Below are 56,986 nucleotides of genomic sequence, written 5' to 3' on the forward strand. Positions count from 1 at the left end.
AAAGACGGAGCGAAAACTAGACTCCGGTTCCCAAGCTACGGCTCTCTGGAGGTCACTGGGAACATGGGCCACATCTGTGTTATTGAATATGCTCATATCAGTGGCGAAGTTCCTCTGTTCGATCCAGCGTTATTCGCCTATTCCATACTCGACGGCACAGATTATTGGTACTATCATCCCTACCTCTATGATGCTGAGAAAGATGAATATTATGACATCCCTGACGAAATCAAAGAGCTATACCCGAACAAGAACGTGGCTCTAACCGGATACAGTGCGCCCATAAACCTGAAGCAGATAGAGAGCAAATGGAACCGCTATGTAGCTAAAAAGTCAGAATGATAGTATTGTTGTTGACCAACCGGTACTTTCCGGCGAGGACCTATTTACCAGCTCCAGCAGATCACACCATGGTCTGCCGGAGTTTTTTGTATTTTATGATACAGTGGTAAAGTATTGTTTAAAATTTCCTGATTTTGTGGTAAAACGGCATTTTAAATTTCCTTATTTTGCAGTAAAACTGCTTCTATAAATTGACGATTTCTGGCAAGACCTGTACAATAAGAGAAAAGACGGAAAAGGAGGCGTCCATGTTGTTTAAACGAAAAATATACCAATCACTGAAAAAATGGAAAGACGAATCCCAAGGAAAATCGGCCTTGCTCATCGAAGGACCACGCCGTGTCGGCAAATCCACCATCGTAGAAGAATTTGCCAAAAGCGAATACCAGAGCTACATTCTCATCGACTTTTCCACGTGTGCGCCGGATATCCTTGCACTCTTTGAAGACCTGTCGGATCTCAATTACATTTTTCTGCAGTTGCAGCTCCAATACCATGTCCAGCTGCACACGCGCCAATCACTCATCATCTTTGACGAAGTACAGCTCTGTCCCTTGGCCCGGCAAGCCATCAAAAGCCTCGTCAAGGACCACCGCTACGACTATATCGAGACAGGCTCCCTCATTTCCATCAAGAAAAACGTCCAGCACATCCTTATCCCCAGCGAAGAACACCGTATCTACATGTATCCCATGGACTACGAAGAATTCCTTTGGGCCCAAGGCGACGAAGTCACCGTGCCCTTATTGAACCAGCTTTTTACGGCCCAAAAAGCAGCGGGAGAAGGCGCTCATCGTAAACTCATGCGCTACTTCCGCCTCTACATGCTCGTCGGCGGCATGCCCCAGGCTGTCGCTACGTACTTAGAAAGCAATAATTTTGAACAAGTTGATAGACAAAAACGGGAAATTATTGAATTATATGAAGATGATTTCCGAAAAATAGATAGTACAGGCAGACTGTCCTTGCTATTTGACGCAATTCCTGCACAGCTAGCAAAAAATTATAATCGCTACTACGTTTCTAATATCGTGCCATCGGCAAGACCTGCGGATGTTCTGACGGATATAGCTGAATTGAAAGACTCCCGCACCGTCCTCGTATCGTACCACGTCAATGATCCGGGTCCCGGCATGGCTGTCACGCGGGATCTGACACGCTTCAAGCTTTTCCTCGCCGACACAGGCCTCTTCACGACATTGGCCTTCAAAGACAAAGACTTCACGGAAAATGACATCTATAAAAAACTATTAAGCGACAAACTCCCGGCCAACCTGGGCTACCTGTACGAAAACATCATGGCCCAAACCCTCGCCGCCAAAGGGGACCAGCTCTATTACACTACCTTCCACTATGGCGAAACCAAAAACGCCTACGAAATCGACTTCCTCCTGGCCCGGCAAAACAAAATCTGTCCCATCGAAGTGAAATCATCAGGCTACCGCAGACATGCTTCCCTGGACGCATTCTGCAACAAATACTCCCAGTTCCTCCTCGCTCCCTACGTCGTCTATACCAAGGACCTTCAAAAAGAAGAGAACCTGACCTACCTGCCCATGTACATGGCCCAGTTTTTGTAAAGAGCTGATACCGCTACAACCTTTCCCTTCCCGGCCGGGAAGATTCCGGCATTAGCCGGGGAAAGAGCGAGCTGTACCGTTGATACAGAATTTCCCACCAGACAAGGTGGCACACAACGCAGGTCGGATCGAATTTCTTTACGCGCTCCCCCCAGACCGCAATACATGTCACGGTCTGGGGGGCTTTTTTGCTTTTCATAGCATCATATCACACCTATGCCAATACCAAAAACGGAATTTCACGACAAAAAATGTACGTTTTAGGACAGGAAATCTTAAAAGGAAATATAACATGATATAATACAATTACAGAAGGGAATAAAGGAATCTAATAATATAGTCTATAGCGAAAGGAGGGGGTACTATGCTGAGGATTGCCCTTTGTGACGACGTACGGGAACAGTTGGAAATTATGGAAAAAGCCGTACGTTCTTATTTTGCAGATAGTACGTACGAAATCGAAATTTCTCAATATGATAACGCCATGATGTTTCTGGACGCATTTGAGGAAGGTGGAAACTTCGATATCGTACTGCTCGACATCTGTATGCCCGGTATGCTAGGCACAGATGTGGCAGCAGAAATGAGAAACCAAAAGAGCCGGGCTGAAATCATATTTCTTTCAACGAGCGACGAATTTGCCGTCGATGCGTTTAGCGTTCAAGCCGCGCATTATATCGTGAAACCATTCACACAAAAACAGTTCGATCAGGCTATGGACCGGGTCATGGAGAGCATCCGCCAGCGTCATAGCAAAAAGATCATTTTCCGTCTCATAGGTGGCGGCATACAGGTGGAAGAAATCAACGATATCCTCTTTGTAGAAAGCAAGGGCCATATCCAAAAGGTCTACGTCCGTGATGGCTCGGCACTAGAAACACGTCTGGCCTTGTCACAACTAGTCGCGACACTCGATTCCATCTCTCCCGGCCAGTTCATCTCACCGGGCAAAGGCTATATCGTCAATCTGGCAGCCATCCACGTCATCAAAAGCGATTACATCGAAATCCAAGACTATCAGATTCCGTTAGCTAGACGGAAATATCGCCAATTCCAAGAAGAATATTTCAAATTCATCTTTAAAAAAGAAGTATAAAAAACCAGAAAAAAACAGGCTTTTTATAGGTTCTTATTTTTGTACGCAAATTTAGGGGGATGTATAAGTTTTTATACAAAAAGGGAGTGAAATTATGAATAAGATATTCAAAGTCATATGGAGTAAAACGAGAAATTGCTACATCGTAGTTTCCGAATTAGCAAAAGGCCAGACCAAGGCAAACAGCACAGGCCGCAAAGCAAGACGAGCCGCCGTGACCTCTGTAGCTACCCTGGCCGTAGCACTTACACTCGCCGGTGGCGGGAATGCCTGGGCATCCGTCACGGTAGCGACGACCGAACCGACAAGTGGAACAGCAACGGTGTATACCACAACAGAAGTAGATAATGAATTAGCTACAGAAACAACGAATCGCCAGAATGCGGATTCAACCCTTAAAAATTCTATTGCAACAGAAGCAACGGCGCGCAAGAATGCAGACTCAGCCCTTAAAACTTCTATTACAACAGAAGCAACAGCGCGCAAGAATGCGGATACAATAGAAGCAACAGCGCGCAAGAATGCGGACTCAACCCTTAACACTGCCATTGAAGCAGAGGAAACTGCCCGCAAGGCTGCAGACACAGCATTGGACAATAAACTGGCTTTGAAGGCAGATACAGCAACGGTGGCGGCTACGTATGCCACAAAGGATGAATTGACCACAGAACTGGCGACGAAGGCAACTGTCGATGAAAACGGAAAAGTCGCAGCAGCCATAAAAGCAGATAAGGATGGAGACGGGAATGATATCGCGGATACCTATGCCACGAAGACGGAATTGGACGGCAAGCAGGATAAGATTAAAGATTCACTAAGTGTCTCAGGTAACGACGGGTCAACCAATATCGAAGATGGCCAAATTACGGTCACTGCAACGGATAAATATGGTGGAACCACAATCGGTAACGATTCCATTCAAGTACATGGCGGTGACGGGTTGACCACCATTGAGGACAACCAGATTACCACATCCACAGTTAATGTAAGCACAATCAATATGACACCGGATAGCTCAAATCCACAGATTATACTGAAACAGGGCAATACGGGACATACCACTACCATTGATGCAAATGGCATTAAGGAATATTCCCTGAATGACGGATATTACATCAAGGAGGAAGATTATTTAGGCACGAACCTGAATACTCTGGATACGCAGCTCTATACGGAAAATACCGAACGCGTAGCTGCGGATACAGCCTTGGATACGCGCATTACAAATGTGAAGAAGTATTTAGAAGAGCAAACAGCTGCCGATTATGTGAACAAAAATGATGCAGCAGTACAAGATGGAGCCGTTGTTAAAGCAGATAAAACTATTGGAGAAAACGTGACCAATCTTGATGCAGCCCTGGCACAGGAAACAGCAGCCCGGATCGGTGCAGATGCGGCACAGGATCAGGTCATCCAGCAGGTCAATAACACCCTGGTAGAGAGTGTTACTGCCATCAACACAAATATGGCAAATGGGTTCACTGCCTTGAATCAGGCTGATGCAACGGAAGCAAAGAGCCGGCAGGAAGCTGATGCGGCCCTCGATACCAAAATCCAGGCAGAAACCACCGCCAGAGTAGCAGCCGACACCACCTTGGCTAGTGCCGTCAACGGCGGCCTTGCCATTAATGATGACAATGTACTGCAGAAAAACACCACCAGTGTAGGAGCAGACGGGACCGTTACGACATCGAAAGCAGCTGCCACTACGCTAATCATGAACCAAGGCGCAGCCAATCAGATTACCCTCAGCCAAAATGGCATCAAAGTGGGCCTGAACAGCACCGTACAGGATGCCAACGGCTTCTACGCCGGCGGTGATACGGCTGCTTTAGCCAAAGCCGCCCTCAATGCGGACGGCAGCATCAAAGGTGCGGACGGAGCTTTCACGGTAGATACTGCTGGCAAAGTGACCGCAGCTTCCGGTGCCATCGGTAAAGTAAACATCGATGCAGACGGCAATGTGACCGGCGTCAAAGACCTTACGGCCAGCGGCACCATTAAAGGCGGAACAGTTACTGATGGAGCAGGAGCTTCCATGACAGGCGGCACTGTCACCGGCACGACACTGACCGACGGGACAGCTACCCTGACCGGAGGCAACCTGAATACGTCTGGCAATATCAACGCCCATGATATTACATCAACAGGCGATTTGAGCACAAAGAATATCACGGCTACAGGCATCACTGCTACAAGCCTGAATACCCAGGGAGGAGCTATCTCTGGCGGTGCTATCACAGGCACGTCAGTCAATGTAGGCAGTGGCTCTGTCAGTGCAGGCAGCGGCACCTTTACAGGCAATGTTTCCGCCGACAGTATGAATGTAACCAATAAAGTGACGGCAGGTAGCATGGAAACTACTGGCAACACGAAGACAGATTCCCTGACAGTAACCAACGGTGCTTCCGTAGGCGGCGACCTGGCTGTTACAGGAGACATTACAGGCAAAAGCTTGAACGTGGGCACCGGCGACATCTCTGGCGGCCAGATTACCGGCACGGGCTTAGACGTAGGCTCTGGTACGATAAAAACCACTGGCGCCGTAGAAGCCGGAACTCTGAAAACTACCGGCGATGCCACCATCGGCGGAGATTTGACAGTAGCAGAAGATTTGACCGTCAACGGCGAATTCAATGCCGATACCATTACCAGTAAACTGGATGAAAACAATTATACGGAAATCAACGGTGGTAATGTGACGTCTGTAAACAGCAAAATAGATCTCACCGATGGAAAAACGTATACCAGTACCTCTACGTTAACGGAAAAAGGAAAGACCGAAACGGCCTCCAACGGAACAATCCGAAACGTAGACAAGATGGATGCTGCAGAATCCAGCAACGTCATTACAAATGATGCAAATGAACAGACATCGACCTTCAGACAACGCATCGATAACATCCTCAATCAGCTGAATACATCCGATACGACCTTCTCCAAGGTAGATCAGAAGGTAGATACTATCACCAGCGAAGTAAAAGACGGTGACAATTCGACATCTACCACGCAGACGGCTGAAAATATCACTAATACAGCAAAACAAGGGATCATTACCAATGATGCGAAAACATTGGTCAATCAAGCCTCGGATACCATTTCCAATGAAGCCGTGAATGACATTACTAATACGTCGACCGCTGGAAATATTTCCAACACAGCCGAGAACGGCACCATCTCCAATACTGCCAAAACCATCGAAAACACGGCTTCTGGCAATATCACGAATACGGCAAAGACCGGAACCCTTACAAACGATGCTAAGAACATTGCCAACATCGCTTCGGAAACCCTCAGCAACAACGCGAAAAATATCACCAACACGACATCAGAAAACATGACCAATAACATCGGCGAAAATCTGACGACTACAGTAGGTGGCAATATGAGTACCGAAGTCACCGGCACACTGACAGAAACCGTAACCGGTAAGGTCACAGAAATCTATAAATCTGACCTCGAAACCAAGGTAAGTGGAAATGAACTCCATTACGTGGCTAACGATCAAACCAATACAGTATCTGGTAACCGCACGGTCAACGTCAAAGGCACGGAAACAGAAAACTTCAATGCTCAAATTACCAACGTCAAGACAGATCAGAAAACTTCTGTAGGCGGCAACCAGACCAACAACGTAACAGGGAATCAGGAAAACACGGTGAGTGGCAACAAGACCGAAAGCGTTAAAGGCAGCGTCACGGAAAAATACGGCAGCCAGTCAATCACCATCGACAAAGACCAGAGTACCCACGTGGGCGGCGATCAGTCTAATGTGGTAACTGGCAATCAGACCAACACTATCAGTGGCGACAAGATCGAAAGCGTCAAGGGCGCTGTGACCGAAACCTACGGCAGCCAGAACACGACCGTCAATGGCAACCAGACCAATACCGTTACCGGCAGCCAGATCAATGCAATCACAAAGGACCAGACCAACACCATCGGTGGCAATCAGACCACGACCGTAACCGGCGACACCAGCCTGAAAGCCACAAACATCACCAACGAAGCGACAAACAAGCTGACCAACAAGGCCAGCGATGTAGAAACAGACGCTTCGAGTTCCATTGTGAGCAAGGTTTCCAATGACTATGGTTCCAATACATCCACCCAGTTGTCTTATCAGACAGAAGAAACGATGAGCCAGGCCGATGGCAAGACCGCCTCCTACCTCCGTGGTGCAGCAGAAGAAAAATCCCAGCTCACAAATGGCAGCACCAAGACGACCATCGACACCATCGCCGGCCAGACCAACACCAACATCACCGATGGAACCAATAGTTCCAACAACCTGCAAAAGGCCGGCCAAATGGCTTCCTCTGTAAGCGACGGCACGAATACGACCGTTGTCAACCAAGACGCGAAGAGCCTGGCCTCATCCATCACGGACGGCACGAAGCTTAACAATACCACTAGCACCGTCGATACATCGGCACAGCTGCTCAAGGCCAGTGATACGAAGTACAATGCTTCGGCCAAGACTGCTACGACGACGACCGAAAAAATGGTCAGTGGCAACATCATTGATATCCTGAAAGATGCCGACAACGGCTTCGTCAAGACTGCGGTCACACAAGGAAATACCGGCACCAGCGTGACACAAGGAAACCAGGACATCACCCAGACAGCCAAACAGGGGACTATCACCAATGATGCCAAGAACCTGGTGAATATGGCAACGGAATCCATGACCAACACAGCTGGCACGCAAATTCAGGACGCCGTCGGCAATACGACCGTAACGACGACGACGGCCGGCACGACCTTTGAAAATGCAGACCACAATACGGCCATCGGTGACGGCACGATTACGAAGACTACCATCTCCGGCAATACTATCGAAACAGGCAAAGCGACTATGGACTATGCAGAAGTCATGAAAGACCTTACTGTGCGTGGCACAACCACGACGAAAGACCTGCATGTCACTCAGAATGCAGCCATTGACGGCACCCTCGACGTAGGCGGCGCCGCCAGCTTCCAGGATAACGTCACTGTCGCCAAAGACCTCAGCGTAGGTGGCAACGCCAGCGTCGCCGGCACCATGACCGCTGCCTCGTACAACGTCGGCAACAAGACCTACATCGATGACCACGGTATCAATGCCAACAACCAGAAGATTACAAACGTCGCAGCAGGAGAACTTTCAGCAGGCAGCCTGGATGCCGTCAACGGCTCCCAGCTCTACGACACGAACCGCCGCGTGAGCAACATGGACAGCCGCATCAACGAAGTCGGTGCCAATGCAGCGGCCCTGGCCAACCTCCATCCCCTTGAATTCGACGCTGACTCCAAGTTCAATGTGGCAGCAGCCGTAGGCAACTACAAGAACGAAACGGCTACGGCTCTGGGCCTCTTCTATCGCCCCAATGAAAACGTCATGGTCAACTTCTCCGGTACCGTCGGCTCCGAAGACAACATGATCGGCGGCGGCATCGCCATCCGCATCGGCCGCGGTGGCAATAAAGCCCGGAATAAGCAGCTTGCCGAAAACAACAAATACGTCAAGGACCTCGAAGCCAAGGTCAACACGCTGCAAAGCCAGATGGACGCTCTCCTCTCTGTCCTCAATCCGAACCTCTCCAAAGACTTCCCGGACGTACCGGAAAACCACTGGGCCTATGAAGCCGTATCCCGCCTGGCCGGCAACGGCATCATCCAAGGCTACGAAGACGGCAAATACCACGGTGAACGCACCATGACCCGCTATGAAATGGCAGAAATCATCTACAAAGCCCTGCAAAAAGGCGCCAAAGCAGAAGCCAAACTAGTAGAAGAATTCAAACCAGAACTCAAAGCCATGGCCGCCCAAAACAAAGCCTAAGCTTCCCCCCCCCAATAGGGGTATATGTAAGTAAATCTAAGTTCAGGAAAAGCAAGGCTGCCACGTCAGGGCAGTAGCAAAGGACCACGTTGTAAAAAGCAACGTGGTCCTTTAACGATAAGGGTTCATTTATACTTTTGGCAAGGCCAGCCGGATATACGTGCTGAACCAGCCTTTTTCACAGGTGCAGATGATATTGGCATGGTATGTGTCGCGGAAACGGGCCAGGGATTTCATCCCTATGCCGTGGCCGGGAACCTCTGTCACAGGCAGGCCATCCTCGTTGAACACGACCGTCCCATCGAAGCGGTTCTTGATGAGGATGTTCAGCATTTCAGCCTGCCGGACCGCCAGGAGCGTCAGGACACGCCGCCCATCAGGCTGCTTTTCACTGGCCTGGACGGCATTTTCAATGAGATTCGAAAAGACCATGGACAAATCCGTACTAAAAGACGGACTACACTCAGGAATATCCGCCTGAGCCGTCACGGCAATCCCTTTTTGCGCCGCCCCATCGAGATACGTCGTCAGCGCCGCATTGACGACAGCATTCTTGCAATACTGCCGCCGCTTCGTCTGGTCCAGCTTTAGTCCAATCTGCTCAATCAGCTTCAACGCAGCTCCATAGTCCTGCCGGGACACAAGCGCCGTCAGCTTCTGCAAATACTCCCGCCGCTTATCATAAAACCGCTCCATCAACGTCTGTGACTCCTGCAGAGACTGGACGTAATTCTGATTAGACTGAATCTGCGCAGCTAAGGCGTCATTGCGCTCGTACGTCAGATACACGGCATCGACCTGCTTCAGACCGGCCCGGACACTCAAGGCGATGAGCACTGTCGCACCGGCAATGATGAGCCGCGGCACAAGCATTTCAAAATGAATCACATTAGGCACCCGCTGGGTGATGAAAAATAAGGCCTCTGCAAAGAGCAAACACGGCAGGACACAGATATATTTCCAATACCCCCGCGTACTCAGCACATGGTCGTTGCGGAATACGTCATTGAAATAGCGGATCAGAAGGGGCAGACACAGCGTATAACTAAGGGTATACAGGCTCATCTCTAACGGATAGAGCAAGCGGCTATCCCACACCGGAAACAGCCCCAGCAGGATAAGTACATAAAACACGTAGTACATGAGCGTGTGGAGCATGATCATAAAGATGCTGCGCAAGGCAAATACATAAATATGCTGAAAATAAAAGGGACGAATGATATAAACCGCCCATAAAAAATAGGGAATCCACAACACGATATAGAGCCGCTTGAACATGACCAGGCAATGAGACCAGTAGCCGCTCAAAAAAAGATAGAGGAGGACCAGCGTTTCCCCGACAAAACAAAGGGCGTAGCCCGCATACATCGAGCGTCGCTGCCGAAGAGAAATAAACGGGCCAAAAGACGCATATTGTAAATACGCCGGCGGCACAATCGATAACGTAAGCAGACACGTCGTCACGAGTATATAGATCATAGCGCGTCACCTCGCGGACAGGGAATACGCAAATTGACAATCGTCCAGCCCTCTTTATACGTATACCGGCCGGCAGCCCCCTCATGACGGGTCACAAACTGCTGCACCAGCGGCAGCGCCTCGGCATAGGGACCGGCACAGGGATGACCCTTTTCATCCATCGCCACCGGCTCACCCTGCCGGTTGCCAATGAGCAGCATGACAGATGAATCCGTTTGCCGGGCAATGACGACGACAGACCGCTTCGCCTCAGCCTGGCCACGGCTCACAGTCAGCGCTGCTTTTACGAGACAGGCGGCTGCCTTGGCCAGCTCCGCCTCAAAAGGAAACTGTGCAGCCAATGACAAATCTGCCATGACATGAATCCCATCTGCCCGGGCCGCCTCAATCAAAGGCAGCAACGACTTTCGCATAGACGTATTTTTCCCCCAACGAAAGGGCTGCACATGAGCCAGCTCCTGCGTTAGCGTTTCCAAAAGGGCCAAGGAATCCCTATCGTCCTTTTCCTGAATCAAGCTCGATAACAGCCGCAGCTGGTGCCGCGTATCATGCCGGTAAATCGACAACAGCCGCTGCGATGACTGGAGCAGCCGTGCATAATGGGCGAACATTTCCATCTGCGTCATGAGTGCTGCGTTCTCACGCTTCAGCTCCATGGCCTCATTCATCTTCCGCGTCCCCAGATACATCGTAATGGCAATACAAACCCCAAACAAAGCCTGCAGTAACCGCGGCACCAGATACTCTCGGGCCACAGGCTCATTCGTATGCGCCAAAATCGCCGCATAGAGGAGGAGCAACACCGGAATCCACGCCGCATATTTCCAAAATGCCAGCATATCGACGCCATGATTCGCCGTAATGACCGTGCAAAAAAACTTCAACAACACGGGCGCAAGGACGATATACGACACAGCATAGGCGACGAGATAGGCGTTAATATAGTGGAAAAATATACCGGGAGAAACGAAGAAAAGCGCCACGTTCAGGAGGAGCGTCAGAAGCGCCACGATGAAAAGCCCCTGCATCCCCAGGACGAATATATATTGCAGCCTGTACGAAGGTACAAATAGCAGCCCCAGAAGCAGACAAGGAAGCGCATGCAACGCAAACACATCCTTAAAAGAAATCCAGGAAACACCGACGATACCCTGGGAAAATACCAGCAGGACGCCGAAAGCAAAGACCACGTAAAAGGAAACAAAAGCCCCACCTAGCCGACGAACCTCACGAGCCGGCAAAAGCGGCAAAAACACTCTATATTGGACGAAAAGAGATGGCAGTAGTGCAAGAAGGAGGAGACAGACTGATAGAGACAGAGAATGCATAGGAACGACCTTCTTTTCATAATTCTTTCTTAATAATTATGAGTATTATGCATTTATTATAACAATAAAGATTATTTGCTGTAAAGACTATCCCGTGTATGATAGATGACCGGCTATGGCCGATAGGGCTATGTTCCGCTATCAATATATGGTGGACCTATAAAAGGCAGCCCCTTTTTTCTAGTCTGCAAGCCAGTTACCCAGCTCATGAATCTTTTCCACATATTCCGGCCGTTTCAGCACATCGCCCGGACCGGGAATTCCATCCATGACGAGCGTTTGAAACTGTTCGGCACCGATTTGACTAAAATTTTGCACTGTCCAATCAGCATAGCGTGCAATCGTATCGCGGGGACTGCCCCAAAAGACACAGACGAGCGCGGCTTTTTTGCCAAATTTTGATATGTTTGACATATTCTTTTTTTCTACGTTGAAGAAGGTATACCAGCGTTCAATGAAGAGCTTGGCTTGCGACGTAATTTGATGATTGTAAATAGGTGTGACCATGACGATGGCGTCACACGTATTGATGAGTGGCAGAAGAGGGGTAATGTCATCGTGCAGGACGCAATGCTGTGTTTCCTTTCCCTGACATGCCGCACAGGCTGTACAAGGCTGGCACTGCTGATTGCGCATGGCAAACACGGTGATTTCTGCGTCTTTCAGATCACTAGCCAGTAGCTTTACGACAGCGGCAGAATTACCCTGTTTGCGCGGACTGGCATCTACCAAGAGAATTTTCTTTTTCAATAAAATTACGCTTTTCGGATATGAAAATAGAGGCAGCTGCTTTCTGCCTCTATTTTAGTATACAAAATTTATGATATAAAATGGTTACGATATTACATAGGTCTTTTCCCTAGCTGCTCACTCAAACATCTGCACGACATCTTCGTCGAGAACTTCAATCAGAAAACTTACCGGGCGAAAGCCATCGTTACAGGACGCGATGAACGCTTTTTTATCTTTCAACTCGCCGTCGTAGAAATTACCGGCCCCATGGGATAAGGCAAACACGTATTCCATCATGGATTTCCACGCATTATCACACAACCCGTTGGGCTTTTGCCAGCCATTAGAGATGAACGTCATGCCTTCTGTATTATAATCACAAGGCGTCAGCCCGGGCGTAGCGTAGGCATCGACCAAATCCTGATTCCAGCCACACTTAATAACCGTAATTTTAACCTTTTTCATATTCTATATCCTCCTCATAAAAACCGGCACACATGTGCCACAGTCTGATAACAGCCATCACAATGGATACAAGACGCCGGAGACCGGTCCCCCTGCGTCCAACGCACCGGCAACTCAGGTTCCCGGATCAACGCCCGGCTCAAACCAAAAAATGCAATGCCATCGTCAGCCATTATTTGCTCCAGCTGTCCGGATTATTGTTGCATCCCGTCAACACGATGGGAATAGAGCACACAGCGCGTACAGCCTTAGCCAAGGGCAAATAACAGGAATCATAGTGATTTCCATGTTCCCAAGGTGAATGATCGCCCAAAACCTCGATGAAATCCAGGCCATTCTCGTAGAGATACTGGCAAATGGCCGCGCATTCCTCTGTAGCGTAATATGCAGAAAGGGGAATAGCAGCTACATTCTGCTGGCGCATAAGGCGCCGGATTTCCTCATTCGATTTCGCATAAAAGCTGAACTTCGTGCCAATTGGAAATGCAGGCAGCACTTCTTTGATGCCATTGATGATTTCCACAATCAACCGGCACCGGTTCTCTACACTCCCGCCATACTCATCACGACGATGATTATAATAAGGACTTAAAAACCGGTAGAGAAGCCAGCCATAGGCCAAGTGCAGCTGAACCGCATCAAAGCCGCATTCCTTTGCCCGCACTGCAGCAGCTACATACAAATCCCGGATATCTGCCAAATCAGCAGCCGTCAGTCCATCCACATCAACCATCCTGCGGAAAATTCCCGGCCGTACGTATTGATACATGTTTAGTTGAGGAATAATTTTCGCGCCACCTTCGTGCACCATGTCTACAAGTTTCCGGTAATCAGGAAGTAACGCATCACTGTATAGACGCATATTATTGCCAATGGCATTATTCCGCCCGCACACATCCGTAAGCTCCGTGATGATAATGCCTACACCACCTTTTGCCAACCTGCCATATATTTCATATATCTCTGGCGGCAACGAACCGTCCGGATGGCAAAGACCCAGCCAAGTAGCCGAACGGACCAAATGATTCTTCACGTTCAGCCCGGCCAATTCACCAGGCTCCATTAACCGAGTCATTCCACACACCTCCTTGCATTTTTCTCATCCTTATCCTATACTTAAGGAAAGAAAAATACAAGTACGCACATTTTTGTTCCTTAAAAAGAGAAATAGAAATGAACAAATACGAAGACGACACACTAAACCAATGCCCCATAGTCTACGCCATGGAACTCATCGGCTCCAAATGGAAAATCCCCATCCTCTGGAACCTCACGCAAGAAGACAACCTGCACTATAACGAACTAAAACGCCGCATACTAGGCATCACCAACACCATGCTTACCCGGGCCCTAAGAGAACTAGAAACCGACGGCCTCCTAACCCGCAACTCCGCCGGCACCGTTCCACCGTCCGTCACGTACGAACTGACAGACCTGGGCAAGCAGCTCATTCCGTCCTTAGAAGGCCTATACGCCTGGGGAGAAGCAAACCAGAAAAAACTTAATCAATAGACAAAAAGGGCTGAAGAAGGGATGTTGAAAACCAGGAAATCCACACAAATTCCCGTCAGACAGCCTTTCCATCAGCCACTTTTCAAATCCCATCAGGATAGCGTCCGTCCCATCGACCAGATGCTATCCTTTTTTTCAAGTATAGGACTAAAACAAAATGAATAGGAGCTATTAAATTTCATAGTTACTTGTGACAAGCCAGACGGATGGATAAAATAGAACACAAGGAAGTGAAGTCATGTATCAAGAGGAATGGGAAAAAGATATTCGAGGCCCTTTGGGATACGGGCTTGCAATCAGGTCGGTGGCACTCATGTTGCAAAGTAGCTACAGCCAGGCGGAGAAATTTCGGAAAAAGATCAGTAATCATACTACGGCACAATACGGGAAATATGAATATGCAGGGACATTGTTAGGGAGATGATACGGTATGCTGGATTCTGAAAATATATTGGCCTCCATGCCGATGAAAAAACTGTTCTTCCGTCTGGCAATCCCGGCAGTGCTGGCTCAGTTGGTCAATATTCTCTATAATCTGGTAGACAAGATGTTTGTTGGACATATAGAAGAAACAGGTGCGTATGCATTGGCAGGGATGGGCGTAGCAACACCTGTCATCCTCTGTATCTCGGCAATTGCCGCACTGGTGAGCATGGGTGGAACGCCGCTGGCCTCTATCATGATCGGCAAAGGGGACAAGGATAGTGCTGAAAAAAATATTGGGTACCTGTACCTTCACGTTACTGATTCTGTCAGTTATTATCACGGTTTTTATGCTCTGCTTTGGCGAAAGAATTCTGCTCATGTTTGGAGCAGACGAAGACACGATTGGCTATGCAGTCAGCTACATGAAAATCTATTGCCTGGGAACCGTATTCGCCCAGCTGACTCTTGGCTTAAACGCGTTTATCACAGCACAAGGTGACAGCAGGACAAGCATGGTCAATGTAGTGATTGGTGCAGTAGTAAATGTCATATTGGATTCGATCTTTATCTTCGGCCTTCATATGGGCGTGCAGGGGGCTGCTCTTGCAACCGTGATTGCCCAGGCCGTGACATCAGGCTTTGTCCTTTATTATCTGTTGGGGGACAAATCACAGATACAGCTTCGGAAACGCTATATCTGTTTTGACAGTGTCCTGCTTGGGCCCTGTCTGTTGCTCGGTCTGTCCCCGGCCCTGATGCAGTTGACAGAAAACCTTGTAGCCATCAGCTTCAATACGTCCTTGCAAAAATACGGTGGCACCATGGCGGTAAGTGCCATGAGCATTTTAAACAGTATTATGCAGTTTACGATGCTGATTTTGCCGGGCCTTGTGCAGGGAGCCCAGCCTATCCTCAGCTATAACCTCGGAGCTGAAAATGAAAAACGCGTAAAGCAGTGTTTTCGGTATCTGTTCCTTTCCTGTGTTTCCGGGTCATTTTTTATCTGGCTTTGCTGTATGATTGCACCTAGGGAAGTTGCAGGGATTTTCACGTCTGATCCGGAACTAATTGCTTATACAGCACAGGCAATGCGGTTGTTTTTGGCGATGCTGCTGATTTACGGCGTGCAGGTTGCCTGCCAGTACAGCTTTGTGGCACTGAATAATGCAAAGACGGCGATTTTCCTCACCATATGGCGTAAAATAATTTTGCTGATCCCTCTGATTTTTATTCTCCCACTGTTTTTTTCCCATAATCAAGTAATAGGTGTATTTCTTGCAGAACCAGTAGCAGATACGATTGCTGTACTGACGACAGGACCCATGTTTTTTCACTTCATGGTTAAACGGCACTTTGGGTTAGACACAGGTTCGACAGACACCAGGAAAATACTGAAAACGGGAAAGTCTGAGTGATTGGGAATTAGATAGTGCATGCTGTATTTTTACACCTGAAGATAAGCCGGTCTCCCGATAAAACAGCCGTCAGCGGACTAGAATCAGAAGAGCTCGATTTAATTGGCCGCCAGGTCAATAGTGACGCTTAGTCAAAAATCAAACACAAAAAGCACCAGCAGAACCACCTCAATGGCTCTGCTGGTGCTTTTTCACATCCTAATGACTAGAAAAATACTTGGATTCAGGTTCGGATACGCCCAAATAGCGCTTCAGAGAATCCTGCAAAAGATGAGAATAGTTGACGTGATTCTTTTTGGCAAGGATATCAAGCTAACGGGGAATAGTGACCGTCTTATTCGTAGACTTGTTGAGCATTTTTTCGCGGAACGGAGGCATCCAAGCCTCAATCACAGCAATCACCTGATGAGCCTTGGGATGGATATCTGAAACCTTTGAAGGCTCCGGAATCTCTTCCTCATCCTCTTCCATACCATAAAGATGGAGCTGCAACGCCTCGCGGGCATTTTGAAATGCTTCTTCCATCGAATCAGCGCAAGGAAGACATCCAGGAAGATACGGGAAAAAAATAGAAATACCATCGTCATCCTGCTGAAAAATGGCTGGAAAAATATAGGTATCCTTCATGGAAAATCCCACCTTGCACTTCGGATAGACTGTTCACGGAAATTTCACGAGTAAGATTTACTGATGCAATCATTGTATTACCTCAATATGGGTGTACACAAGCCACCGAAAACAACCCAACCGCTCCGCCAGACCGACTAATCCTACTCACTATAATGAGCCATGCCTGTTTACAGTAATATGCTATAATAAACGAACAATAAATATAACAGAAGCCACGGAGGCCCCATGAAAATCCACTACTTCCAAAGATATCACCAAAAGGAGAACGTAGCCACAGCCAATACGATGCTCCTTTTGTCGCGCTTGTACGCCTATTCGCCTGCCAAATTTTTCCGGCTCCTGAAGGAAAACTGCTTTTCCGAGTCTTTTGAGCCGGAGCTTACGTTCCGTTTGCAGGAAAAAGGCGAAAACAGTGTCCTCGATGCAGCGATTATGCAGGAAAGTTTCAAAATCGCCGTGGAGACGAAATTGTCGGACTGGTTCTATGCGCAGCAGCTGGAAAATCACTTGAAGGCTTTTGGTGACCAGACTTACCGCGTCCTCATGACCATCGCGCCAGAGCCTATGGCGGCGGCTAAACGGGCAGATTTTGAAAAAAGGTTGCAGGCCTATAATGACACGCAGCGGCCCAGAAGTCCCATTGTCCACATCAACACTACCTTTGAAAAACTGGCCAATGTGCTGAGCGATGTCCTTGATGACAGGGATGATGAGATGCAGGCCGTGCTGGAGGATTATCGGCAATACTGCTATGATGATGGCTTGATTGCTGCATCAGATGCCTGGAAATACATGCGCATGCGCCTGGCCGGCACGACGCTAGACTTCAACACAAGCCACAACGTCTACTACGATAAAGCAGACCATGGCTTCCGTCCCCATGACTACCTGGGTCTCTACAGCCAAAAGAGCATCCGTGCCATCGGCAAAATCTGCGCCTCTATCATTGCCGTCGCAACAGACACTGTCATCACCTACAATGCAGAATGCGGCGAATTGACAGAAGACCGTAAAAACACGATAGAACTAGCAATGAAAGACGCCGTCAACTACGGCTATGACATCAGAACCACGGAACATCGCTATTTCTTCGTGGAAAAATTCTACGAAACGGATTTCAAAAAAATATCCCCCAGAGCCCCCATGGGAACGCGCATCTTTGACCTTACGCAAATCCTGGAAACAGATTCCCTGCCGGCGACTGAGAACATAGCAGAACTGCTGAAAGAAAAGACGTGGGAATAAGCGTAAGACACCCCGTCATAGCAAAAAAGATTGGCTAAGCGTTAATCACACATGCCATCAATTCAGGTCCTAACTCAAGAAGGATAGCACCCGGCTCACAGGCCGGTGGCTATCCTTTTTGTATGAGTTGCGCTTCATTTCAGCATAAAGCATAAAAAGTATTTTCCATGTACAGAATGGGTCGTTATATGTGTGCTATTGTTTGTCATAGTTTGACACATAATTATAGCAATACTAACGGAACAAATTACGATACGTTTGTATCTGTTTAGCCGCATAACTTGTCACATAACTTGTCGCAACAATTGCAAAACTTTGACAAATACCAGGTACAAAACGCGGCGCTCCTGCGTCACCGGTACCGCCTGGCTGCGCCAGTGGCAAAAAGGCCGCCAACCCTTGATTTTATCGGCTTTTCAGCCTTTCCGTTCCTGCCTGAAGGAGCGGTTTTGTATCGTTTCAAATCAAAAAATCATAAAAAAATAGAGACAGAATAAGAAGAGAATAAGAATAAGAGGGAGAGAAGAAAAAGAATAAGAAAAAGAAGGAGAGGGAGAAGAGATAAGAAAAACAACAAAAGAATAAAACAGAGGGAGAAAAACAAGAGGACAGGCATAAGTATAAATTATTTATAAAATATTGCCGTTTTTGTTTCCAAAATCGCTTTCAGAATCCCCCTATATAGCAGAGGGGGAAATAGGCCTGCAAAAAGCGAAAAATTTAAACATTTTATAAACAATGCAGAAAAACGCCGTTTTACCTTTACACTTTTGATTTCAGAATCCCCCTATATAATAGAGGGGTAAATTTTCAGACTGTTTAGGAGGTACGTTCTCATGTCCAAAAAAATCCACTGGTTCAAATTTCATATCGAATTGATGAGTGATCCGCGCATTCTCTGCTTAATCGCCGAACGCAACGGCGAAGCCTATTTCGTTTTCTTCCTGCACCTCGTCAAGCTGGCCTGTGCCTTGCGTGATCAGGGCTACGTCTATGCCATGAAAGGCAAAGCCATGACCGTCCGGCAGCTTGCCATAGGCTACCACCGCAACGCCCGCTTTATCGGCAAAGCCCTGGACCTGCTGGAAGCGTACGAACTGATCCAGCGCGACGACCAAGGCGTCATCAAAATCAACCGCTGGAACGAACTCCAAGGCGTTGATACGGGAAAAGACACGACAAAACCAGCCAGGAAAAAGAAAAGCACTGCTCAAAAGGCAGCACCTGAACAGACAGGACCGGTCTGCCCAAAACCCGGCACCCGCGACGTAACCGTCATCCCCATAACCGCCTTAGAACAAGCCTATGACGCCTCACACAGCCCGTCTGAACCGGAATCGGACAGAGAAGCCGTACCTGCTGACTATAGACAAAACCAAAGCGAAAACACCCATGACCTGAAACAACAGGACCATAGCCAAAACGAAACCGCAGCAAATGACTACACCGCAAGCACCGGCCCAGACTATGCCTGGCAGGAAGCCGAAGCGGACGACTATATAGCAGGTGAATACCCTGAGTATACGTGGGACGAAGGCGAAGCGGACGACTACACAGGGAGCGTATACCCTGAGTATACCTGGGACGAAGGCGAACCGGACCTCTACACCCAAGCTGCGCACCCGGACTATGGCCAAAATGAGGCCGGACCTGCGGCTGACACAGAAACAGCAGCACCGGACCCGGAGAAAAGCGAAGCCGTACAAGCCTACATCAAAGCTTTCGGCTCCATTACGCCCGAAACAGCCAGGGAACTCATGGAACTCGAACAAGAAGAAGACTCCTTCTACGTAGTAGGCGCCACGTGGATCGCTTCCTACGGCGGCCATGACAGTGTAGACTACATAGCAGGCCTCCTCGAAAAGAATAAAAAAAGAAACCAGACCGGCCAAGACGCACTACGCCTAGACGGCGACAGCCTCGGCCAATTAGCCGGCTAGAAGGCTATAAACTGAAGAGAAGAGCCTGACAGGAATGCTGCGCCCGAAACGAAGGCGTACAGGGATACTTCTTTCCCAGTCTCTTCTGCATACAAGAAGAGCGGCATCCTCTGTGTAAAGGATACCGCTCCAATCGCGTATGGTACGGGGATTCTCTGTGTATGGTTCGCAATCGGGCTGTTTAATGCCATTGCCTGTTGTCTTCGTACGTACCGTCAGCAGCAGCCGCCGTCGCTATCGGTTTTCGTTTCCGCAGGAGCGACGCCAAAGGCACCGTAGTGTACGGAGCGGTCGCCATAGACCGTAAAGGCAGAGGCAAAGCGCGTTTCTTCCAGCATGGAGGCCAGGTTGCCGCTAACCAGCATGGGTTTGCCTGTGACAAAGTGATTGTACATATCGAAATCATAGCCGTGGGGATGATTGGGAATCGTGCCGTTGTAGATGGCAACTTGGCCGTAATCCTCACAGGCATCTTCCAGGTCCGGCAGCTTGAAGGCCCGTACAGTGCGTTCCGAGAAATGAGCGAAGCCAACCTTCTGCGTGATTTCTTCATTGCCCAGATCGAAGTCACGGATATTCATGTAGACGAAATCCATGAAACCGGCTTTGCGCAGAAGGCGGCGGAAATCTTCATAATACATAGCACCACTAATGCATTCTCCGTGCAGGACGGGATCGGCGTAGAGCGCTGCCGGAATGCGCCGGTCTGTGAAGACATCGGAGAAGTAGAGCTCGCCACCCGGTTTGAGTACGCGCCAGATTTCCTTGAATACTTCTTCTTTATACGGGGACAGGTTGATGACACAGTTAGAAATGACGACGTCTACCGAGTTGTCTGCAAGGCCCAGGGATTTTAGGTCTTCTATGTAGCCTTTCTTGAAGGTCACATTGGAGCTCTTGTAGCCAAAGCGTTTGTACTGCGCTTCTTCGTGCCGCAAGGCAATGTCTAACTGTTCCTGCGTCATGTCGACGCCAATGACGTGGCCTTTTTCGCCAACGAGTTTTGCAGCGACGTATACATCACGGCCTGTGCCGCAGCCCAAATCCAGCACGGTCATGCCGTCAAGCAGGTCGGGAATCGGCGAGCCACAGCCATAATAATGTGTGACGATTTCATCATCGATCAAGGCCAATGCTTCTTTTACCTGCTTCGGTAAGGCACTGCCGCAACAACAGGCTTTGGTTTTCAGATCCTTCGTCCCGTCCAGGACCTTGCCATAGTATTCCTTTACATTTTCAATAATTTCATTCATCGTTAGTTCCTCCTGATTCAACACAGTCACATGAATTTTCACCGGTACAGTCTGCCGTCAGGCCCAGACTGACAAAAAAGCTGCCAAACTGGCCGAGTGTGTCCCTGTTCAACGAATAATAATGCCATTTTCCTTCCTTGCGGTCCCAGATGAGCTGGCAGTCACAAAGAACATGCATATGGTGGGACAGGGTAGGCTGGGTAATCGCAAAGTGTTCCAGCAGATGGCAGGCGCACATTTCGCCATCCTTCAGTTTTTGCAGAATCTCCAGGCGAATAGGACTGCTAAGGGCTTTGCATATGTTGGTAAGTAGTATTGTATCCATAAACATCTCCTCGTATAGATGGCCGTCTATGTAATGAGCATACCATTTACATAGACGATTGTCAATGTATGGTGTGAAGAATAGCAAGTAAAGGTGCGACGTGAAGTCCGTTTGGCCTATTCACAGGCCTGGCAGCTGAGGAAATACATGGTGGATAGCAAAACAGGACCTCAACTGTTGCAGTCGAGGTCCTGTGGACGCAGAAGTAAAATAGGGAAATGAGCGTGACATTACAGTGCGATTCTTATTTTTCCATATTGAGATTGATGAAGTCCTTGATTTCGGCGTACGAATCGATGCTGTCCTGCAGGTCGGGAATGCAAAGGGCGAAGTCGTGGGACATGGCCGGATAGACCGTGAGTGTGACTTTTACGCCGTCGTTTGCCGCTTTTTCCGCTAATTTCGTAGCGTCATCGAGAAAGAGTTCATAGCTGCCGGTCTGGATGAGCATAGGCGGTAAGCCTGTCAGGTCGCCGTGGAGCGGTGACAGACGGACATCACTGAGCTTCATGCCTGCCGGGGCATAGGTCGGATTGTTGATTTCGTGGAACATGACCTTGTTCGTTTCGCCGAGGACCAGATCCTTTTTTACATTGCCCTGACGGGATGGCGATTTCGTTTCCAGCGTCGTCCAGGGCGAATCCAAGACGTAGAGGCCCGGCTGGGGCAGGTTTTCTTCCTTTAGTTTCAAGGCCAAGGCTAAGGCCAGATTACCACCGGCAGAGTCACCGAAGACGATAATCTGCTTTGCCGGCGTACCTTGTTTGAGGATGTACTGGTAGGCTGTCAGTGCGTCGTCGAGGGCAGCAGGATACTTGTTTTGCGGTGCCAGGCGGTAATTGACCATATACGTAGCTTTGGCCTGAGACAAGACGGCCTGACGAACGGCAAGGTTCTTATAGCCATTGTGCAAGGGGACGATATAGCCGCCACCGTGGAGCTGAAGAACCGTACGATCTGCTGAGCCCTGAGGATTTTCCAGCTTTTCCAGTTTCAGGCCCTTTTCGGTAACCGTCGTATACGACCAGCCATCTGGTGCTGTAAACGCAGCGGGCACAGCGTCCTTTGCCGGATGGAACATGGCGTCCATGGTCTTGGCGACATAGGCTTGTTTAGCTGCATTTTCCAGTTGTACGCCCTGGGCCGGCAGGGACCAGGCCGGTGCGGCGTAGGCCGGCGCATACGTACCGGCTACAAGGCCCAGGCCCAAGACAGCTGCTGCGAGTACATGATTCCATTTTGTATTCAAGTTAAAACCTCCTAACTTGACCTTCGTCCCAAGAGAACGAATAGCCGTTTACGTTATAGTATACGCGTTATAGTAGTCTCTAAGTCAAGAGCTACGGACAAATTAATGAGCTGTCCCTGCTTTTTCTTCTGACAAAAAAGATGGTATAATGAGCGCATCAGTTGTATGAATTGAAGCTATTATATTTTGTAATAAGGAAGTGTTGTAGTGTGGAAGACAAAGAGTTGATTGAAGTCGCAAGGAAATATCGTGAATTTTCGTACAGTCCCTATTCCAAGTTCAAGGTAGGCGCAGCCGTACTAACGAAGCAGGGCCATGTGTATGGCGGCTGCAATATCGAAAACTCCAGTTATCCCGTGACGAATTGCGCAGAGCGTACGGCAATTTTCAAAGCTGTTTCGGAAGGGGAGAAGGAGTTTGCTGCCCTGGCCGTGATTGCCGATACGGAAGGCCCGTGTTCTCCTTGCGGTGCGTGCCGCCAGGTCATGGGCGAGTTCCACATCAATAAGATCATCATGGCCAATTTGCACGGAGCTGTGAAGGTCGTCACCTTGGAGGAACTGCTGCCATACGCGTTTTCTTCAAAGGATCTCTAAGCATTCTAAGGATAAGGAGAGAAACATGTTTTTCGCAATCAATATGCTCGGCATTCTGGTCTTTTTGGCCCTGGGCGTCCTCTTTTCCAAAAAACGCAAAGAGATCCAGTGGCGCTGCGTAGGAGTATTGCTGCTCCTCAATTTCTTTATCGCCTGGTTCTTGACGACCTTTCCCATCGGCCGGGAAATCGTATCCGGTGCGGCCGCAGCCTTTGTCTGGCTCATCAATGTTGCTTATGAAGGGATCGCCTTTGCTTTCCCCGACTGGGTCCGTGTGAAGCAAATGAATTTCTTCACGTCTGCCTTGCTGCCAATCATCATGATCGTACCGCTTTTTGACATCCTGACCTACATCGGTGTCCTGCCGTTTGTCATCAAATGGATCGGCAAGGGACTGGCGTTCATTACGCGTACGCCGAAATTTGAGACCTTTTTTGCCATTGAAATGATGTTTTTGGGCAATACGGAGGCCCTGGCCGTTTCGACGCTGCAGCTCAAACAGATGAAAGCCGAGCGTAACCTGACGCTGGCCATGATGTCCATGAGCTGCGTTACGGCAGCCCTCATCGGTGTCTATACCCACATGATGCCGGCGGCGTATATCCTGACGGCCGTACCGCTGAATTGCATCAATGCCCTTATCGTCACGAATATCCTGCATCCCGTCCGGGTCTCTGCTGCAGAAGACATCGTAGCAAAGATTGATAGCGCCGAGCGGCAGCCCTTCTTTTCCTTTCTCGGCAGCTCCATCATCGGTGCCGGCCGCCTGGTGCTCATCATCTGCGCGAACGTCATCGCTTTCGTAGCTCTGGCTGCCTTGATTGACAAGCTGCTGGTGCTCATTCACCCGTCCATTACCTTGGAAAATATCCTCGGCTGCATCCTATTCCCCTGTGCCTGGCTGCTGGGCCTCGATACAGGCGAAGCCTTTCAGCTGGCCCAGTATATGGGAACGAAGCTCATTACCAATGAGTTCGTCGTCATGCTAAGCGTACAAGACAGCATGGCCGGCTTTAGCACCCACATGCAGGGCGTCCTGACTGTATTCATCACCTCCTTTGCGAATTTCTCGACCCTGGGTATGATCATCGGCTGCTTCAAAGGCATTGTCGATGATGAAAAAAGCGACCTCATTTCCCGTAACGTGGGCTACATGCTCCTATCGGGCATCCTCGTATCTCTGCTCTCCGCCGGTATAGCCGGCTTGTTCATCTGGTAAGCAGCCAAAAGGACCTCTGACCTAACACAGGCCGGAGGTCCTTTTTTGGTGCTACGCACGGGCCAGCTGTGCCCGGACGTGGCAAGATGTGCATCCTAACGGGATCCTTATTTCATATTCGCGTTCACGAAATCGCGGATTTCAGCGAAGCTGTCTACGCTGTCCTGGAGTTCCGGTATGCAAAGGGCAAAGTCGTGTGACATGGCCGGATAGACCGTGAGGGTGACTTTGACGCCGGCAGCGGCGGCTTTTTTGGCCAGTTCTATAGCCTCATCGAGAAACAGCTCGTAGCCTCCGGCTTGGATGAGCATGGGCGGCAGGCCTGTGAGGTCGCCATGGAGTGGCGAGATACGGGGATCACTGAGTTTCATGCCTTTGGGAACAAAGGAGGGCGCATTGATTTCCCGGAACATAGCCTCATTGATCTTGCCCAAGACCATATCCTGATCGACATGATTCTGACGTGATGGGGACTGTGTCTCGGCTGTGGCCCACGGTGAATCCAAAATCAAGAGTCCCGGCTGGGGCATGTGTTCATCGCGCAGCTTCTGCGACATAGCCAGGGCCAGATTGCCACCGGCAGAATCGCCGAAGACGATGATATCCTGGGGCCGTATCCCTTCTTTGACGATAAACGTATACGCCGTCAAGGCGTCATCCAATGCGGCAGGATATTTGTATTCAGGCGCCAGCTTGTAATCTACCATATAGGTCTCTCTGGCATTGGCCAGGACAGCCTGCTGTACAGCAATGTGACGGTAGGCATTCGTCAGTGGCGCAATATACCCGCCGCCATGGAGCTGTAACACCGTATGCGCAGGCGAACCTTGGGGATTGACCAGCTTTTCTATCTTTACGCCCTTTTCCGTGATCTGCGTGTACGACCAGCCATCCGGCGCCGTAAACGCCGCAGGAGCCGTCTTCTGAGCCTTGTGAAAGGCCGTATACATCCGGTCCGTAACATAAGCCTGCTTGGCCGCACTCTCCAGCTGTACGCCCTGAGCCGGCAAGGACCAGGCCGGTGCGGCGTAGGCCGGGGCATAACTGCCCGTAACCAACCCGACACCCAAAATGGCTGCCGCTACTATCCGATTTACTCTGTGCTTCTTAAAAAACCTCCTTGAGAAATTTTTTCCCGTATATCTTTATTATATGACAAAGACAGTAGGAGAGGTCAAGGAAGTGAGTAAATCAGCTGGCTGGTCTTTGCGACAGAGACGCCTTGCCTTCACTGGGGATGAGACGAAACGGGGCGAGCTCACGGCCTGGGGCCGCGTACGTACTTATGGTAAATCAATAATCGATATGAAAAAATAATAGACCAGCTACCGCTAAAACATCTTGCAATTACATTATTATTTGTTATACTATATAAAGAATTATTTTAGAGTAAAAAAAGACTCACTATTTTCTACGCACTGGCTATATGCGGTCTTAGGTTAGTATGTTTTGCCTGGCCATACGATAGGTCTTTGCTGGTCCATACGTGGGAAAGGCAGGTTATTGCAAGTGAAGGTATTAGCGATAAATGGCAGTGCACGCAAGGCTGGAAATACGGCAATCTTGTTACACACTGTAGGCGATGTATTGAAGGAAGCAGGCATAGACGTAGAAATAGTGTCCTTTGCCGGACAGATTATTGAACCTTGCCGGGCTTGTTGGGCTTGCGGCGATACAGGCCAGTGTGTTCATCAGGAGGATCTGTTTCCGGAAATCTTTAAAAAAATGGAAAAGGCTGACGGCATTCTTTTGGGTTCGCCTGTGTATGCCGCTAACGTTACGGCTAATATGCAAGCCTTTTTGGAACGGGCTTCACACATAGCTGATACAAACCCGGACTTCTTATCCCATAAAGCAGGTGCAGCCGTCGTGGCTGCCCGCCGGGATGGTGCCTTAGGAGCACTGGATACGATGAACCATTTCTTCCTGACCCATGAAATGTATATTGCCGGGTCCCGTTATTGGAACGTCGCCTATGGCCAATTACCGGGTGATGTACGCTACGATCCGGAAGGCATGGCTACCATGAAGAGCCTGGGCCACAGCCTGGTCTACCTCTTGCGCTCTCTAAAGGGAGTTCCGGTTTGGCAAAGACCTGCCCGGATTTCGGTGCAGGCCTATAGCAATCCTTGAAGAAAAAAGACGAAAGCATCTGTCGCGTGATGGCAGATGTTTTTTTTTGCATTTTACTTGCTCAAGAGGGGCGTGACACCTAACAAATCCGCCGAAAAAAACGACGGCTTTGTGGCCATCATCTGATTCACCATGCTGATTCTCGTAAAATATGATGATCTCCTTTATGTTCCTGTTTACACGATAGCACAAACGCTATCAAAAGCAAGGAATACAAAGCCACATCTATTCATTGACAAAATATAATGAATCCTTCTAGAATTAGAATAAGATGTAAATCTTTTACGTGATACAGGAGGGCTGCAGTTGTGAACGACTGGGAAAAAAGGATACTCAACATCATAGAAGAACATCCCGGCCTCACAGCGAAGGAGATTGGGAAATACACAGGCGATGATCCCAAAGAAGTGCGGGCTGCATTGTACGGGCCGCTGCGAAAGTATTGCTACCGTCGTGCCTACTACTGGTATCCGCAGGAACAGGCACCCGTTGAAGACGGTAAGGCAGGTACGCCGGATGCACGCTTATCGTCGCTCTGTCACTACTATCTCGATTGTATGGCCATCCAGGAAAGTGATGGCGTCAAGAGCCCCTTGCATGCAGACACGGACTTGCCCTACGCAGAGCTGCAGGAACTGGAAATCGATAGTACAGATGCCAATGTAGCCCGGCTTATTCGCAAGGTATCATCAGGCAGACATCTCACGGCTTACGTTGGCTATCCGGTGCTTGTAGAGAAGGTCCTCAACAGGCAGCGTAAAGAATGGGAATGGCAAATAGCACCTGTTTTTCTCTTTCCTGTCGAGATTCACGGTGGCGCTGTCTATAGAAGTACTGTTCCTTCTATTAACCGGGAAGTTGTACGGCAGTATTCATCTCATGGCAGTGAAAGTCTCGATCAAAACCTGATCCGCCTGGAAACGGAATTGGGACTGAACAATCGTGATTTCGTGGTGGATATAGAAGAAATGACGTGTCTCTTAAGGGAGATACGCGATTGGAACTGGCGGGAACCATTGGATTCGCAGGTACTGCATACAGAACCGCCTCTTGCGTCGCTAACGGAGGAAGGCATTTACAACAAGGCCGTCTTTATCGTTTCAGAATTGGCGCCCTATACACAGGGCCTGGCACAGGAATTAGAGGCCTTATCTAAATTGCCGGCAGAGGCGTATAAAGGAACAGCCTTGTATGACTGGATATACGAGCAGACCCATGCTGATGAAACGGATAATGCTGACGTTACGCCGCTCCTGGAAGTCCTGCCCATGAATTCTGAGCAGGAAGCGGCTATCCGCTGTGCCCTGGAGCATAAACTCACCGTCGTCACCGGCCCGCCGGGAACCGGTAAATCCCAGGTCGTAACGAATCTCCTGATCAACGCTGCCTGGCGCGGTAAAAAGGTGCTCTTTACGAGCCGTAATAATAAGGCCGTCGACGTCGTAGAAGAACGGGTCAACGCCTTAGGTGCCAGTCCTATCATGGTACGCATTGGACCCAATCAGTACGCCCGTCATTTGGCAGAACAGGTGAGCAGGCTTCTGACCTATAACGCCGATGAAAAGGATGTAGAAGAGTACGAATTCTATACGAAGCACTACGACGAAGAGCTGGCCCGATATGAAGACCTGAGGCGGCAAAAGCAGGCTGTCATGGACCTGCGTAACGAAGCAGACCATTTGGAACGACAGGTCTGCGACTTGCGTCCTGACTGGGGGACTTTGTTTTCTACGCTTTCAACGGCTGCAGTCAGCCAATGTGCTGCTACGTTAGAAGCGTACCAGCACGCCTATGATCAATGGTATAAGGGACAACATACATTTCCGTCTAAGCTTTTTTGGTTTCTTTGGGGCAAAGGGAAGACCGAGGCGCTTCAAGCGGCTCTAGACCAGGTCAGAGCGTGTTTCACAGCGTATGGGCAGCCAGGTGTGCCACTTCAGGGCGCTGTACCCAATGAACAGGAACACGAGCAGCTTTGTACGGCAGCAAAAATGCTCGTCGGCCATATGGAAAAGATTGCCGCTTATAACGAAGCCAGGAAAGCCCTGACAGAGGCACCACCGCTGGAACAACTAGACCGAAGCCTGGTAAGGATGAAGGCAAACTTAGCCGAAATTGGCAAAAGACGGTGGCAAGCGTGGCTCCTGGCCAGGCCCGTACAGATTACAGCGCAGCAACGGCAGGATATGCACGCCTACATTGCTGCCGTGCAGCTGGCAAAAAATGTCGATTGCTCTGATTTTCCTAATTTCCAACGTAAATACCGCCAATTACAGCGGAAGATGACTGATTTTTTGCCTTGCTGGGCCGTGACAGCTCTGTCTGCCAGACACCGTATTCCCTTTGAACCGGGTCTCTTGGACCTGGTCGTCATTGATGAAGCGAGCCAGTGTGACATTGCATCTATGCTGCCTATGCTGTACCGGGCGAAGCGTGCTGTCATCATTGGCGATCCGAAGCAGCTGCCTCATATTAGCAATGTGTCCAACCGGCAGGATTTGTATTTGGAGCAGAAATACGCTGTGTCACTGAACTGGGCCTTTTCTGCCGTGTCCCTTTACGACTTGGCGAGCAGCCTCTCTCAGACAGGGCGAATATTGACCTTGCGGGATCATCACCGCAGCTATGCCGACATTATTGGCTATTCAAACGCTGAATTCTACGCTGGCAAGCTGCGCGTAGCTACGCAGAGCCAGCTGTTGCACTGTCCGGAAGGATTGGCACCAGGCATCCACTGGCTAGCGTGTGCAGGCAAGACAGAACGGCCACCTCAGGGCAGTGTGTATAACACAGTAGAAGCAACGGCTGTCGTTGAAGCCCTGCGACAGTATGTCATCGACACAGGCTTTACGGGTTCTGTCGGCGTCGTTACGCCCTTTAGAGCTCAGGCCAAGCTGATTAAACAGGCTTATCGGCCAGGATCCTTTTTTGTATAGCTCTCTGGACAAGAATCATTTGCTCATCGATACGGTCCACAGATTTCAAGGCGACGAACGGGACGTCATCTTTTTCTCACCCGTTATTTCTAACGGCACAAAGGAGGGAGCCCTGCGTTTCCTCGAAAGCAGTGGTAACCTCTTCAACGTTGCTGTGACCCGCGCCAGAGCTGCCCTGATTGTCGTCGGTGATGAAGCTTATTGTGCCGAACAAGGTGCATCTTATTTGCAACATTTCGTAGCGTACGTCCGCCAGCTGAACCAGAACTGGTCCGGAGAAAATATCCCTGCGCCTATCTATCCTGCCGGCCGGGATTACCCGCCTGTATCTAACGAAGATCAGGTTTCCCTTTGGGAACGCGCGTTTTATACGGCGCTTTACGATGCCGGTATCTGCACGATTCCCCAGTATCCCGTAGAGAAGTACAAACTTGATTTGGCTCTTATAGACGGTACACGGCATTTAGACATTGAAGTCGACGGCGAAATGTATCACCGGGACTGGAACGGTGAACTCATGTACCGCGACCAGCTTCGTAACCAGCGCCTCTTTGAACTCGGCTGGGACGTTAAACGCTTTTGGGTCTACCAAATCCGCGACGACAGAGACGGATGCGTAGAAGAAATCAAGAAATGGCTGGGAAAATAAGGCACTTTTGTATACGTTCGTATACTTGTAAGGCTCCCCGTTGACACGTATGATATCTATATCAAATTAGGCGATTGATATAGATATACATGAGAAAGAGGGGAAACGGGATGCAAAAGCGGGATAAATTTATATCGTATGCTATATTGGCGGCCATACTCAGTACGGGTATGGGCGCCCTGCCTGTTTACGGGGCAAGTGATGTAATCGGGCAGACCCAGTCCGTTGCCGGGCACAGTCCGGAGTCGGTCTTTGGCGGTCATGCTACGGATACAGGTGCCAGTGCGTTGCGCAATACGCTGATCCTTGAGGCAACTGCAGAAGAGCTGAGCATTGCCTACGGTGGTTTTTCCTTAACCGGAGCCGCAGAGAAGAATACTCTGGAAATTTCCTCCGGCAGTTTGGCCGCAACCGATGTCTATGGCGGCTATGTCAGCAAAGGCACGGGAACGGTCAAAGAAAACAACGTGAGCATGAACGGCGGCCTGGTCAAAGGCGCCTTGTACGGCGCGTATACGGCTGCCGGAATGGCGCAGGAAAACCAGGTGTCGGTCAGTGACGGCACAGTAAAGGAAAATGTGTACGGCGGCTATAGTTACCGTGGCTCTGCCCAGGGCAATGACGTACGCCTTAGCGGCAGCACTGTCGTAGGTGACGAGGAGGATTTTGATAACGGCAACGTATACGGCGGTGTCAGTAACAGCGGGGCGGCTCTGGCCAATACCGTGACCTTAGAGGACAACGTACAGGTGTATAATTCTGTCACCGGAGGGCAGGTCGATGGAGAAGATAGCACCGGTGCCGTTACGGGCAATACCGTCACCATGACCGGCGGAACCGTTGCCGCAGACCTCCAGGGCGGCCTGACGTATGGTACTGGCCTGGTTTCCGATAATACGGCAGACCTTATGGGTGGTACCGTTGCAGGCAGTGTCTACGGTGGCTTTGCTATGGCTGGTCCGGCAACGGGCAACGTCGTGAAGCTGCAAGGATCGGCAACGGTCGGCATCAATGTATGTGGGGCCTTTATCACTGACGGCGACGGCGTGGCCCAGGCCAACCAGGTACACCTCAGTGGCGGCGTGGTGCAGTACAATGCCTACGGCGCCTATAGCATGCAGGGAGATGTCACAGGCAATATCCTGACACTGAGTGGCCAAGCCGTGCTCGGGAGCGGCAACGATGCTGGCGGGTTTACGGATCCCGATGCCGGAGGCTATGCCGGCTATACCATGGGTGGTGCCGCTACGAATAACGTGCTGGAAATCCGGGAGAACGCACAGCTTTTGGGCCAGGCCGCAGGCGGGTTTGCCGGGAGCACTTCGGCAGGAGACGTTACGGGAAATCAGGTAATCATGACCGGCGCTACCGTAGGCAAAGCCGGCGCTGGCAATGTCCTGGCAGGGGGCTGGTCCCAAGGCTCAGGGCAGGTCACTGGCAATCAGGTAGTGCTGCAGGGCGATACCGTGCAGGCAGATCTGTACGGCGGCCGGGCAGCCAGTGGCACTGCCTCTGACAACAGCGTTCGCATAAGTGGCGGCACCATCTACGGCGATATCTATGGTGGCTATGCACAAGCCGGCGATGCTACGGATAACGTCGTCACCATTACAGGTGGCACCTTGGGTAGTACCAGCGGCCTCTACGGCGGCACAGCAGGAGAAGGCAAGAAAAGTACCGGCAATACACTCCATTTCTATCTAAAAGACGTTCGTATTGGCGAGCTGGCCGATTTCCAGAACCTTAATTTCTACGTACCCACTGGCACAACAGCCGGCGAAACCATGCTGACTATAGCCGGCGATGAAGCGACAAATCTGAATGGCACAACCATCCAGGCAGCCGTAGAAGACGCGACACAGCTTCATCCCGGTGAAATCATGACGCTCATCACCAATGCCCATGGCGTCACGACGACGGATGCCACTCTGTCTATGATGGCCGGTAAGAGCACCGTCACCGACGCTGGCTTCGTTACCCGCGCTGTAGGCATCAAGACTACAGATGATCAGAAATCCGTCGTCCTCTACATTCCTGAAAACGGGCAGGCAAGCCTTTCGCCGGACACGAAACTCTTGGCCGAAGCCCGCGCAGCCAGTCTGGAAACACTGTGGCAGGCATCCAACATGGTCACGACGACGGGCTATGCCGATGCTATCGCAGCAGCCAGCCAAGTATCCAGCGGTTTCACACCGTACGTCTCCCTAGGCGGTTTCAACCTGCGTCACGAATCAGGTTCCTACATCGATACGAATGGCCTCAATGCCAACGTAGGCTTCGTCCGCCGCTATACGAAAGATTCCCATGTAGATACACTCATGCCGTTCTTTGAATATGGCAGAAATAACTACACCAGTCACCTTGACAATGGTGCCCGGGCTGATGGCAATCAGCACTACACAGGTGGCGGTATCCTCTGGCGCCGTGACCGGGCCGATGGCCTGCACTACGAAGCCATGATCCGCGCCGGTCGTTTAAGTGGTGACTTCAAAGGCCGCATCAAAGGCTACGAAGCTACCTACGACAGCAGCTCGCCATACGTAGCCGCAGAACTGGGCTTGGGCAAGGTCATCACGCAGGACGCTCATTCCTTCGACTACTACGGGAAATTCTTCTGGACCCACGTGGGCAGTGACAGCACACAAGTGCACTCCAGCCTGGGAAGCAGCCAATACGACTTCGATTCTATCAACTCGTACCGTACCCGCGTAGGCGTCCGTTGGACGAAACAGCAAAGCGACCACAATTCCTACTACGCCGGCCTGGGCTGGGACTACGAATTTGACGGCGACGCCAAAGCCTCCTACCGCTATTTCAACACGCCCAACCCGAGCACGAAAGGCTCCAGTGGTTTCTTAGAAATCGGCTGGCAGAGCAAAATCACCAAAGACAACCCCTGGGACGCCGATGTGAATATTACCGGCTGGGCCGGGAAACAACGTGGCGTCACCTATGGATTATCACTGACCAGAGCCTTTTAATAGAGAAAAATAGAAGAGTAAAATAATAACGAAGCCTCCGGCTTCAGGACATGCATTGAGTGTCCTGGGGCTGGGGGCTTTTTGCGTTAAATCGAAATACTATATCTAGGTCAACGGGCTATTTTCTGATACAATGGATACATACATTAAAAAACGAAAGGCATGTGACGGAGAATGCCCCCATGGAAAATCAATCGAACTGTTCCTGGTCAATGGAACAGCAGACAGCATTATTACAGCGGAATTATCAAACTGGAACGGCAAGGCCATCAAGATTCCGCGTATTGAAGTAGCCGCTTGCAAACGTGACGACGTAACCGAAGTGGGTGTATACTTCCTTTTTGGTAAGGATGATGACAACGCAGACATCGTCTACATCGGCGAATCAGAGAACGTTAAGGAACGGTTAGTTCAACATATCCGGGATTACCCGGACAAAGAATAATTCTATTGGAACACAGCGGTTATTTTCATCGGTCATGACCTCAATAAGGCACTAATACGTTACCTCGAAAATCGCTTTGTAGAAATAGCCAGAAAGACCAGACGCTATACGGTCGTCACGAAGAATACGTACCGCAACACGGTCATAAAAGAATCGCAAGTGGCCATGATGGAAGAATTCATCGAAAACGTGCAGATTCTGCTTAACACACTCGGGTATAAGGTACTGGAACCCTTAGTAGAAGAAGCCCGTACGGCTGATTCCGTGGCGCCTCAACTGGAAACTGGCATGTTGTCCATCACCTCGGGAAACGTCAATGCCACCGGGAAAGTCACGGCAGAAGGGTTTGTCGTATTAGAAGGGGCCACCATCAATGAAAAAACCGCAGAAAAATCGCTGAGCACAGGCGCTATTAAACAACGTGCCGACCTCCTGAAATTGGGGAAAGTAAAGAACTGGGTAACAACAGAAAATATTCTTTTTTCGAGCTCTTCCGCTGCTGCCGCGTTCGTCTTAGGGTATAATGTCAGTGGCCCGCGTACCTGGAAAGCAGCTGACGGACGGTGCTTGAAGGAAATAGAAGAAGCGGAAACGAAGTAAAACCGAAAAAATATAAAAATAGAAAAATAAACCAAGGTATGTTTGGCATACACCACAGCCACAGGCAGATCTGTCGCCCTCGACAGGCGCATGGTCTGCTGTGTCACGGCTGCGGGCATTGGCGGCGTATACCAGAGGTGTGGGGATCTACGGTACGGGGCTTTACGTTTCGCCTCTTTCGATTAGGATCCACGGTACATGTCTTTACGGTTCGCCTCTATCCCTGTTTGCCAAAGCAAACAGTACTTTCTCCCCGGAGAAAGCAAGGGGTGTTTTGTTTTTCCGCGCAGCCTGATGCGGGCCATATTTTACAATATTCGAGGTGATTTCATGTCAAAAACTATAGCCGTTCTTTCTGATACGCACGGTCTTTTGCGTCCTGAAGTATTGGACCGGATTGCCGGTTGCGATGTCATCATCCATGGTGGCGATATCAATAAGCCTGCCATTCTGGACGAATTGAAACAACTAGCTCCCTTATACGTCGTTCGTGGCAATAACGACAAGGAATGGGCCGAAGGGATGCCGGAGACGCTGACCTTCCAGATTGAAGACGTCCATTTCTTCACGGTCCACAACAAAAAATTCGTCCCCAAAGACTTACCCGGCATCGACATCGTCGTCTTCGGCCATTCCCACAAGTACTTCGAAGAGACCATCGATAGCCGCCTCTGGCTCAACCCCGGCAGCTGCGGCAAACGCCGCTTCGATCAGGAAATCACCTTTGCCATCATGACTATTGACGGCAAGGCTGTACAAGTAGAGAAGGTCGTTATTCCGCATCCGAAGAAATAGAGAAGATAGCAGACAGGTGATTGCAAAAAGCTAGGTACCGTAAATGAACCACTTTCGTCACAGAATTTCCGTTCTGTGACGAAAGTGGTTCATTTCATTCCTCTTGATTTCCCAATTTCCTTCTGCTATACTAGTCTCAAGAAAACTAGTTGATTAACTCAACTAGTATGTCGTTATAGTTGATTAGGTCAACAAAAAGTGTCATACGAGCAGGAGTGTGAACAGTATATGGACCATTTACAGGCAGGTCATTTCTTTGGCATTATCAATCGCCGTTCTCAGGCCTTTATCACCTGGGCTTGTCAGGCGTGGAATCTTTCCTATTCTGAGTATATTACCCTCATGGCGCTCTATCAGAACGATGGCTGCAGTCAGAATGATTTGTGCGCCAGTCTGCAGTCTGATAAGGCTATGACGGCGCGGAATGTGAAGCTCCTCGAAGAGAAGGGCTTTGTCCGGCGCGAGCAGAGTGGAGCAGATAAGCGGTTCAAATATCTGTCCCTGACGGACCAGGCCTTGGCAGTCCAGGGCAAGCTGGAATCCATCTTGAAGAGCTGGACCGATTGCGTGAGCCGTGGTATCGATGAGGCGACGCTGACCAAGGCCTTATCGATCATGCAGCTTGTGGCCGATAATGCCGTTCACTCCGATTTTGCCTTGGTGTGGCCCGAAGGGAGAGATCAGCATGAAAAATAAATCCCTATGTCTCGTCCTGGCTCTGGTTTGCTGCCTCGTCCTGGCCGGGTGTGGCTCTGATGCGTCCCACGAGCAGACGGCAGACCAGCTCGTCAAGACAGTACAAGTAGGCAGTGCTGAAGCCGGGTCTACAGCAGGAACCTATGCCGGCAGTGTCAAGGGCCGCTACGAAAGTAATCTGTCCTTTCAGGCCGGTGGCCGCATTACAGCACGAAACGTGCAGCTCGGCTCTGTCGTCCATGCTGGTGACGTCCTCATGACGGTTAATCCCCAGGATGTGGCCCAGGCTGTAAACCAGACACAGGCCCAGGTTAGTGCCGCCGAAGCCCAGCTCAATTTGGCTAAGTCCAATCTGGCCCGCTATCAGCAGCTCTATGCTCAGGATGCTGTTAGTGCAGCGGCCCTCGATCAGTATACGACGGCGTATAATCAGGCTCAGGCTCAATATGACCAGGCTGTAGCCGCCATGTCAGCCCAAGAAAATCAGCTTTCCTACACACAGCTCACGGCTGATGCCGATGGCGTGATTTCTGCTGTGACCGGGGAAGTAGGGCAGGTCGTGGCAGCCGGTCAGACGGTACTCACGCTGGTCCATAACGGTGACTTAGAAGTGCAAATCAACGTGCCTGAAAACCATGTAGCCGATTTCCCAACCGGCAAAGAGGTTTCAGCTACCTTCTGGGCTCTTAATGACCAGCCTGTACGTGGCGTAGTCCGGGAAGTAGCACCTATGGCCGACACGGCCTCGCGGACGTACAAGGTCTCTATTACCTTACCTGAACCGCCGGCAGGACTGCAACTGGGCATGACCGCGTCCGTGACCAATGCTGCTGCAGCCGCGACAGGGGCGTCGTATGTACTGCCTTTGTCGGCCGTGTATCAGACCGGTGACACGCCTCAGGTTTTTGTCGTTGGCAAGGATAAGACCTTGAAACTCGTACCTGTACAGGTAGAGAAATTTGGCGATAACAGTGTCAGCGTTACAGGCCTCCAGGCTGGTGACGAAGTCGTGACAGCCGGTGTACACATGCTCCACGACGGCCAGCGCGTACGAACGGAGCGTGATGAAACGTGAGAAACCTTTCGGAAGTTGCCCTGAAGCATCGCGTTCTGGTCTGGTATTTCATCATTCTCGTGGCCATTGCCGGCGTCTTTTCGTATATGAAGCTCGGCCGCATGGAAGATCCGACGTACACGGTCCGGACTATGGTCGTCAGCGTCGCCTGGCCCGGTGCGTCGGCGCAGCAGATGCAGGAACAGGTTACAGATAAGATCGAAAAGAAGCTTCAGGACACGCCTAACCTCGATTACATCAAAAGCTATTCCCGTCCGGGCCAGTCCGTCATTTATGTGAACCTGACAGACCAGGCACCGCGCGATTCTATCCGCAGCACGTGGCTCGAAGTGCGCAACCTGACGGAGGATATGAAGAAGGATTTGCCCAGTGGCGTCTACGGTCCCTATTACAATGACCGCTTTGATGACGTCTACGGCTCCGTCTACGCCATTACCGGCGACGGCTATTCCTATGAAGAGTTGCGCCAAAAGGCAGAAAAAATCCGCCGCATCATGCTCGATGTGCCCGACGTGAGCAAGGTCGAGCTCTTAGGTGTGCAGACGGAAAAGATCTACATTGAAGTGGCCAACGCCAAGCTGGCCGAGCTGGGCATTGCGCCGACGGTCATTTCCGATGCCGTCAACGGCCAAAATGCCATGACGCCGTCGGGCATGATCGACACACAATCGGATAACGTCTACCTGCGCCTTTCCGGTGAGTTCAACGACGTGGAAGCCATCCGCAACCTGCCCATTAACGCTGGCGGGCATGTCTTCCGCTTAGGCGACATTGCGACGGTCGAACGGCGCGACGTGGAACCGGCAGACCCGCAGATGTACTACAACGGTCAGCCTGCTGTGGGCATTGCCCTGTCTATGAAGAGCGGCGGCAACAACCTGGCGCTCGGCGAAAACCTGAAAAAACTCCTGGCGAGCGTCAAGCCGGACCTGCCGGCAGGCATGGAAATCCACCAGGTTTCGGACCAGCCACAGGTCGTTAAAGACTCCATTTCCGATTTCGTCAACACCCTGCGGGAAGCCATCATCATCGTCCTTATCGTGAGCTTCCTCAGCCTGGGCCTGCGCACAGGCCTGGTCGTCGCCTTTTGCATCCCCTTGGTTCTCACTGGCGTTTTCTGCGTCATGGAGATTGCCGGCATCGATTTGCACAAGGTTTCCTTAGGCTCCCTGATCATCGCCCTGGGCCTCCTCGTGGACGACGCTATTATTGCCGTAGAAATGATGACGGTCCAGCTGGAAAAAGGCATGAACCGCTTCGACGCGGCGTGCTACGCCTTCAAGGCCACAGCAAAGCCCATGCTCACAGGCACGCTCATCACTTGCTGTGGTTTCATTCCCGTGGCCTTTGCCGACGGCGCTGCTTCGGAATTTTGCCAGGCCCTGTTCCCGGTTATTACGGCAGCCCTGGTTATTTCCTGGATTGTCTCGGTCATGGTAGCGCCGCTCTTTGGCTATTATCTTATTAAGCCCAAGGCCGCAACGGAAACAAAGCCTCTTTATTCGGGGCGTTTCTACGTCTTTTTCCGCCGCGTCCTGCGCTGGTGCCTGACCCACAGGACTATTGTCTTGAGTGGTACAGCTGCCTTATTTGTCCTGTCCCTGGGCCTCATGAAATTTATTCCCCAGGAATTTTTCCCGCCGTCCTTGCGGCCTGAATTGATTGTGGAAATGACCCTCCCTGAAGGCTCGTCTCTTCAGGCAACGCAAAAGGAGGCTGCCCGTTTTTCAAAATATCTCCAAAGCAAGGATAGTCTCCTCAAGGATTATTCGTACTACGTCGGTGAAGGGGCACCGCGCTTTGTCCTCACGATCGAACCGGTCCTGCCGGCCAATAACTACGCCCAGTTCGTCGTCGTGGCCAAGGATACAGCCGCTAGGGAAGAACTGACGCAGGACATCAAGAAGGAAATGGCCGACCAATACCCGAACGTGCGCAGTAACGTCAAAAAAGTCCCCTTAGGCCCGCCGGCGGACTATCCTATTATGTTGCGCGTAAGCGGCTACGATACGGACAAGGTCAAGGCCTACGCCCAAGAAGCCGCCCAGATCATCGCCAAGGATCCGAACACGGAAAACGTATTTCTCAACTGGAACCAAAAGAACAAGGTCATGCGCGTCGACCTGGATCAGAACAAGCTGAAAACCTTAGGCATTTCTGGCCAGACTGTCGCCCAGACCCTTTATACAGAAATCTCCGGCGCTACAGTCGCTCAATATTACGCGCCGGACAAGACGATCGATATCCAGCTGCGCCTGCGCGACGCAGACCGGCAGAATCTGGCTACCATCCAAAGTTTGCCTGTCTATACGGGTCCAACCACAGGCTACGTGCCTCTGGAACAATTAGGGAAGATCCGCTACGACGCTGAAGACGGTCTCATTTGGCGGCGCGACCTGAAGCCGACTATCACCATCAATGCCGGCATCAAAACGGGTACAGCCAACGACGCCACGCAAAAAGCCTATGATTCGTTGGCCGATTTGCGAAAATCCCTGCCTTTTGGCTACAGCATCGATATTGGCGGCTCCCTGGAAGATAGTCAGAAATCCTTGAAGTACCTGTTACAGCCTGTACCGATCATGATTATCCTCATTATGACACTCCTCATGTTCCAGCTTACAAGTCCGTCCCTCATGGTCATGGCTCTCATCATGGCACCACTGGGCCTTATTGGCGTAGCTGCAGGTATGCTCATTTTCCAACAAGCCTTGGGCTTCGTAGCGTACTTAGGCATCCTAGCTTTAGGGGGCATGATCATCCGCAACGCCATCATCCTCATCGACCAGATCCAAAAACACATGGCCGCCGGGGATAACCCGTGGCAAGCCATCATCGACTCGGCTGTCATGCGCTTCCGGCCCATCATGCTCACAGCCGCAGCCGCCATCCTAGGCATGGTCCCACTCATGCGCAACATCTTCTGGGGCCCTATGGCCGTAGCCATAGCCAGTGGTCTTTTCGTAGCGACAGTTTTGACACTGCTCGTATTACCGACACTCTACGCAGCGTGGTTTAGAATCGGCGAAGACGGGAAGATGAGGAAACGGTGGTAAATGCGTCTCAGCTTTTGAAAAGGCAAAACCTTTTGTCAAGTAGAACAAGACATGGAACGGTGAAGTGATATTATTTTGATATATGTTTGATTTAATGTATGGAAAAATATATAACAAGAGAAATCAATTTACAAACTTAGATATATCTGAAAATAGGAGGTATTTCTTCAATGGATTTCGTTGTAAGACCATATCAAGATGGAGATGCACAGTATGCAGCAAATCTTCATAAAAAACTCTATTCCGAAGAATATTCGTGGGGTTCGAGCTTTACGGAATATGCCGCAAAGATTGCCCTTGATTTTGCGCAGAAGCCCAAGAATCAAAGAGAAGAATTGTTTCTGGCAGAAAGCAACGGAACCCCTATTGGTTGCATTATGCTCTGCCAAACAGATGAGCCATCAGTAGGACAGCTTCGATTATTTGCTGTAGAAAAGGAATACCGCAAGTATGGCGTTGGCTCGGCGTTAATTCAGGCCTTAATGGCGAAAGCAACGTCTGTCGGCTATCAAAAACTCATCCTTTGGACAGCTAGTCCTCTGACAGCCGCCATCAGACATTATAAAAAACTCGGCTTCCGAATTACAGAAACAGTGGAAAACCATGACTGGAGTACGAAGGGAGAAACACTGAACGAAATAAAAATGGAAATGGATATAAATCCAGTATGAAAAATGGAGGTGTGTTTTCACACCTCCATTTTCATGTTGATTATTTGGAATCAATAGTATTTTTATCAACATCCATCACCAACTCAGAAAAACTACTATACCGTCGATACCGCTCCGGATGATTTTTCATCGCTTCATACTCATCAAGAGCCTCACGAGTTTCCGCATTGAATCCATCGCAGTTCAAATCCAAATCATCTATCTGAACATCCTTATCATAAGGTAATCTGAAGAAAACGGCAATATTATTCGGATTCGGTTGATTAACGTTAATCACTATTCTAACCCGCCACTTTGACCTTTTGACAGATATGCTATAATAGTACTGTAACTAATTTTACTACAACAGGAGGCAATTACTATGAAAGTCTTAATGCTAAACGGCAGCAGCCATGTAAATGGTACCACCATGCAGGCTCTGAAGGAAATGAGCAAGGTTTTTGAAGCTGCTCAGATTGAAACAGAAATTGTCCAGCTCGGAGCAGCCCCTTTGCGTGACTGTACGCAGTGCTTGTACTGTCAAAGCCACGACGATGGCTGCGTATATAAGGATGACGGCGTCAATGACTTTGTCGAAAAAGCCAAAACAGCCGATGGCTTTGTTTTCGCCTCGCCTACCTACTTTGCCCATCCCAGCGGCCGTATCTATTTCTTCCTGGACCGCGTATTCTTCAGCAGCGGCAAAAACGAAATCTATCCGGCCTTCCAATACAAACCTGCCGCAGCCGTAGCAGTAGCCCGCCGCGCCGGCACGACAGCCACCCTGGATGGCCTTAATAAATACTTCGGCATCGCCCAAATGCCAGTAGCCGGCTCTACCTACTGGAACATGGTTCACGGCATGGTAGCCGCAGACACAAAAGAAGACAAAGAAGGCCTCCAAGTCATGCGCAACCTGGCCCGCAACATGATCTGGATGATGCAATGCTTCGAAGCAGGCAAAAAAGCCGGCGTAGCGTATCCACAACCGGAAACCGAAGCCTTCACCAACTTCGTAAGATAAGAAAAAAATGCACCTCCATCGGTGCTAACGCACCACTTCCTCCAGCGGAGAAAAGACGACGCAATCGCGTCGTCGGAAGAGTAGAAACCGGAACTACATCAACGCTGATTATCCACAGCCGCGTAAACCAAAGCGCCGCAGGCCCGATTAGCAAAATAATCCCCTTCCCAGCCTGCGGCCACCACGCACCCACAATCAAAAGCCCATCCGACATGCGGATGGGCTTTTTCCCGTCACTCCCCATGCCTTTCCTGCCAAAAAACGTCCCTTTTATGCCACTCGCCCTTTTCAGCAAACAAAACGTGATATAATTCAAGTACAAAGAAAAATAACGAAAACTTATACAACACATCACAAGAAGGCAATCCATATACAGGCTTGGGCTCTGTCACGTGGGGCAGTGTCTACGGCGGCTATGCCCCTTATGGCAAAGCCGATGAAAATACGGTGGATGCAGAAAATGCGTATGTCAAAGGCACGGTCTATGGCGGCTACGTTTTTCTTGATGAAGACAATACAAGCATCACTGCACCTTTTACGGCAGACGCCAGCGGCAATACGGTTACGCTGAAAAATACCACCGTGTTTAGCCAAATATATGGTGGTTCTGTAGAGCGTATCGGCGAAGGCTCTGACCTGTTCCCGTATCTGCAGCCCTCTGCTGCCAGTAACAACACAGTGACCATCACCAATGAATCAACTACACCTATTACCTATCACGATATCTATGGCGGCTACACGACTAAGGGCGATGCCAGCGGCAATATCGTCAGCCTGGAAGGGACCCTCAGCGGCAGCGGGGCGGAAGCCCAAACGAATGTGTTTGTGAAATCTAGATATTCTCAGCTTTCTGCATTTGTAACCGGCGGTGAAACGAGGAGTGGCAGTGCCAACGGAAACAAGGTCAGCTTGGAGAACGTCGGCATTAACGATACCGTTGTTGGCGGTTATACAGAAAATGATCTGTATGTATCGGACGATAGGAGGGCCTACACCAGTGCCAATGGAAACAGCATATATTTTGAAAATGTGTATGGCGCAGATGACGACTCGGGAAATTATCATTGGTCCCAGGCCCTCGGTGGTTATTTGCTTGTTTTTGCAGATTTAGACCCGGAAAACGAAGGAGCACGGCTATATGGTGAGAGCAATGATAACACAGTAATTCTGGTTGGCTCACCTGACATGCCCCAGTTGGCACACATCAAAACCGCCAGTGGCAGCTATACAGAATCCAATGCAAATTTCACTGTAAACGATACGAGTTCGGCTGAGCGCTATGCTGTATCCTTGAGCAGCAATGGTAATACGGTTTCCTTAAATCACTACCAGGCAGCAAATGTCATAGCCGGCAACTCCGGCACCAACATATCTGTTTATAAGGAAGACGATTCTGAAAAGAACTCAAGTTCTCTATCCATAATCGCAAGTGACATGGCAAATGACAACCGCGTCTTCTTGACGGACAGCACAATTACCCTCAACGTCATTGGCGGCGGGACCGCTGCCTATATTGATGCAGAAGAGCTCAGTGATATGGAAATGATGCTTACACAGAGCATGAGCGATACGGCCACGGGCAATACAGTCGTTCTGACAGGAAGCAATGTGACAGGAGAAATTGAAAATGGGGAACTACGCTATGGGCACGTGGTTGGCGGCTTGGCCTTCCAAGGTACAGCCGCAGGCAATACGGTGACCTTGCAGAAAAATTCCCAGGCCATTAACGTCTATGGCGGTATTGTTGGCTATGGTGAGGCTGCAGGCAATACGGTCAACCTTTCTGACAGCACGGTAACCAGTGCCTATGGCGGCGCTGCAGGTGTGTTGGGAACAGATGGCACGCTGAGAGACGACTTGAATGAAATAGCATTCCTGAGCGACACCTACGTAGGGGCTGAGACTCAAGCTAAGCTTACCAGCAAGGCCAAAGACAATACGGTCAACATGATCAGCGGCACGGCCGATTTCCTCTGGGGCGGCTACGCAAAAGCTTTTGAAATAACACAAAGCGATTATGTAAACCATGAAGAAGTTTTCACTACTACGGACTACGTCAGCGGCTCCGCCAACGGCAACACGGTAAACTACTACGGCGGCACAGTGAATAACAGCATCATCGGCGGCCAGTCCGACTCAGCCGCAGCCAACGACAACATCGTCAACCTTTATGCGCCCTTAGTAGGGGAAAGCCTGAACCTTTCCGGCGGCATCGGCCAGACCGAAAGCACAGGCAATACGCTCAATGTCTATGCCAAAGGAAATAGTGTCGCCAACCTGGATCACTTCCAAGCGTACAACTTCTACGTCCCGGCAGACACTGTGGCCGGTGACACGTTCCTCACCGTTACGGGCACAGCGGACCTGACAAACGCCACAGTCAAGGCCGGCGTAGAAGAAACGACGAACCTCAGCGAAGGCCAAGTCATCAACCTTATCTATGATGCCAAGGGCCTCACCACCGACGGTGCCACCTACGCCATGATGGACGGCAAAGACACCGTCACCGACGCAGGCTTCCTGCAGCGCAAAGCATCCATTTGGAAACAAGACGACAACACCATCGTCATCGGTATCCTCAAAAATACGACACCGACCCTGAACGCTGACACGAAACTCTTCGCCGAAGACCGGGCCGCAGCCGTAAACCTCATCAGCACCAGCAGCGACTTTGCCGCCACCAGCGCCTACGACGGCGCCCTCACCGCATGGAACGCAGACAAAGCCACCAAAGGCGACTTCACACCCTACCTAGTCGTAGGCGGCCACGACCTCCGCGCCGACACAGGCTCCTACGTCGACACGTACGGCCTCAACGCCAACCTGGGCTTCGTCAAACGAACTGACCGGAAAGGCCACACGGACACGTTCATGCCGTTCCTCGAATACGGTAACGGCAACTACACGAGCCACCTGGATGACGGCGCCCGCGGCGACGGCAACCAACGCTACGTAGGCGCAGGCCTCCTCGCCCGCAGAGACCTGGATAACGGCCTCCACTACGAAGCCCTCATCCACGCCGGCCGCACGAACGGTGATTTCCACGGTCAAATAGATAACCACCTGACCAGCTATGACACGAGCGCCCCGTACGTCAGCGTCATGCTAGGAGCCGGCAAAATCGTAAAGAAAGACACGACCTCCGTAGACTACTACGGCAAACTCTTCTGGACCCACCTAGGCAGCGACACGGTACAACTCCACTCAGACCTAGGCACCTCCCAATACGACCTGGACACCATCAACACCTACAACACAAGACTAGGCTTCCGCTGGACCAAAGACATGAGCCCCACCACATCCTACTATGCGGGACTCGCCTGGAACTACCAATTCGGCGATAACGCCACCGCCCGCTACAGCACCTTTGAAACCCCAGCAGCCGGCGTAAAAGGCCACAGCGCATTATTAGAACTAGGCTGGCAAAGCAAAATAGACAAAAACCATCCCTGGGGCGCCGACCTCCATGTAACAGGCTGGACAGGAGTCCAGCGCGGCGTAACGTATAGTGCAACCGTAAGCAGAACGTTCTAAAAAAAGGCGCCACCTGTGGGGGAGCTGGGACTGAAGAGGGCATTTCTGTGGATTCAACCTCTATCCCGGATTCGCCGTACTTTCTACGGTCTCGGAGAAAGCCTATTTTTTTATTTTTATTTCATAGTAGTACTTATTAATTTTTTAATAGATTTTAATTATATAAAATCAGAGCAATATAAAAGTCAAAATACCTTATTTTAAGGGCATGGTTGATTTTTTCGCATTAATTATAATGATTTTTTACCTGTTAAATGTATATTATTTAAATTAATCTATGCAAATAAGTTATAATTTAGAATAAAAATTAATATACTTTAGTATAGTTGTAATATAAAATAATCCATTTTACAATATAATAAAACTATAAATAAAGTTCTGATGACATGTTATCTTTATGACACAATGGAAATTAATTTGGCTTGCTATACGCAAAATTAAATCATAATTTCTAATATTTTGGTTACGCGCTTTTTTTATACGAGATTATTTACCGGTAGATTTGCCGGATGATTTGGGAGATTTTTATACGCTTGTCCAGCTGCAGGGAAGGCAGTGAGGGCAATGGGTATACGTACTGGTAACTTCGTTTCTTAAGAAACGAACATACCGAGGAGGGACCACTTACAGGTTAGAGAGTAGAAAGGGGTTTGTGTCATGGATAAGATATATAGGGTCGTTTGGAGCAAGGTGAAAAACAGATATATTGCCGTACCAGGGCTTTTCAGGCATACTACGGGCTACAATAAGGTAGTGGCGGCTCTTTGTGTGGCTCTGGTTTGCACGGGCGGTTCGCTGGTCTTGGCTGAGGATACATCGATTGCTGCTCAGGATGCCGTGATTCAGGGCACGTTGATCGTGAATGGGAAAAAAGCCGATGGCAGTGCGCTTAATCCTAATAAACCGGCCGTCACTGTCCATGGGCTGATGGTGAGCAAAGACGTGTTACAGGTGAATCATTTGATGGGTACGTCCGGTAACGGATCCGGAACGATTGACGTAAGCAGTGTCAACACCAATGACGAATTGCGCACTCATGGCTATCTGGTGGTAGGCGCACAGGAAACGTCCGAGGGAGACAGCACGGTTAGTGAACGGTCTGCTTCCATTGGTACCAACAACCAGATTGATGGAACGAATTCCATCGGCGTCGGTCTTTATAATAACGTTTATGGTCATGCAGCTCAGGCTGCAGGCTGGAAGAATCAGGCCTATGCTATGGGCAGTTTCGCCTTTGGGCTGGAAAATAACGTCTACGCGTCCTATTCCTTTGCTGGCGGCGCCTATTCGGAAGCCGGAAATAAAGGGGATGCAGATGTATCTACACCTGAGGGCAGGCATAAACTACAAAATAACGCTAAAGGCTGGAACTCCTTCGCCTATGGCTTCCGGGCACGGGCGATTGGCAATGCGTCTGCCGCCTTAGGGTACAGGAGTGAGGCCTTAGGAGAAAACAGCTTTGCTGCTGCCGGTGGCCTGACCGGTGAAAAGGCAAAAAACGCCGTTGCCTTGGGTTCTAAGGCTAAAGCGGATTTGAAGGATTCCGTCGCCTTGGGCAGTCGTTCCGTAGCATCTGTCGACAAAGGCGTCGTTGGCTATCGTCCCACCAGTACGGTCCAAACGGGTGCAAAACCGGTAAAAGCAGCACCGAGTGCACTGGCTAGTACGTGGCAATCGACAGCCGCCGCTATTGCCGTAGGGGATGCGCCCAATGGCATTACCCGTCAAATCATTGGCGTAGCAGCCGGGACAGCCGATACGGATGCCGTCAATGTAGCCCAGCTGAAACAGGTCGTAGCCATGGCGGCAAAGGGAAATGATACGAGAAGTACCGTAAAAGCCGGTGAAAATGTCACCCTCACTACCCAGGGTAATGAATTTGGTGCGGACGAATACACTATCAACGTAAAGGCCGACGGCAAGGTAGCCTCAGGTGATACAAAGCTGATCAGCGGGGACACAGTGTATCAGGAAACGCGGGTCCAGGCCGACGGCAATTACATCAGGCAAACCAATACAGCAGCTGAAAATATCACCGCCCTAGATAACCAGATAGGCATGAATACGAAAAGTATTACCAATCTCGGTGGCCAGATCAGTAAGCTGGACTCCCGTATCAATCGCGTTGGTGCCGGAGCTGCCGCCCTGGCCGGACTCCATCCGCTAGACTTTGACCCGGATAATAAATGGGATTTCGCTGCAGCCTATGGCAATTACAGTAATGCCAATGCCGTGGCCATCGGCGCATTCTATCGCCCGAACGAAAATATGATGTTCAGTATCGGCGGTTCCTTCAATGGCGGAGAAAACATGATGAACTTCGGCATCAGCTGGAAATTCGGCCAGACGAGCAACGTAATCCGGTCGAGAATCTCCATTACCGAAGATGTCTTAGCCTTGAAACAGCAAGTAGCCGCACTGACGAAAGAACTTGCCGCCTATAAATCCGGCATGAGCATGACAAAATAGAAGCAACGAAAAAGACGCTGCTGGCGCAGGTTTTCCTGACCGGGAAGACACTGCCGCCACGGCGGCGTCACTGGATTCGAAATCGTACCTTGCCAAGGGGGAAAGTGGGCGTACCAGCGCTCGGAAGAAGAAATTGGTCCCCCCTTAACGTACAGCACGGTACCGTTATTCGCCACAACCCCGACTTAGCAATTCCTTCCCACTCGGGCGCAGCGCGTGACAGTAACGATAGAGCGTACCGCGTGTGAAGTAACTGTGCGTTTTGCCTCTAACGGGTTCTGAGACCCCACTTTCCCTGTTGGGAAGGTACGAAGTCTAAGGCTGCACCGCCTCTAGCGAATCCCAAGTTTAGATGAAAAGGCTATTTTTCAAGTAAAACGAGAGATAGCCTTTTTGTAATAATTATTGATAAATAGGCTTAAGGAAATAATAAAACGTAAGGGAATAATCGATAAAGTTTAGTTATTGCAATATAACGAAACTTTTGTTATACTGTACTTGCAAATACGTATTGCAAATTTGTATTTCCAACTTTCTTTCTTCCCTTTTACCTCAGAAGGTACCTTTCATGAAAAGAGAGCCACACCCCCCAAGTGGCTCTCTTTTTCGTGTTGATTTTCTGAATTCTCATTTACAACCTATATATTCTCAATTATGTAAAAAGGAGAGAATTAAAGGCCAAAATAGGCTCAAAAAAAGGAAGTTTCGCGAGTAATTCACCTAAAAGTATTTAAAACGCCTAAAAAGGGCCAAATTGCTCGATTTCTATGAAAATATAGGGTTTTAAACAAAAAATACAGCTGTACAGCGTTTATATGTACATAAAATACGTCTCAAGTCATACGGGATATCCGGGATCACAGGAACCGGACAGAATGACATAGGACGGTGAGGCTGGCAATGGCAGTGAGCCGGCTGCAGAAAAAATTTTAAAATTCTGAATAGGTGAATATCAAAAAAACACTAAAAAATGCATGTATGTGAATTTTCCGGTTTGACCAAAGCCGAGGCCCTGGGAGGGAGGAAAGTTCATAGAATTACTTCCGATAACGTTAAATTATCGTACCTAATAATTTGTACAGATTTTGCACCTGTTTGCAAGATGCTGTCAAGCCGCTCTGCTATGCGGTTAATACGGTACTTTCGTCGTTTAGACATTTTATAAGATTTTGTAAGATTGACGAGAAAATTACCGTTGCATTTATATGTGCAACGGTAATTTTCTATGCGTATGATTTTCTGATGATTCCTAATGATAATTATACAGTCACCATTGTTTGACCGTGTACATCACGCTGCCAGCTTCCACCTGGCGGCCTGTATGCGTATAGGCGGCGGCTTCCCATCGTCCGGCCTGGTAGCCAGCGCCGACGTATGTCTTGCCGTCCGCTGTCAGGACACCGGCTTTGATTTTGTGGTTGTTCCGGAGATTTATTTTGTACACGTCAACCTTCTGTTTTTGCGAATCCGTGGCCACGACGGTCCGGTCCGTCTTTTCGGTCGCGGCCGCCGGCAGGCTCTGATTATTTTCTTTTATTTCCCACGTCGTAATGTCGGCCGCTTTTTCAATCGTCGGCGCCTCGATAACATACGATGCCGCCGGCACGACATTTTCACGGTCGATGCATCGGATTTCGCGTGAAATGTCGTCCGCGGCCCTCGAATCGACCTTTAAATTCTTCTTTACAGCGTCAGAATTCATCATTTCCTCATTTTTTACTCTAATCGGCTCTGTGGCGCGTTTTTCTTCTTTTTGCATATAAATTGTCGTGGCAAAAATTAAAAAGGCCGCAAAAACGCAAAAAATAATGATGATTTTTCGGTGTTCCTGAACAAACGTTTTTAGCTTGTCATCATTCATCGTACATCACGTCCGTGTCGACCGGGTAGACGCCGCCGACGTTCCCTTCGAACGAATTCTGCCAAATTTTTACCGTACGTTCCGGATGTTCGTTTTTCCAGTACGGCTCGCTGTCCGGCTCGCTCAACCAGATTTTAACGTAGTCAGCGAACTGCGACAGATCCAGATGATTGTCGAGCCAGTTGCAATTCCCGTAGATGCCGATGTCGATGCCAGCTTGGTTGCATGCCAGGATGAATTCAAAAACGGCTGCTGTCAGTGTAGCCTTGTCGACCTGGTCCAGCACTTGTCCTGCTTCTGCCTCTACGTCCAGCCAGACGCCGGCGCCGTCCGTGACGCCCGGTGTGACCAGGGACCGGTATAAGCTGATGAATTCGGCAGCTTCGGCTTTTGCGTCGTCCGGATCCGTTGCGCCGAAGAAATGATACACGCCGACAGCCAGGCCAGCGGCAATAGCGTCGTTGATGTGGAAACGGAAATAGTCGTCTTCATAGATAGTCCCGTCATGGCGGCCCTGGCTCATTTTGATGATGCAGAATTCATAGCCGTCATTTACGGCCTGGTCAAAGTCCAGCGATGGCTGGCAATACGAAATATCGAACCCCTGTTTCATTTTCTATCATCCTTTCCCTTTTCAAATTCGTCCGGCACGCCGTCGCCGTCATCGTCAATCAGCGCTTTGCCGAAGAAAGCGACGGCCGCGATGAACGACACCGACGTCAATGTCTGAATGAAAATCGTCATTGCCTGAAGATTCCCACGGCCGGTCTGCATCCAGTCATACACCCAGGCGGCGATGAAAAGCACGATACATACCAGCACATGTATCAAGAACCAGTAAACCATGATTTTCGGCGCACGCGCGATTTTCAAGCGGTTTGTCTTTACGATGATTATTTCTAAGAGTTTTCTCACTCTGTCCATATGTAGCGTCACCTCTTATACGCGTTGCAGGAACGATGGCAGGATTGATGTCAGGATTGACGCAAAAATGCCGACGACCGTGACGCTAAAGCCTAAGGTCCAGCAAATATCGTGCTTCAGGTCGTCGATGCGGTGATGCGCCGATTTCCCCGACTCAATGGCAGCCACTACGTCGCGGTTTAAATTTGTGATCTGGCTCTCGATGCGGTCGAGCCGCGTGATTAATTCGTTTTCATTCATTTTGCGCCTCTATTTCTGTCCGTAAATTATCAATATCCATTTTCAGCTCACATTCTGCGACGTTCAGTTGTCCGGCTTGTAATGCCAGCCGCTTGATAAGCAGTGCCTGAAGCCGGATGATTTCGTACTGAACGTCGATTACTTCAATGTTTGACATTTTGTTCTTTTCTTTCCATTTGCATTAGCTCCTTATATAGCTCATCTAGGTTCTTCAGCGTGTGATAAGCATTGTATCGTTTCTTATCGCCGCGCCAGCTTTTATATTGTTCCTTCAAATCATCCCATTCAATTTCATGGTTTCTGGCAAGTGCTGCCATGTGTTTCATAGTCCGCCGTTCACGTGTAACTGACTTACGTGGATTTTTCCGGATGATTTTCCCAGATGGCGTCAGGATATATCTTGTCTTTAGCCACGTGAAGCCGTGCGACAATTTGATGATCTGTGTTTTCTTGTGATTGATGAAAATACCTAGCTTTCCGGCCATGGCTTCGATTTCTTTCAGTAATCCCTTTAGATACGCTTTGCTTGGATGAATGACGATGCGGTCGTCCATATATACGTCATAGCAGTGCAGTCGCCTTACCGTCTTGCAGTACGTGTCGATGCGTGTGGGATAGAAGACGCCAACAATCTGTGAAATTTGTGAACCGATGCCGATGGATTTATGAATATACCGCTTGCCGGTTCTCATCTCTTTCGGTATGCGCTGGTATGCCAGGGAATCGAATACTTTGCCGTCGATGTCGTCGTCGGTGCTGTATGATACGTCGACGCGGTATGAATCAAAGATTTTTCTGATGAGCTCCATGACCTGCTTATCGTGAATTTTCTCGCTGATGAGCCGCAGAGCTGTATCATGTCTGATGTTATCGAAATATTTCCGAAAATCAATCATGAGGATGTAGCCCTCGGTCCCGTATCTTCGATAGTGCCAGCGAAGATGTTCTTCGAACCGCCGGCGTGTAAACGCAATGCCTTTCCCTTTTAGGCTGGCACCGCTGTCATGGATGAGGTATTTCTTCAGAATCGGTATCATGATTTCATCAGCCAGCGCATGCTGGAATACGGCGTCTCTTGGTCTCATAGCTGTGATAATGCGTTCGTGACTATTTTCGACAGCATGGAATGACGTCCCCTTTTGTGGCTCATATGTGCCACCATCCACGTCTTTCTTTAATGCCGACAGCTCTGTCAGGCGGTTCATCAGATATTGTTGGGCGCTATACTTCCATCCCGCGGACTTTTCCAGGTGCTTGCAGGCCCGGATATAGGCGTCTCCATCTAATTTCTTAATCATATACAGTTGTACGCCGCGCCTATAGTGTGTATCCGTAGATACAGCACGTCACGGCGTTCATTTACCTCCCGGACGGATATATGCTCATTCCCTGTTAGGCGCTCCGGCTTATAGCCTTCTGGACGCTCTGAGAAGCGGGCGGACGCCGTTGACGTTCGACGCGTTGTTGTAATCGGCTTCACCGTTTTCGTTGACATTCGCGAAGTAAATGGCGCTCGCTATCAGCATATACCCAGTATTCGTTTATTTCAGTGTCTTGTTCCGCTTATTGTCGGCCTTTCGCCAGCCTTTCAAGAGCGCGATTTCTCGATTGATAGCGTCAATGTGCGGCAGCAGTTTGTCTGCTTTGACCGGCAATATGTCGACAATCAATTCAAACGTCTGTTTTAGGCTTTCGCAAGCTGCAATCGCTTTGTCCTGAGACACACGACGCAAGTCTGCTTCGGCTTTATTCGTCGCCCAAATGGTGTAGGCCTGCGTGATGCTTTCCATCATTTCGTCGAGTAGCCGGATGAGCTTGCCGCGGAATGAATCGAGTACCCAAAACGGATAATCATCGACGATGCGCATCAAGCCGTACTTTGCCGCAATCGTTTCGAATAACTCTTTGTCAGCTGCGTCCCAGCCGCGCGTGTAAAATGTCGGCTGTCTGGCCCTTGGTTTTACGCCGAAGTCTCGAATCATGAGGAAAAGAATCTTCTTATAAAGCCTTCTTGCGTTCATATAAAATTCGAGCTTCGACAATTTTCTTTCTCTTGCTAATACGCTCATTCTTTCTCCTATCTGCCGCCCCATAAAGGGGGCGGCGTGAGGGTCATCGTAACAGGAAATACGGGCGGACGCCGTTGACGCCCGACGCGACGCCGCAATCGGCTTCACCGTCCCCGCCGACATTCGCGAAGTAAATGGCGCTCGCTACGTCACGCAACCAGCACCACGAAGCTCTCGTGAAGTTTTGGCCATATCTAAATGCTGCCAGTTGTTTATTACAACCATAGGTGTCTCGGCCAGACGAGGCAAAAGGCGCATGACCATACATCATGGCTTCGTTTGGAATATTGACCGTAACGTCTACCCATTCCCCACTCGTATATACAGTTGCACCATTACCTAAGCCACCCCCGCCTGCATATGCATTCGCGTCAATCATTTTCGTCAGACGTTCTCTGTGTGTCAGCACATGGTCAGAGCCAAACGCGTTCGTGATGCCTGTGACATATTTTGGAATCGTCGTGCCCCACATATAGCTGCTCTGGTAGCCGCCAGCCGCTGTATCTGAGCCGTTCATTTTCGATGTGCCGATATTGTTTTCTGGAATCAGCACGACGTGATGCGCGGTCGTTTCCGTGTCGCCGCGATGCAGGTGATAGTCAAGGTCTGCGACAATCCACTTGACGTCGCTGTGCGTCGTGCCGTCTACCGTGACGGATTTTGTAATATAATCGCCCGGATAAATATCTGCAAACGTGCCTGCTGCGATGGCTTTGCTCATATCGCCACTATCAAAATAGCTCGTCAGATCCTTGCCACGGTAAAATGCATTATGCGCCGCCGCGGACTGTGGGATAATCTGATTTAAAATCATGTCGCGGATAGAATCGACGGTCGTGGCTTTTTGCAAATTCGTGATATTTGTATTAATTGGAGACAGGTCTGCATCCAGAACAGTCTTGAGTGTAGCCGGGTTAATCATCCTATCCGTCGCTGTGCCGGCCGTTGCTTCATCAGATGTGGCATAGGTCAGCGTCTTGGCGCTGGCCGCTGCCGCGGTAGCGCTATTTGCCGCAGCAGCTGCTTGTGACTTCGCCTGCTGTTCATATGTTGATGCGTTTGATTCGCTCTGTGCCGCGGCTGTTGCACTATTTAATGCGGCTGATGCGGACGTCGCCGCCGCCGTCTTATTACTAGCCGCATTCGTTTCAGATGTAGCCGCCGCCGTTGCACTACTGGCTGCATTCGTTTCGAATGTTTTAGCGGCAGTTTCCGATTTTTTTGAATTGGCTTCAGACGTAGCAGCATTATTTTCACTGGTCGATGCGGCATTAGCCGCATTTGCCGCCGCGTCTGCATATGTTTTTGCGCTCAATACGTCGTCTGGTTTATCAACAAACGTTGTTGATAGTATACCTGTTAATGTTGTATCTGCCATTAAAACGTGACCTCGCTTTCTACGATAAATTTATAGCCGCTCGATACGGTAAACGTCGAGCCGCCTGACTGAGTAACCGTAACTGTATATGTATATGTACCATAGTCAAGGTTGTTTGTATGTTTTGGCTGTAGTGTCATATAAGAGTCAGCCGGATAGATATGAGTACTAAATAACGTTTTATTGCCATTATAGGCAGTAAAAACGATTGTATCCGTTGCCGCTGGTGTATAGGTCGTTGAGTCTGAATTAGTCAGCGTCAATTTAAACCGCCCGCTGTCGCCTCGATTGATATAGATGTTCTGACCGTCCATAGAGTACATAGGCTATCACCTCAGCTTTGGCGTACCCAGATGTAAAATGCTCTATATCTGGGAGTCACGGTAAATGGTTTCCCTTCTCCTGTTGCATTGATAGTGATTGTATGTGTATGGTCACCACCGCTGTTAATAGTTACTTGGTGATTGTGCAGGCCATTAAAATGGCAGATGTATTCATTGCGGTTATTATCTGCATTCCCCTCAGAACGTAAGCCATCCTGCAGGACCGAGAACTTACCATTAGCCGACACACTGCCGATTGTAGATTCTGCGCCCTTTCCATAGTAGACGTTCGAACGGCTTCGGAAGTTGCCGCTCAGGTCGTAGTTATCTGTTGTTCCTGTATGAACGTGAGCCCCGCCGCTTGCAATCGTCCCTGTATGGTCGTGACTGGGAAGATTCTCTTTGGCCAGCGTGACGGTATCGGAGCCACCCTCACTCCCTGCCGCGATGTCAGTTCCAGCAGCTCTGATGTATTCGCCGCCCTCGACCAGTGCCCATGTCGTATTGGGATAGCGGCTGTCACCTGGATTCGTGCCGTCAAGCGTGATAATGACATCGCCTACCTGCGGCATGAATTTCTTTTCGAGCGATTTTATCAGCTCGTCCAGTTTATCCATATTGGCGTTGAATACATCTACATCATAGGTCTCTTCCTGTAGTGGTTTCGTTAGCCCGTAGTTGGTTGTCAGATTAGCCATTTATGGTAACACATCCTCTCTTAGTGACTTGTGTTTATATGATTTCATTTCTCCGTGTGTAAAGAGTTTTTTCAGGTCTTTATGTCTGTTATAGTTGAGCGTAACTGTCAGGCCCAGATTCATTGGAATAATAGTTTCAAGTAGCTGCTGTCCTTCCAGTAGCTTTGATTTAACGCCCAGATTTACTTTGATAGTGATTTTATAGTTGGCATAATCCCTATCAATCGCATAGCCGCCCTTGCCGCAAATGAGATCCAGCAGTTCTTCCAGTTTCTCGTCTGTATAAGGCCGCGTGCCTTTTATGAGTGACTGGATGCGTGCGCGCCTGTCGTCCCATACGTCTGTACTCAACGGGATAACGTCAAATATTTTCTCCCATTGCTCTAGGCCGTATTCCGTCATGGTTGCAATGAACTGGTTATTGAACATCTCTAACAGATAGTTCCACATCAAACGGAATTCTATATTCTCCGCCTCACATAGTTTCTGTACATCGCGGATATCTTTTGTTACTGGAGGCAGGAATTTCGTGATGTCGATATCCCGTTGCATACTGATTTTATCAGTAACGACAAACTGAGTAGGCTTGATGAGCGTACTAACAAAACCGTCTGAAGCTGTAAGCTGTACATCGTACATATAAAATCCAGTAGCAATGCTGGTATCGTTTGCAGTAAGTGTCACCTGTCCGTCTGTCACTGGTTTCTGTATGATGATGTTCGTTCTATCCAGCGACTCTTTGACGGTAAAAACAACGCTATCACTTGCCGCGGGTATATAGGGTTTCCCCGCCGAGTCAGTTATGTTGATTGGCAGTGTCATGGCCTCTTTTTGTCGGATCGTGATGATATTACTTGCTACAGTAGCCATATTATGCCCCCGCTGTCAGTGTCAGCGTACCCAGTACAGGAATGTCAGATGTTCCCAATGTCACTTTGACGGTTTCGGAATTAATCGCGATGTCCGATACGTCCTCGACTCCTGACACCTCAAGAAGTTCAACAAGTATAGCCGATGTATACACGACCAAATATTCTTTCTCCGTCTGCTGGCACCATTTTTTAATTAACTCTTTAAAATACGCATTGATAGCACTTGTAATTGAATCTTTCAAATCATCTACCGTTGTATTACTTGCGCAGGTAATCTTTGCCGATACATTGATAGTTGTTTCTTTTGCCGCAGATACCGTTACAGTATGTCCAATAGGGGCGATGCCGTAGCCCTTGCCCTGATCAGACGTCGGGTCAATCTTCTCCTGCAATTCTGATACAAACTCGTTCGTCGGGGCCGCGTATGCAGATGTTACTATCGTCAAGCCGACCGTACCGCCGCCGTTAGGGCAACGGTACACTTTCACGCCGCCTACACCATTAATGGCCAGCACTTTTTCTTTATAATCCTGTCCATTTCCGCCGTAGGCCTGTGATTTGACCGCGGCAAAGTAGCGCGTGCGGAATGCTTCTGTATCCTCTTCCGCCTCACCTGGCGTAATGATTTCTGTAATTTTCGCTGTACTCAGCCCTGTTATAGTCATCTGCGGCTTGATAGTGCCTACGCAGTTATTGCCAGCTGTGCCAGCTGTCCCGCAGGTCAGTTTATAGGTATGCTCCGTGTCATTTAATAAGGCCGTCACGGTAAACGGGATTGTCCCCGATAAGAATTCTGTACCAATGGAAACAGCTTCGTTGAACTGTCCTTTGACTACGGCATAGGTCGCCGCTGTCGGGGTGATTATAATGGGCCTGTGAATTCAGACCAGTACTGAAAATTTTAAGAGTGCATGATATAGTA

The 56,986-nt window shown here is 49.7% G+C and carries 47 protein-coding genes and 2 pseudogenes; 26 read left to right on the forward strand and 23 right to left on the reverse strand.

The window, feature by feature from the left end:
* From PGX44_RS07920 to PGX44_RS07935, 4 genes and pseudogenes are all read left to right on the forward strand, one after another.
* A pseudogene (locus tag PGX44_RS07920) lies at positions 1-342 on the forward strand (hypothetical protein); the annotation flags it as partial.
* Positions 343-590: 248 nt separating this feature from the next.
* A complete protein-coding gene (locus PGX44_RS07925; protein WP_498854942.1) occupies positions 591-1,922 on the forward strand; it encodes an ATP-binding protein in 1,332 nt (443 codons plus the stop codon).
* 364 nt (positions 1,923-2,286) lie between these two features.
* Entirely contained in the window at positions 2,287-3,018 is a 732-nt protein-coding gene (locus PGX44_RS07930; RefSeq protein WP_498854943.1) for a LytR/AlgR family response regulator transcription factor, read from the forward strand.
* A gap of 94 nt (positions 3,019-3,112) precedes the next feature.
* On the forward strand, positions 3,113-8,842 hold the full coding sequence (locus PGX44_RS07935) for an ESPR-type extended signal peptide-containing protein (RefSeq protein WP_498854944.1): 5,730 nt from the start codon (positions 3,113-3,115) through the stop codon (positions 8,840-8,842).
* 129 nt (positions 8,843-8,971) lie between these two features.
* Here PGX44_RS07935 and PGX44_RS07940 read toward each other — a convergent pair whose 3' ends face one another.
* The 5 genes from PGX44_RS07940 to PGX44_RS07960 form a co-directional block, all read right to left on the reverse strand.
* Positions 8,972-10,321, reverse strand: coding sequence for a GHKL domain-containing protein (locus tag PGX44_RS07940; RefSeq protein ID WP_498854945.1), 1,350 nt, complete (start codon positions 10,319-10,321; stop codon positions 8,972-8,974).
* Positions 10,318-11,331 (reverse strand): hypothetical protein, encoded by a 1,014-nt coding sequence (locus tag PGX44_RS07945; protein WP_498854946.1) that lies wholly within the window; start codon positions 11,329-11,331, stop codon positions 10,318-10,320. Before PGX44_RS07945 ends, PGX44_RS07940 begins: the two co-directional genes overlap by 4 nt.
* 498 nt (positions 11,332-11,829) lie before the next feature.
* A complete protein-coding gene (locus tag PGX44_RS07950) occupies positions 11,830-12,399 on the reverse strand; it encodes a flavodoxin family protein (RefSeq protein WP_498854947.1) in 570 nt (189 codons plus the stop codon).
* A 117-nt stretch (positions 12,400-12,516) separates the two neighbouring features.
* Complete coding sequence (locus tag PGX44_RS07955; RefSeq protein WP_498854948.1) at positions 12,517-12,846, reverse strand: TIGR04076 family protein; 330 nt, start codon at positions 12,844-12,846, stop codon at positions 12,517-12,519.
* 172 nt (positions 12,847-13,018) lie between these two features.
* Positions 13,019-13,921: an NADH:flavin oxidoreductase gene (locus PGX44_RS07960; RefSeq protein ID WP_498854949.1), complete on the reverse strand. Its 903-nt coding sequence runs from the start codon at positions 13,919-13,921 to the stop codon at positions 13,019-13,021.
* A 98-nt stretch (positions 13,922-14,019) separates the two neighbouring features.
* Here PGX44_RS07960 and PGX44_RS07965 point away from each other — a divergent pair, with 98 nt between their 5' ends.
* The 4 genes and pseudogenes from PGX44_RS07965 (at position 14,020) to PGX44_RS07980 (ending at position 16,199) form a co-directional block, all read left to right on the forward strand.
* The gene (locus PGX44_RS07965) at positions 14,020-14,358 is read left to right on the forward strand and encodes a winged helix-turn-helix transcriptional regulator (RefSeq protein ID WP_289001576.1); all 339 of its coding nucleotides are present in this window, start codon (positions 14,020-14,022) and stop codon (positions 14,356-14,358) included.
* A 238-nt stretch (positions 14,359-14,596) separates the two neighbouring features.
* Complete coding sequence (locus PGX44_RS07970; protein ID WP_498854950.1) at positions 14,597-14,782, forward strand: hypothetical protein; 186 nt, start codon at positions 14,597-14,599, stop codon at positions 14,780-14,782.
* 42 nt (positions 14,783-14,824) lie between these two features.
* Positions 14,825-15,052 (forward strand): annotated as a pseudogene (locus tag PGX44_RS07975) (MATE family efflux transporter); the annotation flags it as partial.
* A gap of 10 nt (positions 15,053-15,062) precedes the next feature.
* Positions 15,063-16,199, forward strand: coding sequence for an MATE family efflux transporter (locus tag PGX44_RS07980; protein WP_498854951.1), 1,137 nt, complete (start codon positions 15,063-15,065; stop codon positions 16,197-16,199).
* A gap of 312 nt (positions 16,200-16,511) precedes the next feature.
* Here PGX44_RS07980 and PGX44_RS07985 read toward each other — a convergent pair whose 3' ends face one another.
* Positions 16,512-16,826 carry a type II toxin-antitoxin system HicB family antitoxin gene (locus PGX44_RS07985; RefSeq protein ID WP_498854952.1) on the reverse strand — a complete coding sequence of 105 codons (315 nt, stop codon included), beginning with the start codon at positions 16,824-16,826 and terminating at the stop codon, positions 16,512-16,514.
* A gap of 228 nt (positions 16,827-17,054) precedes the next feature.
* Between PGX44_RS07985 and PGX44_RS07990 the strand changes: the two genes are divergently transcribed.
* Together PGX44_RS07990 and PGX44_RS07995 are read left to right on the forward strand one after the other, a co-directional pair.
* Positions 17,055-18,074: a hypothetical protein gene (locus PGX44_RS07990; protein WP_498854953.1), complete on the forward strand. Its 1,020-nt coding sequence runs from the start codon at positions 17,055-17,057 to the stop codon at positions 18,072-18,074.
* Positions 18,075-18,910: 836 nt separating this feature from the next.
* Positions 18,911-20,014, forward strand: a complete 1,104-nt coding sequence (locus PGX44_RS07995; protein ID WP_498854954.1) for a phage replisome organizer N-terminal domain-containing protein — start codon at positions 18,911-18,913, stop codon at positions 20,012-20,014.
* 215 nt (positions 20,015-20,229) lie between these two features.
* On the opposite strand, the gene PGX44_RS08000 is transcribed toward PGX44_RS07995, so the two are convergent.
* The 3 genes from PGX44_RS08000 to PGX44_RS08010 all read right to left on the reverse strand — a co-directional run bounded on the left by PGX44_RS08000 (position 20,230) and on the right by PGX44_RS08010 (position 22,841).
* Positions 20,230-21,267: a methyltransferase domain-containing protein gene (locus tag PGX44_RS08000; RefSeq protein WP_498854955.1), complete on the reverse strand. Its 1,038-nt coding sequence runs from the start codon at positions 21,265-21,267 to the stop codon at positions 20,230-20,232.
* Entirely contained in the window at positions 21,260-21,592 is a 333-nt protein-coding gene (locus PGX44_RS08005; RefSeq protein WP_498854956.1) for an ArsR/SmtB family transcription factor, read from the reverse strand. Before PGX44_RS08005 ends, PGX44_RS08000 begins: the two co-directional genes overlap by 8 nt.
* 244 nt (positions 21,593-21,836) lie before the next feature.
* The gene (locus PGX44_RS08010; protein WP_498854957.1) at positions 21,837-22,841 is read right to left on the reverse strand and encodes an alpha/beta hydrolase; all 1,005 of its coding nucleotides are present in this window, start codon (positions 22,839-22,841) and stop codon (positions 21,837-21,839) included.
* Positions 22,842-23,050: 209 nt separating this feature from the next.
* Between PGX44_RS08010 and PGX44_RS08015 the strand changes: the two genes are divergently transcribed.
* Together PGX44_RS08015 and PGX44_RS08020 are read left to right on the forward strand one after the other, a co-directional pair.
* Positions 23,051-23,437, forward strand: coding sequence for a cytidine deaminase (locus PGX44_RS08015; protein ID WP_288201103.1), 387 nt, complete (start codon positions 23,051-23,053; stop codon positions 23,435-23,437).
* 25 nt (positions 23,438-23,462) lie between these two features.
* Positions 23,463-24,656, forward strand: coding sequence for a NupC/NupG family nucleoside CNT transporter (locus PGX44_RS08020; protein WP_498854958.1), 1,194 nt, complete (start codon positions 23,463-23,465; stop codon positions 24,654-24,656).
* Between the two features lie 107 nt (positions 24,657-24,763).
* On the opposite strand, the gene PGX44_RS08025 is transcribed toward PGX44_RS08020, so the two are convergent.
* Complete coding sequence (locus tag PGX44_RS08025) at positions 24,764-25,726, reverse strand: alpha/beta hydrolase (RefSeq protein WP_498854959.1); 963 nt, start codon at positions 25,724-25,726, stop codon at positions 24,764-24,766.
* A 439-nt stretch (positions 25,727-26,165) separates the two neighbouring features.
* Between PGX44_RS08025 and PGX44_RS08030 the strand changes: the two genes are divergently transcribed.
* The 11 genes from PGX44_RS08030 (at position 26,166) to PGX44_RS08080 (ending at position 40,693) form a co-directional block, all read left to right on the forward strand.
* Positions 26,166-26,789 (forward strand): flavodoxin family protein, encoded by a 624-nt coding sequence (locus tag PGX44_RS08030; protein ID WP_498854960.1) that lies wholly within the window; start codon positions 26,166-26,168, stop codon positions 26,787-26,789.
* A gap of 308 nt (positions 26,790-27,097) precedes the next feature.
* Positions 27,098-29,725 carry a DEAD/DEAH box helicase gene (locus tag PGX44_RS08035; protein ID WP_498854961.1) on the forward strand — a complete coding sequence of 876 codons (2,628 nt, stop codon included), beginning with the start codon at positions 27,098-27,100 and terminating at the stop codon, positions 29,723-29,725.
* Complete coding sequence (locus PGX44_RS08040) at positions 29,718-30,374, forward strand: endonuclease domain-containing protein (RefSeq protein ID WP_498854962.1); 657 nt, start codon at positions 29,718-29,720, stop codon at positions 30,372-30,374. The genes PGX44_RS08035 and PGX44_RS08040 overlap by 8 nt, the downstream gene beginning before the upstream one ends.
* A 146-nt stretch (positions 30,375-30,520) precedes the next feature.
* A complete protein-coding gene (locus PGX44_RS08045; RefSeq protein ID WP_498854963.1) occupies positions 30,521-33,355 on the forward strand; it encodes a beta strand repeat-containing protein in 2,835 nt (944 codons plus the stop codon).
* Positions 33,356-33,488: 133 nt separating this feature from the next.
* Positions 33,489-33,800, forward strand: a complete 312-nt coding sequence (locus tag PGX44_RS08050) for a GIY-YIG nuclease family protein (protein ID WP_498854964.1) — start codon at positions 33,489-33,491, stop codon at positions 33,798-33,800.
* Positions 33,801-33,965: 165 nt separating this feature from the next.
* On the forward strand, positions 33,966-34,400 hold the full coding sequence (locus tag PGX44_RS08055; protein ID WP_498854965.1) for a DUF4357 domain-containing protein: 435 nt from the start codon (positions 33,966-33,968) through the stop codon (positions 34,398-34,400).
* Positions 34,401-34,730: 330 nt separating this feature from the next.
* Positions 34,731-35,195, forward strand: a complete 465-nt coding sequence (locus PGX44_RS08060) for a metallophosphoesterase family protein (protein WP_498854966.1) — start codon at positions 34,731-34,733, stop codon at positions 35,193-35,195.
* Positions 35,196-35,423: 228 nt separating this feature from the next.
* On the forward strand, positions 35,424-35,891 hold the full coding sequence (locus tag PGX44_RS08065) for a MarR family winged helix-turn-helix transcriptional regulator (RefSeq protein ID WP_498854967.1): 468 nt from the start codon (positions 35,424-35,426) through the stop codon (positions 35,889-35,891).
* Positions 35,881-36,966: an efflux RND transporter periplasmic adaptor subunit gene (locus PGX44_RS08070; RefSeq protein ID WP_498854968.1), complete on the forward strand. Its 1,086-nt coding sequence runs from the start codon at positions 35,881-35,883 to the stop codon at positions 36,964-36,966. The genes PGX44_RS08065 and PGX44_RS08070 overlap by 11 nt, the downstream gene beginning before the upstream one ends.
* Positions 36,963-40,022, forward strand: a complete 3,060-nt coding sequence (locus PGX44_RS08075) for an efflux RND transporter permease subunit (RefSeq protein ID WP_498854969.1) — start codon at positions 36,963-36,965, stop codon at positions 40,020-40,022. Before PGX44_RS08070 ends, PGX44_RS08075 begins: the two co-directional genes overlap by 4 nt.
* A gap of 170 nt (positions 40,023-40,192) precedes the next feature.
* Positions 40,193-40,693, forward strand: coding sequence for a GNAT family N-acetyltransferase (locus PGX44_RS08080; protein ID WP_498854970.1), 501 nt, complete (start codon positions 40,193-40,195; stop codon positions 40,691-40,693).
* Between the two features lie 40 nt (positions 40,694-40,733).
* Here the strand turns inward: PGX44_RS08080 and PGX44_RS08085 are convergent, their stop codons facing one another.
* Complete coding sequence (locus tag PGX44_RS08085; RefSeq protein ID WP_498854971.1) at positions 40,734-40,970, reverse strand: hypothetical protein; 237 nt, start codon at positions 40,968-40,970, stop codon at positions 40,734-40,736.
* Between the two features lie 84 nt (positions 40,971-41,054).
* On the opposite strand from PGX44_RS08085, the gene PGX44_RS08090 reads away from it, so the two are divergent.
* The 3 genes from PGX44_RS08090 (at position 41,055) to PGX44_RS08100 (ending at position 47,699) form a co-directional block, all read left to right on the forward strand.
* Positions 41,055-41,696 carry a flavodoxin family protein gene (locus PGX44_RS08090; protein WP_498854972.1) on the forward strand — a complete coding sequence of 214 codons (642 nt, stop codon included), beginning with the start codon at positions 41,055-41,057 and terminating at the stop codon, positions 41,694-41,696.
* A gap of 378 nt (positions 41,697-42,074) precedes the next feature.
* Positions 42,075-45,230, forward strand: a complete 3,156-nt coding sequence (locus tag PGX44_RS08095; RefSeq protein WP_498854973.1) for a hypothetical protein — start codon at positions 42,075-42,077, stop codon at positions 45,228-45,230.
* Positions 45,231-45,887: 657 nt separating this feature from the next.
* On the forward strand, positions 45,888-47,699 hold the full coding sequence (locus PGX44_RS08100) for a YadA-like family protein (protein ID WP_498854974.1): 1,812 nt from the start codon (positions 45,888-45,890) through the stop codon (positions 47,697-47,699).
* Between the two features lie 1,267 nt (positions 47,700-48,966).
* On the opposite strand, the gene PGX44_RS08105 is transcribed toward PGX44_RS08100, so the two are convergent.
* The 12 genes from PGX44_RS08105 to PGX44_RS08160 all read right to left on the reverse strand — a co-directional run bounded on the left by PGX44_RS08105 (position 48,967) and on the right by PGX44_RS08160 (position 56,828).
* Entirely contained in the window at positions 48,967-49,404 is a 438-nt protein-coding gene (locus tag PGX44_RS08105) for a hypothetical protein (protein WP_498854975.1), read from the reverse strand.
* 148 nt (positions 49,405-49,552) lie between these two features.
* Positions 49,553-50,173 carry a glycoside hydrolase family 25 protein gene (locus PGX44_RS08110; RefSeq protein WP_498854976.1) on the reverse strand — a complete coding sequence of 207 codons (621 nt, stop codon included), beginning with the start codon at positions 50,171-50,173 and terminating at the stop codon, positions 49,553-49,555.
* Positions 50,170-50,484, reverse strand: a complete 315-nt coding sequence (locus PGX44_RS08115) for a hypothetical protein (RefSeq protein WP_498854977.1) — start codon at positions 50,482-50,484, stop codon at positions 50,170-50,172. Before PGX44_RS08115 ends, PGX44_RS08110 begins: the two co-directional genes overlap by 4 nt.
* 15 nt (positions 50,485-50,499) lie before the next feature.
* Positions 50,500-50,724 carry a hypothetical protein gene (locus PGX44_RS08120; protein ID WP_498854978.1) on the reverse strand — a complete coding sequence of 75 codons (225 nt, stop codon included), beginning with the start codon at positions 50,722-50,724 and terminating at the stop codon, positions 50,500-50,502.
* Entirely contained in the window at positions 50,717-50,881 is a 165-nt protein-coding gene (locus PGX44_RS08125; RefSeq protein WP_498854979.1) for a hypothetical protein, read from the reverse strand. Before PGX44_RS08125 ends, PGX44_RS08120 begins: the two co-directional genes overlap by 8 nt.
* Positions 50,868-52,022 carry an RNA-directed DNA polymerase gene (locus tag PGX44_RS08130; protein ID WP_498854980.1) on the reverse strand — a complete coding sequence of 385 codons (1,155 nt, stop codon included), beginning with the start codon at positions 52,020-52,022 and terminating at the stop codon, positions 50,868-50,870. The genes PGX44_RS08125 and PGX44_RS08130 overlap by 14 nt, the downstream gene beginning before the upstream one ends.
* 243 nt (positions 52,023-52,265) lie before the next feature.
* The gene (locus tag PGX44_RS08135; RefSeq protein ID WP_498854981.1) at positions 52,266-52,793 is read right to left on the reverse strand and encodes a hypothetical protein; all 528 of its coding nucleotides are present in this window, start codon (positions 52,791-52,793) and stop codon (positions 52,266-52,268) included.
* 43 nt (positions 52,794-52,836) lie between these two features.
* Positions 52,837-54,108, reverse strand: coding sequence for a hypothetical protein (locus PGX44_RS08140; protein WP_498854982.1), 1,272 nt, complete (start codon positions 54,106-54,108; stop codon positions 52,837-52,839).
* Positions 54,109-54,170: 62 nt separating this feature from the next.
* Positions 54,171-54,485 carry a hypothetical protein gene (locus PGX44_RS08145; protein ID WP_498854983.1) on the reverse strand — a complete coding sequence of 105 codons (315 nt, stop codon included), beginning with the start codon at positions 54,483-54,485 and terminating at the stop codon, positions 54,171-54,173.
* Positions 54,486-54,505: 20 nt separating this feature from the next.
* The gene (locus tag PGX44_RS08150; RefSeq protein ID WP_498854984.1) at positions 54,506-55,192 is read right to left on the reverse strand and encodes a hypothetical protein; all 687 of its coding nucleotides are present in this window, start codon (positions 55,190-55,192) and stop codon (positions 54,506-54,508) included.
* Entirely contained in the window at positions 55,193-56,062 is an 870-nt protein-coding gene (locus tag PGX44_RS08155; protein WP_498854985.1) for a putative phage tail protein, read from the reverse strand.
* A 1-nt stretch (position 56,063) separates the two neighbouring features.
* Entirely contained in the window at positions 56,064-56,828 is a 765-nt protein-coding gene (locus PGX44_RS08160; RefSeq protein ID WP_498854986.1) for a baseplate J/gp47 family protein, read from the reverse strand.
* Between the last annotated feature and the right edge of the window lie 158 nt (positions 56,829-56,986).

This window comes from Caecibacter sp. AF58-12pH5A, from assembly GCF_027681725.1.
Lineage (GTDB): Bacteria > Bacillota > Negativicutes > Veillonellales > Megasphaeraceae > Megasphaera > Megasphaera hominis.

Bases quoted from the DNA above. Each gene is read 5' to 3' on its own strand.
- PGX44_RS07925 (WP_498854942.1), top strand. From the start codon at position 591: ATGTTGTTTAAACGAAAAATATACCAATCACTGAAAAAATGGAAAGAC.
- PGX44_RS08110 (WP_498854976.1), bottom strand. From the start codon at position 50,173: ATGAAACAGGGGTTCGATATTTCGTATTGCCAGCCATCGCTGGACTTT.
- PGX44_RS08150 (WP_498854984.1), bottom strand. From the start codon at position 55,192: ATGGCTAATCTGACAACCAACTACGGGCTAACGAAACCACTACAGGAA.
- PGX44_RS08105 (WP_498854975.1), bottom strand. From the start codon at position 49,404: ATGATGAATTCTGACGCTGTAAAGAAGAATTTAAAGGTCGATTCGAGG.
- PGX44_RS08070 (WP_498854968.1), top strand. From the start codon at position 35,881: ATGAAAAATAAATCCCTATGTCTCGTCCTGGCTCTGGTTTGCTGCCTC.
- PGX44_RS08125 (WP_498854979.1), bottom strand. From the start codon at position 50,881: ATGTCAAACATTGAAGTAATCGACGTTCAGTACGAAATCATCCGGCTT.
- PGX44_RS08100 (WP_498854974.1), top strand. From the start codon at position 45,888: ATGGATAAGATATATAGGGTCGTTTGGAGCAAGGTGAAAAACAGATAT.
- PGX44_RS08020 (WP_498854958.1), top strand. From the start codon at position 23,463: ATGTTTTTCGCAATCAATATGCTCGGCATTCTGGTCTTTTTGGCCCTG.
- PGX44_RS08090 (WP_498854972.1), top strand. From the start codon at position 41,055: ATGAAAGTCTTAATGCTAAACGGCAGCAGCCATGTAAATGGTACCACC.
- PGX44_RS07995 (WP_498854954.1), top strand. From the start codon at position 18,911: ATGTCCAAAAAAATCCACTGGTTCAAATTTCATATCGAATTGATGAGT.
- PGX44_RS08080 (WP_498854970.1), top strand. From the start codon at position 40,193: ATGGATTTCGTTGTAAGACCATATCAAGATGGAGATGCACAGTATGCA.
- PGX44_RS08000 (WP_498854955.1), bottom strand. From the start codon at position 21,267: ATGAATGAAATTATTGAAAATGTAAAGGAATACTATGGCAAGGTCCTG.
- PGX44_RS08120 (WP_498854978.1), bottom strand. From the start codon at position 50,724: ATGAATGAAAACGAATTAATCACGCGGCTCGACCGCATCGAGAGCCAG.
- PGX44_RS08065 (WP_498854967.1), top strand. From the start codon at position 35,424: ATGGACCATTTACAGGCAGGTCATTTCTTTGGCATTATCAATCGCCGT.
- PGX44_RS07955 (WP_498854948.1), bottom strand. From the start codon at position 12,846: ATGAAAAAGGTTAAAATTACGGTTATTAAGTGTGGCTGGAATCAGGAT.
- PGX44_RS08155 (WP_498854985.1), bottom strand. From the start codon at position 56,062: ATGGCTACTGTAGCAAGTAATATCATCACGATCCGACAAAAAGAGGCC.
- PGX44_RS08145 (WP_498854983.1), bottom strand. From the start codon at position 54,485: ATGGACGGTCAGAACATCTATATCAATCGAGGCGACAGCGGGCGGTTT.
- PGX44_RS07990 (WP_498854953.1), top strand. From the start codon at position 17,055: ATGAAAATCCACTACTTCCAAAGATATCACCAAAAGGAGAACGTAGCC.
- PGX44_RS07930 (WP_498854943.1), top strand. From the start codon at position 2,287: ATGCTGAGGATTGCCCTTTGTGACGACGTACGGGAACAGTTGGAAATT.
- PGX44_RS07960 (WP_498854949.1), bottom strand. From the start codon at position 13,921: ATGACTCGGTTAATGGAGCCTGGTGAATTGGCCGGGCTGAACGTGAAG.
- PGX44_RS08060 (WP_498854966.1), top strand. From the start codon at position 34,731: ATGTCAAAAACTATAGCCGTTCTTTCTGATACGCACGGTCTTTTGCGT.
- PGX44_RS07935 (WP_498854944.1), top strand. From the start codon at position 3,113: ATGAATAAGATATTCAAAGTCATATGGAGTAAAACGAGAAATTGCTAC.
- PGX44_RS07965 (WP_289001576.1), top strand. From the start codon at position 14,020: ATGAACAAATACGAAGACGACACACTAAACCAATGCCCCATAGTCTAC.
- PGX44_RS08135 (WP_498854981.1), bottom strand. From the start codon at position 52,793: ATGAGCGTATTAGCAAGAGAAAGAAAATTGTCGAAGCTCGAATTTTAT.
- PGX44_RS07985 (WP_498854952.1), bottom strand. From the start codon at position 16,826: ATGAAGGATACCTATATTTTTCCAGCCATTTTTCAGCAGGATGACGAT.
- PGX44_RS08055 (WP_498854965.1), top strand. From the start codon at position 33,966: ATGATGGAAGAATTCATCGAAAACGTGCAGATTCTGCTTAACACACTC.
- PGX44_RS07970 (WP_498854950.1), top strand. From the start codon at position 14,597: ATGTATCAAGAGGAATGGGAAAAAGATATTCGAGGCCCTTTGGGATAC.
- PGX44_RS08005 (WP_498854956.1), bottom strand. From the start codon at position 21,592: ATGGATACAATACTACTTACCAACATATGCAAAGCCCTTAGCAGTCCT.
- PGX44_RS08050 (WP_498854964.1), top strand. From the start codon at position 33,489: ATGGATACATACATTAAAAAACGAAAGGCATGTGACGGAGAATGCCCC.
- PGX44_RS08115 (WP_498854977.1), bottom strand. From the start codon at position 50,484: ATGGACAGAGTGAGAAAACTCTTAGAAATAATCATCGTAAAGACAAAC.
- PGX44_RS08130 (WP_498854980.1), bottom strand. From the start codon at position 52,022: ATGATTAAGAAATTAGATGGAGACGCCTATATCCGGGCCTGCAAGCAC.
- PGX44_RS07940 (WP_498854945.1), bottom strand. From the start codon at position 10,321: ATGATCTATATACTCGTGACGACGTGTCTGCTTACGTTATCGATTGTG.